Source organism: Undibacterium umbellatum, assembly GCF_014284125.1.
GTDB classification, from domain to species: Bacteria; Pseudomonadota; Gammaproteobacteria; order Burkholderiales; family Burkholderiaceae_D; genus Undibacterium; species Undibacterium umbellatum.
Genome location: NZ_JACOFX010000019.1, coordinates 57672 through 112140, shown reverse-complemented (window position 1 = coordinate 112140; position 54469 = coordinate 57672). Strand labels below are relative to the sequence as shown.

Below are 54469 nucleotides of genomic sequence, written 5' to 3'. Positions count from 1 at the left end.
GAGGCGAACTATAGCAAACTACTGCCCTTCTTCGCAAGCGTTTATCGGTAATTATTTACTTCGTTTGTAGAAAGGCAAAACCACTGAGTGCGCTGCGCGCACCGAGTGGTTTTCTTGCTCCTATATATAGAGAGGGGCGGACGCAACCAGGACTTGGACTTAACTTTGCTATTGCAATACACCCATCGTCAGGCAGGGTATAGCGCGCCGAGAATACGCCCGCCTGCTGCGCCGGTTACATCGGCCAGGTTGCCCGGCAGGCGCAGGCAAAATCTTTGCGCCAGCCAGGCAAATGCGAGTGCCTCCACCTGCTCAGGAGCAACACCCAAGATAGCAGTACTATTCACCATGGCCTTGCAAGACTGGGCAGACAATAAAACCTGCAAGCGTTGCATGAGCTGGTGATTGTAAGCTCCGCCACCACAGACATACACATGGGCGGCATCTGGCGCATGGCGGACAATATCATTTGCGAGCGTCAGCGCGGTGAATTCGCACAAAGTTGCCTGCACATCGACGGGCCTGCTTGCCTCAAAACCCAGTAGCTTGCCCTGCAACCATGCCAGATGAAACAGATCACGGCCTGTGCTTTTGGGTGGCGACATATGCAGATAAGCCTCATCCATCAAACTAGCCAACAAGGCGGGGATGACATTGCCCTGCGCAGCCCAGTCGCCATTGGCATCATAGGTCTTGCCCTGATGTTGCTGGATCCAGGCGTCCATCAAGACATTGCCAGGACCAGTATCAAAACCACGGGTGCTGCCATCAGCAGCCAGGATACTGATATTGCTGATGCCACCGATATTGGCGACGACACTAGAAGTGCCTGCGCATCCAAATACGGCGCGATGAAAGGCTGGTACCAAAGGTGCGCCCTGGCCACCAGCGGCTATATCCCGACTGCGGAAGTCGGCGATGACGTCGATGCCAGTCAACTCTGCCAGCAGGGAGGGATTATTGGTCTGACGGGTATAACCCAGTTCCGGTCTGTGCCTGATGGTTTGCCCATGCACGCCTATAGCCTGCACGACTTGCCCTTCTGCCAGTGCTTGCAGTTTTTTTACGCACGCGGCATACGTTTTGGCCAGGGCATTTGCCAGCAGAGCTTCCTGATGCAATTCATTCTCACTGGCTTGCTGCAAGCGCATGGCTTGCTGGCGCAGTTCCGCATCAAAGGGGATATAAGCAGTAGCCAGGATATGCATGCCAGCGCCCGTGTCCTCCCTGGGGTCAGGCAAACGCACCATGACACCATCGACCCCATCGAGGCTGGTGCCTGACATCAGGCCTATATATATAGATGTTGAATTGTTGTTGCCATGCTGCATGCTCATGCTGATACCTCGTCATCCTTAATGAGCAAGAGTATAGAAGAGTCGGCCCGGCATTATAGTGACTTGCAGAAAATTCTATTCGCGATGTCTTCAGATTCCATGCGGAAGATGGTCTCACCTATGTCAGCATAACCGGCAAGTGGATAAAAGTGCCGTGCCCTGTCATTACCTACCCAGGTGGTCAGCCAGACTTGTTGCACACCCTGCTCACGCAGATGTGCTTCAGCCTCAGTTAGCAACTGACGCGCTATGCCACGACCAAAAAATGCAGGGTGTATATAGAGATGATCGAGTTCAGCCTGATGCTCGGCACTGACCTGGGCATGGCGCTTGCCATTCGAGGTTTGACAATAACCGACCAGATGCCCATTGCTTTCTGCCAGCAGGATATGGGTATTGGTTTGAGCGAGATAGCTTGCCGTACGTGCCGTTGTCAGTTGAGATAGGACATAGTCAGCAATGGTTTGACTGATACCCTGTTTAACATAGGTATCAAGCCAGACTTGCAGTATCAAAACGGTCAGGACAGAGGCATCGCTTGCCTCTGCCTTGCGTATGAAGAAAGACGTTGTGTTCAAGCGCCCCTGATCAGGAACGCTTGGCCAGGCGCATGACTTCGGCCATGCGTTCTGGATGCAGCAGATTGAATCTATGGTTCATGTCACCTGCAAACCCCTTGAAACGGGCCATTTCAGCAGTCGCCAACGGTGCAGCTTCTGTCATGTTAACAGTCATGGGGTCACGGGCTTCATTATTGACGCGGAACTCATAATGCAGATGCGGACCAGTAGACCAGCCAGTAGAGCCAACATAGCCAATCACATCGCTCTGACTGACTTTCATGCCCTTATGTACACCAGTTGCAAAGCGACTCATGTGTGCATAGGCAGTGCTGTAACCATTCCAGTGTTTGATGACAACCAGATTGCCATAACCACCACTCGGCCCGACCGACTCAATCACACCATCAGCAGCAGCGCGTATCGGTGTCCCAGTTGCAGCAGCAAAGTCGACGCCCTTATGTGCTTTCCATTGACCAGAAATTGGGTGCACTCGCATGGAGAAGCCGGAAGATATACGAGTAAATTCTATCGGCGATCTCAGGAAGGCCTTTTTCAAAGACTTGCCGTCAAAGGTGTAATAACCGCCCTTACCACCCGTTTCTTCAAACCAGGCAGCCTGATACAGCTTGCCAGAATTACTAAATTCACCCGCCAGCACTCGGCCAGTGCGGACCCGTTCGCCGTTTTGCCAGAAACTTTCATAGACAATATTGAAATAATCGCCCTTTTGCAGACGCTGATAATCAACATTGGTCTCGAACATGGTCTTCACCTGTTCTGTGACGTTAAGCGGGATCAGGGCATCATCAGCAGCAGGATAGAAGGCAGTGCGGATATAGGCTGTTGCCATTTCCACACGTCTTTCTAGCTTGGCAGTGATATCGGACGAAGTCAGTTTGCCAGTATTATCACGGCTGATGACGATGTTTCTGACCGGTTTGTCCGGGCCATCGGAGACGGTTGTTTGCAACCACAGGAGTTCGCCTTCATCATCCGTTTTTACTGCAACGGTTTTGTCAGCTCTGAATTGCAGGATACCGCGTGCAATACTGTCTGATTTGATGAACTGCGCCGCTTCGTCGTCATCCACACCTATACGCTGCAAGAACGTGGCCAATTGCTCACTGCTCTTGAAGGTGGCTTCACGGATGAATTGCTGCTCGGTCGCTTCAAGTGCGGCGACCTGTTCATCCAGTGAAGGCAGGCTGAGTTCTTGTTTGATGCGCTTGACTGGCAGGTCAGATGCGTCTGGTGCCAGAGGTGCAACACCAACTGCGCCAAATGCGCAGACAGCAAAGAAAAGTGCGGAGACGGAAACGATGCGCGAAACGCGTGTGGTGCCAAACAACAGTCTGCCACCAGAGACTAATCGAAGTAATTTATCTGTTGGACGCATGCAATAAGTTAAAATTGACTGTTTTTATCGAAAATTCGAGATCGTTGCAGTGAGATGAACTTGCACATAAAATATGCATGGTATCAAGACTACAACACTAAGTTCGGGATTATAAAACCAGGTAACAAGCAAGTAAATTGCTGACATCCGGTTTAAGCGATAATCCCTGCAAATTAACCAACACCCAGAATTTGGCAAACGCTGATTATGGATTCAGTTCAAGAATTCGACCAGCGGTGTTACAAAAAAATTGATCTATATTAAAGATGACTTCTGAACATAATTCCAGCTCCTCTGAAAACTCCGCTACCGCCAGCAAAATCCTGCCCTTGTCTGATGCAGTGCAACATGCACTGGCAGTAGCAAAGCGCGGTGTTGATGAACTGCTCATCGAATCCGAATTTGCCCAAAAACTGGCACGTAGCGAACAAACTGGCAAACCCCTGCGCATCAAGCTGGGCCTGGACCCGACTGCACCAGATTTGCACCTGGGCCACACAGTTGTGCTCAACAAGATGCGGCAATTGCAAGATCTGGGCCATACCGTGATCTTTTTGATCGGCGATTTCACCTCCATGATCGGTGACCCGTCTGGTCGCAATGCCACCCGCCCGCCGCTGACGCGCGAACAAATCGAAGACAACGCCCAGACTTACTTCAAGCAGGCGGCTTTGGTGCTGGACGCCAGCAAAACCGAGATACGCTACAACTCTGAATGGTCAGACCCACTCGGCGCACGCGGCATGATACAACTGTCATCCAAATACACCGTCGCCCGTATGATGGAGCGCGATGACTTCACCAAGCGCTTCAAGGCGGGCACGCCGATTTCCGTGCATGAATTCCTGTACCCGCTGATGCAGGGTTATGATTCCGTCGCCCTGAAATCTGATCTGGAACTTGGTGGCACCGACCAGAAATTCAACCTGCTGGTAGGTCGTGAACTGCAAAAAGATTATGGACAAGAGCCACAATGTATTTTGACCATGCCTTTGCTGGAAGGCCTGGACGGCGTCGAAAAGATGTCCAAGTCCAAGAACAACTACATCGCCATCACGGAGCCAGCCAATACCATGTTCGCCAAGATCATGAGTATTTCTGACACCATGATGTGGCGTTACTACGAGCTGCTGTCTTTCTGTTCACTGGAGCAGATCGCTGCCTACAAAAAAGCCGTGGCAGAAGGCCAGAACCCGCGTGATATCAAAGTGGCGATTGCGCAGGAAATCGTGACGCGCTTCCATAGCAAGCAGGCGGCGGAAGATGCATTGGCGGATTTTGTGAATCGTTCCAAGGGCGGGATACCCGATGATGTGGCAGAAGTCACTATCAGCGGTGCACCTTTGAGCATAGGTCAGTTGTTGAAACAGACTAATCTGTGTGCATCGACAGGTGAAGGTATGCGTATGGTTGAACAAGGCGGTGTGCGCATTGATTCTGTCGTTATCAGCGACAAGGGTTTGAAAGTCGAAGCTGGTACTTTTGTAGTGCAAGTTGGTCGTCGCAAGTTTGCGAAGGTGACGTTGACGGCTTGATGCCAGGTATGTAGGTTGGGCCGGGCCCCGCTGGGCTATACGCTTCATCAGCCCAACGCTGGACCTCAGTAATCGTGTAAGTCATTTAGGCGCCGAGTGTTGGGCTGGTAAACCGTAGCCCAACCTACAAGATTTCGCCTGCTCCCTCTTTCTCTCAAGCAACAAAACCAAACACCTCCATGATCGCCCTACTACAAAGAGTAACCGAAGCCAAAGTCGTCGTCGATGGTAACACCATCGGAGCCATCAACAACGGCCTGATGATACTGGTCTGCGCCGAACGCGAAGATACTGAAAAACAGGCCGATGATTTATTGAAAAAATTACTGGCTTACCGCGTCTTCTCAGACGACGCTGGCAAGATGAACCGCAGTGTCACTGATGTGCAAGGCGGCTTGCTGCTGGTGCCGCAATTCACGCTGGCGGCTGATACCAATTCCGGCACCCGCCCCTCGTTTACTCCAGCGGCGCCACCAGAACTGGGCAGGCAATTATTCGATTATTTTGTCACCCAGGCACGCAGCAAACATGCGCAGGTAGAAACCGGCAGCTTTGGTGCCGACATGAAAGTGTCTCTGACCAATGATGGTCCAGTCACCTTCTGGCTAAAAACAAAATAAGAACAAAATAAACAAATGAAACCCACAGAAATTTTATTGATACGCCACGGCGAAACGGCCTGGAATGCAGAACGCCGCTTGCAAGGCCATCTCGATATCCCACTGAATGTCGAAGGCACGCGCCAGGCCAAGGCGCTGGCCTGGGCTTTGCAAAATGAAAAACTGCACGCGATAGTCACCAGCGACTTGCAGCGTGCCGTGCAAACCGCCGGTGAAATCGCCCGCCTGCAAGGTGTCAGCACCCGCATAGACAAGGGCTTGCGTGAGCGTTGCTTTGGCGGTTTTGAAGGCAAGCTGTATAGCGAACTGCCCAGCCTGTACCGCAAGGAATACAACGCCTGGCAAGCACATGAACCGGATGCGCAATTCCCGCCGGGTGAAAACGAAGGCGAAACCATACGCCAATTCCACAAGCGTGTGATGGAACATGTGTTTTACTATGCTAAACAATTTGAAGGTAAAAAAATCGCCCTCGTCGCCCACGGCGGCGTACTCGAATGCGCCTACCGTGCCGCCAAGAATTTACCACTGAACGCACCACGCGAAGTAACGATCTATAACGCCAGCATCAACCGATTTGAAGTGATGGGCAAAGAAATCAAGCTGGTGCAATGGGGTGATATTGCGCATCTGGATGCTGATGGGATGGATGAGATAAATCAGACTGCTACGGACAAGCATTAAGACGCTGAGAAAAATAGACTATCCTGTTTTTTGCAAAAATGCTTGCCTCAATTGACGACTATCGAACTTACATCTGCTTGAACTGGTGTTGAAAAGCCTGTGACACCGCCAGCCATTCATCCTCTTTCTGCAAACGCAAAGCCAGGCCACCATCACTTCTTTGCACCGCGTCTATCGCTGCCACATTGACGATATTGCTGCGTGATATTTGCCAAAATTTATCGGCATCAAGTTGTGCTGCCAGGTCTTTGATGGTGGTGCGGATATAGGCTTCGAGTTTGGCAGTGATGACTTTGGTGTATTTGGAATCTGCACGGAAGCATAGTACATCGCTGACATTGATGAAGCGTATCTGGTTGCCCACCGATGCCTGTATCCAGCGTAGTGGTTCTTGCGGCTTTTTGACTTGCAACGCAGATAGATCAGCCGGTTGTTGTGACAGCCGTTGCCTCAGTCTTTGCACGGCCAGTGCCAGCCGGCCCATGTCGAGCGGCTTGAGCAAATAATCAACCGCGCCCTGGTCGAAGGCATCAACGGCATAGTCATTATGTGTAGTCAGAAAAACGATGTGACAAGGATGCTGGGCAAGGCGAGCCACATCTATACCGCTCAGGCCGGGCATGCGCACATCCAGAAAGGCGATGTCGGGGCGCAGATCGGTAATGGTTTGCATAGCCTTGATGCCGTCATCAACACTGGCGATGATGTCCAGTTCTGGCCATAGCTGTACCAAGGCGTCTTGCAATTCCTGGCGCAGTATTGCTTCGTCTTCTGCGATCAGGGCTTTGGGATTGATGATGTTCATGCCAGCTCACTTGTCCTGGCTGGCAGAGATATGCTGGCACACACGCCGCCCTTTTCACCTGGCTGCAATTGCAGTTCTGCCTGCTCACCGAACAAGGCCAATAACCTTTCCTGCACATTCAGCAAGCCAACGCCGCTACCCAGTTCGTCCTGAAAACCACGGCCATTATCGCTGACTGAGACCAGCAATTGCCCTGCTTCGCTACTGGCACGGATGTCTATGCGCACCTCACCCGGCTGAGGTTCTATACCATGCTTGATGGCATTTTCTACCAGGCTCATGATGGCCAGTGGCGGGATCAGGCAGGCGCGCAATTCATCTGATGCCTGGACCGCGTACTGAAAGCGTGTGCCCAGGCGTATCTGAAAGATTTTCAGATAGGCAGCGGCCCTGTCCAACTCCTGTCCCAATGTGGTGCTACTCTGACGCATGTCGGGCATGGCAGCACGCAGGTAGGCAATCAGGTGATTCAGCATTTGCTCCGCCCTTGCAGCATCCTGGTGTATCAGGGCACGTGTATTAGCGAGCGTATTGAATAAAAAATGTGGCTCTATCTGGCCCTGCAAGGCAGCCAGCCTGGCTTCCAGCATTTGTCTTTCCAAATTGTGCTTGCTCGCTTCTGTCGCCAGACTGGCCTGGGTGCGGTGCGTGATTTCCAGGTCTATGGCCGCGGGTAGTATGGTGGCAAAGACGAATACGATGAGCACTGCAGGCAATAACCAGACTGCGTGACTGGCCGTCAATGGTGGCCAGAACACCGCCTCTATCCAGATACCCGCCAGCAGGGCCAGCAACATGAAGAGCACCAGCACGACCCAGCGCTGACTGGCATGTTTGAGCCACGCCGTTTTTTGTGACAGGCACAAGCCAGTTTGTGCCAGCGTATAAGCCAGCAAAATCGCCAGGCTATCTGCCAGCCAGGCTGAGCCGGCGCTGGCAAAACGGGCATAGCCCAGCAAACCCAGTACAGCAAGCATGGGTAACAGCGGCCAGGAGATACTGGCCTTGCGGTCATGCGCCTCATGAGATATCGTCAAATCTTTGTGCATCGGTTCGTGATCTACTCAGAGAAATTCAGGTTTTGTATTGTAGTCGCCACTGGCCCCATGGTGATTTTATTGGCAATGTGAGGTTTACTCTCAGGAGCAGGTGAGCTCACTTGAACATCGCTGAAGTTCATGCCCTTGACGAATAATTTTCCTTTATCTTTGAGTGCCACGCCCAGTTGCAGTCTGCTTGCATTGGCTGGCACCAGCAATCTGACCCTGATCGCTTCGCAGGCATCACTCTTGCGCGCCCAGGATGAAGAAAGTGAAATACCACCTTTGTCATCTATGGCCCGGATCCAGAATTCATAACCACCTAGCTCACCCATATGCCGCGCCGACGCCGTAAAGTGCATGGTTTTGCCACGATAGGCAGTAGCATCCACCACCTGTGTGATGGCGGCAAAATCATCATTAGTCATTCCCTCTTTTGCGGCCATGAAGAAGGCGGGCTGCTCTTTACTGCCTTGTGATGCATCCAGACCACTTTCATAATGCGTGGCAAGTGCGCCGTTCGCGGTCCAGCCCTTGGGTACACCACTATTGACAGCGCCAGCAAAAGAAAAGTTGACAGCAAATGCGGCGAGGGGTGCGGCGATTAAAATTTTCCAGTGTTTCAAGTCTGCTCCGGTATTGATATTGATATGGTTTGCGAAATAAGACGACACCTGTCAGTCTTATTCGGTAAAGTTCAAATTGCGCGCAGGATAAGTGTGCAAGCCAGCGCGAAAGCTGGGTAGCTCAACCGGGTTGGACATTGCGACATAAGGCTTGCGCTCCAGTTTGATGTCCCTGACCCAGATCTTGCCCTTAGAGGCGAGTGAAATACCTATATCGAAGTGCTTTAAAGTAGCAGGCAAATCTTTGGGGAAATGACTGGACACGACAATTCTTTCCCAGTCTTTGCCACTCGGGATACTGCGTGCCTGGATACCGCTAAAATCTGCCGACTTCATATGACGCAGCCATACCCTGCTTTTCTCTGCCCCTACTGCCTTGACCATCATACTGAACTCGATGATGCTGCCCTCATACTCTCGGGCATCAATCTGCTGCATCAGCGTGACAGTCTCACTGGTCGCAGTATCCTTGCTGGAAATGACAAGTGCCGGGTGCTCAGGCGTGCTTTCTGCTGTGTCAATACCCATTTCATATTTATCACCCAAAGGCCCCCATACCTGCCAGCCACTGGGTGCGCCCGTTTTAATGCCATCTGCAAATGAGGTATTCATGGCAAAAGCAATCAAAGGCGCTGCTGCCAGAATTTTCCAGTTTTTCATCATCTGTTCTCCATACGGGTTGTGAATGTGATGCAATATACGTATGAACAAATTTGATTTCCTTTGCTTTGCGATCACCGCCGCATCCTTGCCGATAAATGGCGGAAAATTTCTGATGAGTGGGCGGGATATAAAATAGTTTTGTGCATGACCACCCAGAAAGCGACAAGTGAATTGACCGGGCCTGGTTAAATGGCGATACTGCCAACTTTAGCTTTTTATTGTTTACTGTTACGCAAGCTGTGTGCCAGTTTTACTGATCTGCCATTTTAAGTCGAAGGAAAGTCCTAGTGCGAATCTTCTATCAATTCGATTATGATGCGCTGCCCCGCAACGTCAAGAAGCACTTGGCAAGGTCAGTCAGAAGCCCGGATTATCTCGTGCATGGGCAGGTCATGTCCAATCTGAAATGGTATGTGATACATGCTGCGATGATACTGGCATGTGCTTTCTTCATTTATCTGGCGGCAGAGGCCGACTTTGGCGACCCGGTGAAAGACACTTCCTGGGCTGACACTGGCATGGTAGCCTGGTATGCGATCCTGTTTTTTGGTATGGTATATGCAGGCCATGCGATATGGCAGCGCATGCAATTGAGTGCCAAGTTTCGCTTCCTGCCCGGCCGCTACCTGTTCCCATTGGCGCTGGTAGATATACGCAGTAACAAGATAGCAGTACATGACCTGGCGCAATTGCGCAAGCTGGATGCCACACATCATGAAACCAATGGTCGCTACAACAAAACCGTTTTTTCCTTCAATTTCAATGATGGGACAAGCAAGAGTCTGGTCATCAATAATCTGAACCAGGCTGAGATCGCACTGGAAAAATTCAATAGTTACCAAAGCAAGGCTCGTGCTGCCTTTCATAACCGTGATATCGCCAGCCTGTATGGCTTTGACCCCTTCCTGGATATACGCAAGAACAAGTGGAAAGAGGCTCTTGACACTTCCGGCGTGGCAAAAAAGTTGGTCGGTCTTTTGCATTATCTGAAAACGCCACTGCTTATCGTGGCCATCGTCATTGCTGCATTATTCTGGTATGGCAGGAATGCTGCATCGGATAAAAAAATGTACTTAAATGCGAAGCAACAAAAAACGGAAAGTGCCTATCTTGGCTATATCGCCAACGGCAAGTTCAGAGTGGCCGAGTTGCAAGCAGAATTGCCCCGTGTGGTTTTCAATGAAACCTTGAAAAAGAATTCCGTCACGCTGCTGCGCAATCTGAAAACACGTTTCCCGCAATCAGATATTTTGCCTGAAGTAGCAGAAGAAATTCACTTGCTGTATGACCGCTCACTGCAAAAATTCAAAGCCCAGGCAGTCAATTCAGATACCGGCTTGATCAAGTCCATGGAGCAATTACTGAAATTTGCAGAAGAACATGATAACCCCAACGTGGCCATCAGCTTCGCCCGCCCAACGGTGAGTGATTTGAGCCAGCTTGATGCCTTCCTCAAGCTAAAGGAAAACAAGCTGCGCGGCATGAAAATCATCCCTGCCGCCAAATACTTTGCAGATGACAGCGCCGCTGCCAGGGAGGCACGGATTACCACAGGCATACGCAGCGCTTTCAGCGCCATCTTCCCGAACGATGTGCTGGCATTCAATGCCAATGCAGCAGCAAAAGATAATGTCCCGAAACTGCTGATCGCCTATCAGATAGAACCATCCGGTAAGGTGTATACCTCAGAAAAACAGGATGATGCTTTTGTTGGACTGGTGATGCGTTTCAAAGCGGCCATCGTAGTACCCGGTAGCAGGGAGCGCTGGAAGTTTGATCTGGAAGTAGAGCCGCCAGATAGCTTCGATGTTGAGTATAAGACCTCCAGCCGCGATGCCGTGCATCATGCGCCCGAAGGCCAGGTGTACGCGGTCATGGCAGAACGCGCTTTTGACAAACTTGCCACCAAGATCAATGCTGCCTTCTTTAGTCCCGATAGTGCGGTGTTCATGCGACAGGTGAAGAATGGCCGCTGAGTAAATAAGCCACAAGTACAGTTGCAGATTGGGTGGCGCCCAATCTGCAGACCAGCTCAGTGAAGCTCAATGCAGCTTGATACGCGGATTGCGCACCCTGTCTATGGTCTCTGCCCAGGTCGATAACCAAGTATGGAACAGGCCATTGACTGCCACCTGGTGATGCTTGTGCAAAGACCAGTACATCCACTTTGCCAAAGTACCTTCGATAAAGACCGAGCCACTGGCGATAGCACCCATGAGGCTGCCGACGGTGCTGTAATTGCCCAGTGACACCAGAGAACCATGGTCCTTGTAGGTAAACTCCACCAAGTCCTTACCCTGCAACTGACGCACCAGTGATTTGGCCAGCGTGCTGGCTTGCTGATGAGCAGACTGGGCGCGCGGCGGCACATTGGGCAAACCCTCGCCCTGCGGGCAGGCACAGCAATCGCCGAGGGCAAAAATGGCGGGGTCGCGCGTCGTTTGCAAGTTGCGATTGACCACTAGTTGGTTGATGCGATTGCACTCCAGCCCATCCAGATCTTTTAAAAACTCAGGGGCCTTGATACCAGCAGCCCACACCACGATGCCACTGGGGATGAATTTGCCGCTAGCCATCTCCACACCGGCTTTGGATACTTCAACGACTTTTTCATTGGTATGCACTTCGATGGCGATGCTGCGCAATTCACGGGCAACGGATTCTGACAATCGCTCAGGCAGCATTTGCAACAGACGAGGGGAAGCATCAACGATGACGATCTTCAAGTCTTTTTCTGGATGGAAGTTGACCAGTCCATAGCTGGACAATATCTTGGTGGTCATGTGCAGTTCAGCCGCCAGTTCCACCCCGGTAGCACCACCGCCTATGATGGTGACGGTAAAACGCCCCTCACCCGCAGCCTGTGCCTGGGTTTGAGCGCGCAGGCAGCAGTTAATGAGTTTTTGATGGAAACGTTCTGCCGCCGCCAATGAATCCAGCATGATGCAGTTTTCACGCGCACCGGGAGTACCAAAATCATTGGTCTGACTACCCAGCGCGATGACCAGCTTGTCGTAAGGTATGGCCTGGCGCGGCAACAGCTCTATGCCATTTTCATCCAGAGTGGGAGCGAGGTAGATTTCCTTCTTGTCACGCGAGAGACCGTCCATGCGACCCAAACGAAAATCAAAATGATTGGAACGTGCCAGGGCGAAGTATTCGCGCTCGTCAGCATGGCTGTCGAGAGTGCCTGCGGCAACCTGATGCAACAAAGGTTTCCATAAATGGGTACGGCTGGCATCGACCAGCGTAATCACGGCCTTGCCGCGCTTGCCTAACTTCTTGCCCAGACGAACTGCCAGTTCCAGCCCGCCTGCACCACCGCCAACGATGGTAATTCTAAGTACTGCCTCCTTGTTTTGCGTGTTCACGACGACTCCCTTAATATAAAAAATGTATTCCCTTGGCGACGAGTGATCACTCGATGCCATGGGAATACACTTTGTCCAGAGTCAATATGACAAATTGCAACAAGAGTATACACACATGCCGCCTCGTGTTGGTTGGTATCCCGCTTACTATAGTAATTTAGAAATGCAAGTCTAAAAAACTGACTATTTCGCCAGATTTTTACTATCGTCAGCGCATGTCATATAGATAAAAATATTCCTTACGAGTAGTAACGAATTTGCCGAATATTTAGGCAGGATTCAGGTAGAATAGCGCTTCTTCGAATTTCCCCCCTTCCCTGATCGTGCAAATCGGCTCTTACGTGCTGCGTAATAATATTTTTGTTGCTCCCATGGCTGGCGTGACTGACAGACCTTTTCGTCAGTTGTGCAAGGAACTTGGTGCAGGCTATGCCGTGTCTGAAATGGCGGCATCCAATCCCAAACTCTGGGAAACAGAAAAGTCCACGCGCCGTACCAACCATGAAGGCGAAATGGAACCCAAGGCTGTGCAGATTGCCGGCGCTGATCCACAAATGCTGGCCGATTGTGCCAGGCATAATGTTGATAAAGGTGCACAAATCATCGATATCAACATGGGTTGCCCGGTCAAAAAAGTCTGCAATGCCTGGTGTGGCTCAGCCTTGTTGCAACATGAAAGCCTGGTCGGGCAGATACTGGATGCGGTGGTCGGTGCAGTCGATGTGCCGGTCACACTCAAGTTTCGTACCGGCTGGGACAGGGCAAATAAAAATGCCCTTAACATTGCCCGCATGGCAGAAGCGGCTGGCATACAAATGCTGACTTTGCATGGACGCACCCGTGCCGATGGCTATAAGGGTGATGCAGAATATGACACCATTGCTGCCGTCAAGGCCGCAGTCAATATCCCCGTAGTTGCCAATGGCGACATCACGACACCGGAAAAAGCCAAATATGTCTTGGAGGCCACCGGTGCTGACGCCATCATGATAGGCCGGGCGGCGCAAGGCCGACCGTGGATCTTTCGCGAGATCGCCCACTTCCTCACTACTGGCGAGCATTTACCCGCCCCCTTGATTTCTGAAGTTCGTGAACTCATGGATGCCCATTTGAAAGCGCACTATGCGTTCTATGGTGACTATCTTGGCGTACGAACGGCACGCAAACATATAGGCTGGTATGTGCAGGACCTGGTAGGTGGTGAAGATTTCCGGCAACAAATGAACTTACTGACGGATTGTGATGAACAACTTGCCGCCGTCAGCAGTTTTTTTGATCACATGGCTGGGGAGCGGTTACAATACCGCCCCTTTGAAGAAAAACTGGCAGCATAAGACAAAGCACTTTTACAAAAAATAAATTGTCTTGCCGTCCACGAACCGTGGACTACCCGCCGCCTGGCATAACCGAACAGTGATAAAAACAGCATGAGCAAAGATAGCATTCAAGACGCCGTCCATAAAAACCTGGAAAAGTATTTCCGTGACCTGGGCGAGCAACCCGCATCCAATATTTACGACATGGTCGTGTTAGCCGTTGAAAAACCTATGCTGGAAATGGTCATGACGCGCGCATCAAGCAACCAGTCGCAAGCCGCTGATATGTTGGGCATTAACCGGAATACCTTGCGCAAGAAATTGCAGCAGCACGGTTTGCTTTAATCCATCCGCGAGGCTTGACACCGATTTCCTTACTCATATCAAAAATCATGATCAAACAAGCCCTCATTTCCGTCTCCGACAAGACCGGCGTGCTCGAATTTGCACGTGAATTGTCTGCGCTCGGTGTCAAGCTCTTGTCCACGGGTGGCACAGCCAAACTGCTGGCTGACAATGGCCTGCCTGTTACCGAAGTGGCGGACTACACCGGCTTCCCTGAGATGCTCGATGGCCGTGTCAAGACCCTGCACCCTAAAGTGCATGGCGGCATTCTGGCACGCCGTGATTTTCCTGAACATGTGGCAGCACTGGAACAGCATGGCATTCCCACCATAGACATGGTGGTGGTCAACCTCTACCCGTTCCAGCAAACTGTGGCCAAGGGTGAATGCTCACTTGAAGATGCGATAGAAAATATCGACATCGGCGGCCCGACCATGTTGCGCTCGTCGGCCAAGAACCATAAAGATGTTACCGTCATTGTCGACCCTGCTGATTATGCAGTGGTGCTGGCAGAGATGAAGGCGAGTCAAAACGTCGTCAGCTATGACACCAAGTTCACGCTGGCAAAAAAAGTATTTGCCCATACAGCACAATACGATGGTGCCATCACCAATTACCTGACCAGCCTGGGTGAAGACAAAGCGCATGCTACACGCAGCGCCTATCCGCAAACCTTGAACCTGCATTTTGAAAAAGTGCAGGAAATGCGTTACGGTGAAAACCCGCACCAGTCCGCGGCCTTCTATCGCGACCTGAAATCTCTCGAAGGTTCGCTGGCCAACTACAAGCAATTGCAAGGCAAGGAACTGTCTTACAACAATATCGCTGATGCTGATGCAGCATGGGAATGCGTGAAGTCTTTCGCTGAATCTGCCTGTGTCATCGTCAAGCATGCCAATCCTTGCGGCGTAGCACTGGGTGCGACACCGTTTGAATCTTACAGCAAGGCTTTGCAGACTGACCCGACTTCTGCGTTCGGCGGCATCATCGCCTTCAACCGCGAACTCGATGGCAAGGCTGCTGAAATGGTCGCCAAGCAATTCGTTGAAGTGCTGATCGCACCATCGTTCACTGCGGAAGCAAAACAGATTTTCGCGGCAAAACAAAACGTGCGTTTGCTGGAAATCTCTCTGGGTGATGGCTTCAATCAGTACGACATGAAACGAGTTGGCGGTGGTTTGCTGGTACAGGCACCAGATGCCAAAAATGTCTTGCAGGAAGAACTGCGCGTAGTCTCGAAATTGCAGCCTACGCCACAACAAATGGCTGACATGATGTTCGCCTGGCGCGTGGCCAAGTATGTGAAATCGAATGCTATCGTCTTCTGCGGCAATGGTATGACACTGGGTGTAGGCGCTGGCCAGATGAGCCGAATAGACTCTGCACGCATTGCTTCCATCAAAGCGCAAAATGCTGGTTTGACTTTGTCTGGTTCTGCCGTTGCGTCAGACGCCTTCTTCCCCTTCCGTGATGGCTTGGATGTGGTGGTAGATGCAGGTGCAACTTGCGTGATCCACCCGGGTGGTTCCATGCGTGACCAGGAAGTGATTGATGCTGCGGATGAACGTGGAGTGGTGATGGTCTATACCGGTACACGTCATTTCCGCCATTGATCCCTTCTTGAAGTAGTGGTGGCGTGAATACTAAGCGGCTCTGTTAATCCAGAGCCGCTTTTTCATTCTGGCTTCCATCACCATGTATTAGCTTGATATGTGAGCATGTGTCAGAACTTTGATACCGTAACACCGGCCAATTACCGAGAGCCAAGCTTGACTTATAGTTTTAGCTGCACCTGTTTCACCTGCTCTGAAGTACGGGACAGCAGGCGATTCGAAGGACTATCATCGGCACTCAGGACATTCAGATCTGCTCCGGGTCTGGTGGCAGCAATTGGTTTGATGCTGCCACTAAACTGCTCGGCCAGCTTCTTGTCCACCGGATCAACAGGCTTTCCATCCGGGTCTTGTTTAGGCGTAATGCCGCGCTCTTCTACCCGGCGATAAAAGAATTTGTGCTGAGTGGAATCATGAATAACACTCTTCTCAGGCTCCACCGGCACTTCTCGTTTCATGATCATGGCAGAACCCAGAGTCGCATTCAGATAGCCACTCATCAGGTTAAAGTTACGCGTCGATAAACCATTGAGTTCATAGCCGCCGCCAATATCACTATGGCAACCAGTGGTTGTCACCCCCAAAAAACGGCCATCTGCGGACGTTCCTTGCGCAATGATGTTATCTGCCGGGAACAGGGTGCGGTGCTCATCTCCGGCCTTGATTTGCAAGCCACTGACAACCGAGGTGGCAGGTCTTCTGTCTTTACTTTCTGGTGCACCGGTTGCCACAGGATCATACATCGCCAATGCTTGCGCAATTTTTCCTGGCTCCTGCAGTGGCGGTGCTGTGTAGGTGACTTTATCATCAACCAAACCCAACCCCAAATTCAGAGCGGAACGCTCTACGTTCCTGGCTTCCGGATTTTGTATGCCGCGCTCATCAACCATGCGGGTAAATCCGGCGGCCTGTTCTGCACCACGACTAAATCCTACAGACAAAACACTAATTTTGGCATCTGGATTCTCTTGCAACCAGGCAGCAGACTGAATATTAAATCTTTGGTACATTTCCTCCAGACGTTCCTGGTAGGTGCCGCCAGTTGCGCCATCAATAGTACCTTTCAAGCCCCCTTGAGTACCTGGGCCCTCCTTGTAGTAAAAGCCGACATTGGGGTTTTCCAGCCTGGCATTTTCGACCTGTTCTTTCAACAATCCCACATTGGTGATGTGCTTGGGATCTTTGATTGCATCGTTTCCTGTACCGTCAAATAAGGCGACAAATACACGCGCATTTGGATCCTTGGCATCGTAGAGCTGGGGAACCTTAAAGGCATTGATCTCAGCTTCAGCCCTGGTATACGTTGCCAGTTGCTCAGGAGTCGCCTGTTTAACATCAACACCGTCAGATTTAACAGTCATAGGAAATTAGAATCAAAAAGTCTTGGTAAAGGCCAGCGTCAGATGATCACGATGCTCACGCGTCTGTTCATCTTTTTCCAGGCGCATCGTGACAAACATGTAGACATTCACAGTACGGTCATTCACTTCAATAATGATGGTTGGCTTGCCACCATAAACTGGCTCAGCTTTATATAGCCTGGAAAGCTCTTCAGTATGAAGAATTTTTCTGTCTTTAAATATCTCGTCCAGATTGAGTGAGTATTTGAACGGCGTGCCGTCCTGTGAGCGCCACTCCATTTCTACCGGGCCTGCAAACGCGTTGTAACTGCCCGAAGTACCCCATCTGAATCTACTGACATCTTCAGGCGTCTTTGCCCTGAAAACCTTGCCAAAGCTAAGTCTGTGTGGCGAGCCTGCATAGACCAGATAGACATCACTCGCACTAAATACCTTGATATCAATATCATGCGTGGTGAATTTCAACACTTCTTCATTTGCCATTGCGCTAAGTCCCAGTTGTGTTTGTAAAGCGATTGCCATCAAAAATCCTGCAAAATGTCGTTTCGAGAGTTTCATTGTTAACCCGTTTTTGCATAGAACCCATTTCTTGATTAGTGCGAAACAAGTCCAAGAATTACTTTAATCAAATGTGCTGCAGACGAATTATTATCAGAAATTCAAAGAAAATCCAAGCCAAGGTGTGTTGGCCTATTTTTTAATCTACAAGCAAGGTCAATAAGCTCTCGTCCAGCACAAATTGCAAACAGGAGAAGCAGAACACAGCACGGGATTACCCAAGGAACCAGCTCTTTCTGTCACGGAATGACCAACATGGCCGGCGCACAGGAAATGACGCCGAAAAACATCTGGAAAAACAGACTCAATAACAGGAATTATACTTCCACCCTTTTCATTTTTCAAATTTTTATACAAACAAAAGTAAAAAACATTTATGAACTTGGACTACTTGGAGAACCCTCATATTTTTGCACTTCGACCCTAGTTTATTCAAAGTACGGCTAATCAGAGAACAATCTGATTGAATGCTATAAATAAAAAAAGGAAGTCCGAAGACATCCTTTTTGCGCAATACGACTACTGAACGGCCTTGCCCCTGACATCACGTGGCTTTAATCGTCTTCATCTTTCATATCATCAACAGGCAAATTATTGACTTTGTTTTGCAGGTAGCGACTGGGTTTGAATTTGGGGACTTTGCGGTCTTCAATCATCACAGGTTCACCTGTACGCGGATTTCTGGCTTGTTTTGCGTTTCTTTCAGCCACCTTGAAGGTGCCAAAACGGCTGATCTTGGCTTCGCCGTCTTCGCTCATTTCCCGGATGATTTCATCAAAGACAGAAGTGACGATATCCTTGACCACGTTCCTGGTCAAAGTACCCTGATATTTACCGTAAATACACTCGACGATGTCGTGTTTTGTCATTTCTATTATGGCTTTCTACTTGCAGTAAAGAACTGCATTATTCTAAAAAGCTATAATATGCCTTCGAAATTTGAAAGTCAAAGTAGACCGGGGTAGTGCTGGAATGATTGAAATGCGCAGCCCTTTGGCTGGAGCTAAGTCATCATCCAGACTGATCAGAGTATCAAAGACCGGGAATGGCTGAGGTTTTCCTGGCAGATGCCTCAGGCGGTGCTTTAGATTTATCTACCCCGTTGACGCTGGATGAGGGAATATTCGTCGCAAGGCTGCCGTTACGCACCTGTTCTTGCATCTTGCTTTTGGCATCTGCTTCGCTCACGATACTGGCGTTGGAGCCGTATCGTTCAGTCACCGACATCGCCTTGCCCGAACGCAACTGAAGCGACAAATCGTCAATCTGCGCTCTGATTACATTAACATTGATGGGGACTGACGAAGATGCCTTCGGCGTGAGCTCTGCAGGATTTTGGGTCGCCATCTTACGTACCAGCCAATTGAATTTCAACACGTCCATAGGCAGGGGTGATGCCCTGGTCTGATCGGGCGCACCAGCAGAGGACTTGAAATTCCTGGCATATTCTGCCTGCTTGTCGAGGTTCTGCATCAGGTAAGCTTGGGACTCCTCAGCCAAACGCCGATAACTTTCGCTACGTTCTGGAGAAAAATACTTTTGCCTTATCTTTGCCTCGTTGTGTTCGAAATAAGCCTTTTGCTGCGCTGTCATCTGCTTGCCGTCACCAGGTTCGATTCCAAGCAAACGGAGGTACATTCTTTGTCTGATGGCATCAATCGATTTGTGTTCCGGATTTGCCGCACCAGACTTCAAGTCTGCCTGAATTTTCTTTTGTAAATCCTCAAACGATTTGCGACTTGATGGAGACATTTTCGCCAAGCTATCTGCATTAGCAGCTTGCATGGCTTCCAGAATCTCATCGCCATTCTTTCCTTTCATGCTGGCAATTACAGCCTGATATTTTATTGTATCCTCCTGGTTCAATCTGGGAACTAAACTGTAGCTATCTGCATTTTTTTTCAAGCTCTGATCTGTCTTCCCGGCATTGATAATATCCATCTGCAGCAAATCATTCACTTGCTGCCCATGGGAATATACGGGCCATAGCAAGCCCAGCAGCAACCATAGTGCTGCCACTTGGTTTGCCTTGCCAGTGTTTCGCGCTTGCTGACTATGATTCATGTTCAGGCTCATCAATGCTGATTGCTTTAAGTGCAGTTAAGGTGTCAAGGGGCGATGCTTTGCAATGCCGGCTCGCGCAATTTCTTGACCTTGATCTGGATGGCCACATCATTCAATAGCGCTGTTCTGGTGGCTGATAACTGGACTATGTTTTCAGCTATTTCCCGCTTTTGATATTGCATGTAGATTTGGTAGGCTGTCATGACTGCCAGCTCATAATACAAAGGCAATTCACCTTTGAGTGAGAGTTCGGAATACCAGTGTTCCGAACCAAAGCGTTTTTTAGCTTCGCCCAGAATCATTTCAGAAAATGACATATCTTCTGCAGTCACAGGTGCAGGCAGTGGTGGTTGCTGCGAAGCATTGTCACCCGACTTGGCGATCTTGGCTGCGTCAACATTGGCGGCCGGATTGGTAACGCTAATTGAGGTGCTAGGTATTGTCCCCGTCGTCGCATTTTGGGCCATATACTTGTCGTAAAATTCTTTATCGAAATTAGGGGTTGCGTTGCCAAAGACATTCTTGTCAACCACACCGGCCGGACGTATCAAGCTTAAGGGCGGCTTTCTGTCGGGCGTATCTACGGCAGCCTGATAGGTAAATGAAACGCCGCCACAGAAGGGAGGTGGTATGCGCCACGCACTAGTCCGGCTTGGATCACCTTTGGTAATGACTTCCAGATGGATATGTTCCGGATTAGGCAATATGCCTGTATTCGATGGCACACCTAGCTTGTCTCCGACGCTGATAGCGGACCCATTCAGCCTGGCCTTGCCATTGGCAGCAGGTTCAAAATTTTTCAAATGGCAGAACTTGGTTGCAAAACCATCTGGTTGGGTAATCACGACCATATTACCGCATCCCCCCGTACCAGGATATGAATGATAAGTACCGCCAATAGGTGCTACCACCATCGGATCTGCCAATACTTTTTTCGAGAAGTCAGTCCCGTAGTGAAATTGCCATTTACCACGGCCGTTGGGATTGGCACCAAATCGCCAGCCAAATGGGCTACTGACAACAAGAGAACCTGACTTGACGACAGTTTGCAGGCATGTACTTGCCGACGCCAAACTCTGCGTCATTAAGCTCGCACATACCGCCGTTGCCAGCAGATAGGGTCTGAGAGTAAATTTAGCCTGCATTTTTTTTCAACAGTGGTTTGAGTATGGACTTAATCGTGTCTTTTTCATTTCGCGTGGGATTTTCACGCTCCATCAGGAATACGCCAGCCTCATAAGCTATCTTGTCTTCAAATCCTAATCCCAATGCTGCCCAGTTAAGGTATTGCCGGAGTTTTTCATTGCGCAGCTCAGCCTGCGCCCTGGCCGCGACTGTTTGCACTGTCTTGCATGCAGGCTGTTCGTATTCACCGTCTTGTGAGATATCAACACACAGGCTGTTATAGATAAAATGATGCAAGGTCAGGTAAGGCAAATCAAGAACCACACCTTTATTCTGCTCTGTCTGCTTAAGCCGAACAGCGGTATAAAACAAAATTTGTGCGGACACCACCTGATCGTTCGCGGCATACCAGGCCATTTTTCTATAAATCATCGCAAAACGCTTATCCGGTTCTCCAGCGATAATGCCGCCAGGACGCAAGACTGCGAGTTTGGGGTAGGCATAGGCCAGTGAGGTGTCGATTTTCTTCACTGCATCCGCTTCCTTCACCAGAAATTTCTTGTTGATCTCCGCCTGCTGTTTTGCTGTTTTTTCTATCACATAAAGAGAGAACCATGGGCTGTCTTCTGTTGGTTCACTGCCCACACTGACTTGCGCCAACACCAGGCCGGAAGCAGCAAACCCCAGGAAGATAAACAACAAACTATTGAAGAAAAAACGCATCATCTCTTTGCAACATACTGTTTTGTCTTGACATCGAACGTGAATGAAAAAGTCCTGTCCAGTTTTTCCAAACCAGTACCTGTCTGATTCACTGCTGTACCTCGTTGTTGCAAGACCACATCTGGATAATCGGGTATGACTGAAGCTGGGAAACTAGCAGTCAGCCTGCTTTCAGCACATAGTTTTTTCCCTTCACATGCAGCACCTTCCAGGTTATTCAGCAATATCTCAGCAGTCTTGAGTATGCTCTGTGGCTTCTTGTCAGCATTGAGGATAAATATCTCTGCTGCCGCATAGCCATATCCACCACGGTTGGCAGGGATCAACACCACAGCAACAGGACTTTTACTCTGAGAGAAAAATCCTGCAGTTCCGGTCGCGTCTTCGACCGCGATGCTGACGACGCCACCAGGGCCGCGCACGTTGATCATATCGTTGGCGCATTTCCCTGATTTTTCGGGACAGTTACCGTCACGAATAAATGTCGATACCCAGTAGGAATCATTGCCATTACTGGTAACGGCAACTATTTTTTCAATTCCCGCCGCCGACTTTGCTTCCTGTCCCAGTTTGACTGTATCAGCAGCCTGGCAAATTGCCGTTGCCGCAAACAGGGCACAGGCAAGCGTAAGCACGTGTTTCTTCATAGCATCACCAGATCTTCTATTTTCACCGTCATCATCCGCATGGTCAGCATGCATTGATGCCAAATTTCTTACGCCAGAACTCCCAGTACATCTGTCCATTGATTTGATCCAGAGGTACACGCGGGCTCATGTTTCCCTGTATGGCCTTCTTCCGTGCTGCAGATAAAGGGGCGCCCGTCGTAATATTGTCATATATCTGCTTGAAGCCTGAGGCGCCCATATTGTGCATGCCATACAAAACAAAAACCGGTGGTACGCCTTTCACACCCTTCGGAAAAGTGCTGCTAAAGGCTGCGATATTGGCAATTGCATATTTCTTTGCCGCGATACCGTTTTGATAGGGATCAAAAATCTGGGTGGGCAGTAGCCCACTCATTCCCACGTCAGACAAAGCACCAGCCCCCATTTGATACAGGCCATAGTACTTGGCTGGACTCACTGCATTCGGGTTCTTGGTCGATTCCACGTAGGCATAGTAATGCCACGCAGAGAGCGATATGCCAAAGTTCAGCAAAGGAGAACCAGAGTCACCATTGGCAAAGGAATTGTTAATCGCTGTATTGACAGCTGCAGTACCCATTTTTTCGTACTTGGCAAAATCAGCGCTGGCAGCACAGCGTGCCTGTGTTTCGGCTGTACCTGTGGTGGTTGAAGATGGATCGAGATTAGGATTGGCATCAGCAATCTGATTAGCCACATCAGCACGTGCAGAATTATCTGCGTTGAAGGCAACCACAACTTTGCTGCGCCGTGCAATTTGCGAATTGAGGGAATGTGCAACGGTGCTCATGCGTGCCTGTATGACGTTATTACTGCCAGAGAAGGCTTTTCTGGCATCTGAATTGTAGGTATCTTCGCTGTAATCCGTGGCAGGATAATTCCCCATACCCAGGACATTCTCTGTCCATACCATGGCAGCCCGCTTTTCTTCTTCTGAGAGTTGCGTGGTCTTTGATTCACCATCTCTGATATAACCAGGCGGCATGACGTCCAGGTTTTGCAGATGATCAGCAGCAGCAGCGTCGCAAATACCATTAAAGACATCCGACAGGGTGCAATAGCTGCTTGCGTGTCTGTGATAACTGGCCTCGGCGTCTGACATTCGGGATGTACGCATACTGTTAACGAGGCGGGTATTCATTGCATCAGTCGCTATCGCCGCACCTGAAGAAACCAGGGAGGTCACCTGCGTTTGCCCAACCAGTTCATTGCACACCTTACTAGGCATGGTGACACCAGTGTTCTTGATCAGGGTAGCAGAAACTGCCTCCTGTGGACTACGTGGAGTACTGCCAGGCAACCCTACCTGACTACCGAACAAGAAAGCCTTACCCTGCATCGTCGCTGCCTCACCATCCGCCCCTACCTTATTACGTGCGCCCTGGGTTTCATAGGCCGCAACAACTTTCGCACTTGCCGCCGCAGTCTCTGGCAGTATTTGATAATTAATTACAGTCAGTAGAGCAAGCTTGACAGCTGCGAGGGCAGCAGCGATTGCCGCGAGTATCGCTGTTGTTGCCTGAGATATGGCGATCAACATATCTGGCGACCAAATCTCGCACCAGTAGCCGCCCACATACACGCAGACCCCGGCATTAGCTGATTGCGAGATAAACAAAAGAGGTAACAACAATAAACTCAGGCAAAGCGGAGCATACCGTCGCAGGCTAACCCTCCTGGTGGACTTGTGTTCCTGGCATTTCTGTTTATCAAAGAAAAATCGCATGATAGGGCTAGTTCTTCTGTTGCGCTTATGGGGAAGTCGAGCCAATTGCCCGCAGAGCCATTTCACGATTTTTCGCGTAATTTGGATTCAGACTCACCGCAATTTCATTCAAGATTGCAACCTGTGTTGCCAGGTTTTGCTCCACCCGCTCTTGTTGCACATAGGATTGGTAATCCATCCAGCTTTTGAATGCCATCATCTTGTTTAACTCACGTAGCAGGCCATTGGTATTGTATTGAGACAAGGTCAGATACCAGGACTGGTCAACGAAACGATTTTCGACGAAAAGCTTCATCGCCTGCAATGGCGACAAGGCTGTGACACCAGGAGCTACCAGGCCCATGGAGTCTGGTGTCAGGCTGGGGTCAACCTTGCGCATGAGAGCGCCATTTTCCATCGTTGCCAGAGAAACAGAAGCGCGTGCCGCATAGGTATTATTCGCGGAAAGCCATTGCTTGCCAACAGCAGTCTTGGAAATTTCATTTACATTACTTGGCGTATTTGGTGGTTCACCCACAACGTTGACAGCAAAACGCGAAGCCGCGATAAGACCAGCATCATCCAGTGGTTGGTCGGCTGATGCCAAGACCGTCTTGGAAGCATTCACCGGAGCCTGATAATAACGTTGCCCCTCGTCTTTGCTATCCATGTAATGCATATCGTCCTGATAGCGTTTCGCCATCTCTGCACGAATATCCGGTGCGCCATTGCGGAAATAGTTAACCTTTGCCTGTACACTTTGTGAGTCTGGCGAAACGGCACCGACTGCTGAACCCAAAGTCGTTGAAGAATTCAGATCATAACAATTGCGCTGGCCATTCAGCATGGGGTCTTTAATATTAAGCAAGGCAATTGCAGCAGCTTCATTGAGCTTGATATCGCCATCCACGGCGACCTTGCCTTCTGCCAGCACCTTGGCTCTGGCTCCATTCATCTCGACCGCAGCTTTTACCTTGGCACCAGCACTCCAAATCTCTGGCACAATGTGAAGCTGAACAAGCTCAAACATCAAGCCAGTTATCGCCGATGCTGCTGTAGTGATTGCCGTTGCTACTGTGGCACCAGCTTGTAACGCGCCAGCCGCGGCAGCGGCACCATCACCACAGCAGGCGTCAGCGCGCATTGGGATCACTGCGACAGGCAAGGCAAGAGCACAAGAGATAGCAACTGCCGTCAATTTTTTGTTTAACTTTTTCATCGCCTAACCTTTGCTTATAAGCCTGGAATAATCGATAGGGACTTAACGGTGGCTGCCGCCGGTGGCGCCGGAGAATACGCAGGTGGAGGACTCACTGGCGGGAGGTTGTTCACAAAATTGCCAAAGGTATTCACACCAGACTGGTTCACACCAGAGTTAACGGTATTGACCGCATTGCTGACTGCACTATTCCATGCACCAGTTGCAGCAGCACATATTTTCAAGATGATGTCATCGACCAGTTTATCAATTAATTTCCCCAATATCACTTCCATGGCCGCGGTAAAGTTGAAACTGGTTGGCAAATTGAACGTTGCCGAAATCATTTGAATATTGCTGAGACAGGAACCGATGGAATCATTGAAGCGCTTGACAGGATCACCTGGCGCAGCTGCAGTTGCCATGTTTTGCGCAGCTTTAGCAATTGAGTTATCAATCGCTGTGCCACATCCTTTTTGCATCCGTGCTTTTGCCTCATCAGTGCCCAGAGTATTTGCTGCCCGCATGTTTTTTTGCGTATTTGCATCAAGAACGAACAAGTTTGAGCCGACAGGGCCTGTAGCGCCGACAGTAATTACACTATCGGCTCTGGACATTGCGGGCATGACACCGATAGACACTATCAATAATCTGCACATCATTTTTTTTACAGTTTCTCGCATCACTACACTCCTTGCTTTCATATCGTTGTCTGAGCCAATATCAGGTTCGCACATCTCTTCACTTTACAGGTCGGTATCACACAGCTAGCAGTCAAACAACTATAAACCCGGGATGCCCGAGGGCGGGTTCGCAGGTGCTGGCGCAAAAGGCGAAGGACTGACCGGAACGGGAACGGCATTGACAAAATTTCCAAACGTATCTATCCCCGACTGACTAACACCTGAATTGATCGTATTGATCGCATTACCGATAGCAGAATTCCATGCACCTGTCGCTGCGGCACAGATTTTCATAATGAATTCATCGACCAGTTTGTCCATGAGTTGCTTCAGTATTGTTTGGAATAAAAGAGTAAAACTAATACCGCTCGGCAAATTAAACGCCAGCGAAATTTGCTGTATGTTGGCTAAGCAAGCATTCACACTATTATTTAATTTTTTTGTGGGATCGCTGGGCGTCATTGCTGTTGCCATACCTTTGCGCAACTTGTCACTCGCATCTGCCGCTTTGTCGGAACATTCAACAATCTTCGCATAATCAGTCTGGTTTGCACCTAGCACACCGTTCGCGGCCAAGATCTTTTGTGCAGCTGAATCCAGGGTGGTAATCGATAAGTCTCCCACGCCTGACATACTGTCAGCGGTACATATGCCCGGCTGCATGACCATCAACGCCAGCCCTCCAGACAAAATCATTTTGCGAAAAATAGAGTTCATCAATTCGCCCGCACACTTTGCTCAATTGCAGACTGCACGGCAGCCAATCGTTCGGGCGCAAACACGGTTTGTAATAAAGTCGTTTTCCTGATAAAACGCAGCCTGCCCATCAAGAGCTTGAATGCCACACGGTCAATCGCACTTATCCCACCTTGCTGGTCAAGACTATGCGCCTCGCGCAAGAAATCAAGTTCGAACTCAGCGCTGCCTCTCTCCAGCCAATCTACTATGCGCAGGGCACTTGACGAAGGCATGTAGGCAAGCACAACCAGTAGGTCATTGATGAATTCTGCCTTTCTACCGGAACGCACAGCAAGGGACAGCATTGCTGGCATTGCTGCCAGCAATGCCGCCAGCTCTTCATCGCCGAAACCTTCAGCGTCAAGCACCCAGTCCTCGGTGGCATCCATAGCGCCAACAAGGTATGGCGCACCAGGCGAAACTTCGCTCCAGTACGCCTCCAAGCCATTACTTGTTAAGTCGACCATATATTATCCATGCCAAAAAAATACAACACTGACGCATTATAACTACAGAATTATTTTATTCAAATACCTTTGAAAATTTTACTTATTTTGAAAATATCCTTATAAGCTATAACTTTTTTAAAAATTCTATTTTCACTTGCCGAGTTTATATCATCAGGTTATCATTAATAATTGAAAAAGTGAAAGTAAAAAACTTAATGGCGGTGAATTTGGACAATCAATCAACATTAAGAGATGCAAATTCAACAACATCTGAAACCAAAGATGCTGATGAATTTAGCGAGCACTTACAAAAGCACAAAATGATCGAGGCAGCTCATCATGTTGCCGATGTCTTGTTGGGTCCGGTGGGTGGCTTGCTGGTGGCGCAAGCCTTGCACGCAGCAGATATGGCCGCAGAGTTATACGGGCAGCCAAATGCAAACAAGGCGAATGCAATTCCCTTAAACCAGCCTCATTTGACGCTCAATGGAGTACCCACTGCGAAACCGGTATTGGTGCTTGACGCCAATGATGACCCCCGGAATCCAGGCAAGAAGCTGAACAAGAAACCGAGTGAAAAAGCAGTTTGTGAAACAGAAAAGCGCTATCACGAAAGGGCCTTCAGTCAAGACATGACTTTAACACCAGCCATCAGCCCACCTATGGGCCAAGCGGGTATGCAGACGACCACAACTCGCAAGAAAAAACGTATTACACCTATTTAAGCAGGCACAGAGATGTCGAATTTCAGTTACCACATTGTCAGAATACAAGCCGGTCTTTGCCCAACAGCTTTCAGAAATTAAAGAGATACCCATGCGCACAAGCAAAAAACTCAGCATCTTCATCTTGCTCACATTGGCAATTACCTTGATGGCAACTGGAGCGCACGCCGGAAATTTTTGGGTTCCCACACAAGGCCATGGTGACTATTCAATACAAATGTTGAAATTTATCTTTGGTGATGTCGTCTTGAAGATTTATGACGGGACCATAGCCGACAATAACAACCACATCCTCTCAAGCCTACTTGCCAAGATGAACGCAGGAGTCCTGGTCATTGGCATGATCATCATGGCCTACACTTACATTGGTGGCGCGGTCCATACCGCCAAAGATGGTGAATGGCTGGGCAAGAAATGGGACACCATGATGGTTCCATTGCGAACAGCGGCTGGTATGGCAATGTTGCTGCCGACTGTAGCAGGCTACTCCTTTTTGCAGGTAGTCCTGATCTGGTCTGGCATACAGGCAGTTGGTCTAGGCAGCACTATCTGGACGACTGCTTATACCAGTATATCCAAGCAAGTCTTTACTACTCCGCCGTTCCTTGCGCCAAACAAAACTGCAAAGCAAGTCTTTCTCATGGTGGCTTGCAAGCAGGCTGGTGATATGTATGGAATGACAATAACCCCGAGTTCATCGGATGGCAAAATGATTTATGCTGCGGCAGGATCTCAAGATGCAGGTAGCGCTGGTTTTTGTGGTTCAATTCAATGGAGCGCCTCCAGTACCTTCACTAAACTACAAAATGCTTCTACCAGTCTGATTGGCTGTGACAACTTGTTTTCCAATCAAGTAGGTTGCACAAAATTACTTTCAGATGCAACTGCTCAGCCGTTTTCATCATTCAATGTCGCTGGTGTCGATGGTGTGGAACTGTTTCAGCCTACTGATAGGAAAAAATTTGAAGATGCCATGCGCATTGAGCACGGGAAGATCATTGTCGATATGCTCAACAGTCCTGTATTAATAGAGATGGCAAACGAATTGCTGTTATCGACGGATTCATCCAAGCGCTCCATGCTTCCAGGAGGAAAGTATCAAAATACACTGGCAACCATCCAGCTGCAATATGAGAAAGATTTGGTGAAAAAAATTCAAGATCACATGAAGGCAACCCTCTTTCAGGGACAGTCTCCACAAGCCTTGTGGATCACCAAAATGGCGGCTCAAATGGAGGCTGGCGGTTGGTTGCACGCTGGTTCCTTCTATATGAAAATCGGTAATTTGAACAATGCAGCACAAAGCGTGATCAATGGCGCCATCTCTACGGCCTATACTATTCCCAATATTTCGGGGATGCAAAATGATAGCCAGAACTCTGCATTTTCTGTCTTTCTGAACAATATTCAACAAGCCGTTATCGGGACGAATGATCTCTCTACAAAAATAGAGAGCAACACACCAGCCAAATTTGATTTCTTGGATATCAGAAAAACCTGGAACGGCATCACAGACGGAATTTCAACGGGTATATTGAAATTTGCCATGGTCGGTGAAATCGGAAAAAACGGCATGGACCCGCTGATACAGTTAAAATCGATCGGTGACACCGCTATCGTAGCGGGCGAGCTGATGCTGGTAGAGGGGTCGGGTGCTTTGCCATCCAAGGACAAATCTGCTGACACCAGTACCTTTTCGATTATCCTGGCCGCCTTGACCGGACTCATGTTGAGTCTGGGGATGTTTCTGGGAATTATTCTCCCCATGCTTCCCTACGTATTCTGGGTTGCAGGCGTCGCCTGGTGGCTGATCTCTTTTGTGGAAGCTGTCATTGCAGCTCCCATTTGGGCGATTGCACACATGCACCCGGAAGGACACGATGTTGCTGGCCGCGGTTCGCCAGGATACATGTTTGTGCTGTCTATCCTGATACGCCCGGCACTGATGGTCATCTTCCTGTTCGCCGCCATGCTGCTGATCAAACCCATCATGAATTTCGTTAATCAAGGATTCTTTCAATCCATATCGAATATGACTGAAGGCTCCATGGTCGGCATTATGACGCTACTCGGTACTTTGATATTGTATTCTGGCATTACCACCAAAATGATTACGACAGTTTTTGGAATCATCAATACCGGCCCGGACAACATCTTGCGCTGGATAGGCGGCAATAGCGCAGTTGGCACGCAAGCTCAATCAACAGCAAGCAGTATCCATCAAGGCGTCGATGCCGCAGGTGGTCAGGCAGCGGGTGCGGTCGGCAACGTTGTAAAAGGCATTGGGGGCAAGATGGCGGCCAAACGCGGCAGTGTCGTCTCATCTGCGCAATAGTCATAAATCGGATTGGTCGAAACATCCAGGGACGCATTGCTGCACGTCCTTGGATGGAGGTTGCAAGAAGTCGTTAACATTTGCAGTACATTCCCCACCTACCAATATACAGATGCCATGACTACCGGATTAACCCTCCCGAATATAGCTATGCACCATAAAAAACGCTGGTCACCTTGTGGCAACCAGCGTTTTAGGGTTATTGACTACTTAAATGTATCAACCGTCTTTTTGAATACCCGTGGTAGAAAACAGTTTCATGCTATTCAATGGAAGCTGAGATAAAAAAGGTAGCTTGGCGCTGATGTCACGACCTCGCTTTGGGCGCTTTGCAAGCTGGTCACCCTCCCCTGGAAATTGCAATCCCGTACCATTGAGCATATCCAAATTCAGTTCCCATGATTTTTTTGAACGCTCTTTCCAGACATGAAGGGCATGCTGGTAATAGGTTTGTGCCTGCGTCTTGCTCCAGCCATTGATCTTGGCGAGTTGCATCATGGCGGCTTCAAACTCATCATCACTTTTTGCTCTGCTCAGTTCTATGTTTTTTACTGAGTGACAGTTCGGACATAAGCTCATCAGTGCAGTGATTTTTTGCATACCCCTGGCTTCGTCATATTCAAAAACTTCGTGACATTCAACCGGGTGTTGATGACCTTGTTCAAAACCATTTTCAAGACAGATCTCGCAGCGATAACCGGCGCGCACAAATACCGCTTTTTTGAGACGGTTAAAATCGGCGTGACCAAGATAACTGCGAACGCTGGAAAAGCGGCTGGAAAAAGGGACGGGGTCAATAGAAAGTACCGGACGGCTTAAGGGGACTTGCAGCAGGTTTTCAGCACCTGGCTGAGTAGTGAGTATAGTCGGACGCAAAGCCGCCATTTTTTTCAATTCCTGCTGCAAGGCAGGCAATTCACTGGAGTGCACCCCAATCTCACTGACGTTTTTATTGATCACGCGCACATAAGGAAATATGTTGGCCAACTGCGTCAAACCAAAATTCAGCTCGTCCCTGAAAAGCATACCCTGCTCTTCATAAAAACCATCAATAGCCAACACCCGGCGCTGTGCTAGTGATACAGGCCCCAACAAACACAGTCGCTTACTTTGAGTCTCAGGGTCATACGCAACCACCATACGCAAGGTGTGCATCGTCAGATCCGCCCACTTGGTAAGTGGCTGGGCTGCGGGTTCTGAAGATTTCAAGTCCTCATTCATGATTTCGTTCACTGAATGCTCCAAACTAAAACGCTTTTATCAATCTTTCTGTTCCGGATTTTGCTGAACCTGTTTTTTCAACTGAGCACCGGAGCGCCGCCCAGTCATATCCATCTTGAATCCACCAACGAAGTTCCTGCCCAACTGGCGCACTGAACGCAAGCACCAGATAATCATTTGTATAATTAGCTTCCGCGGTTTGGTTACTTCCGGATCAAGTTCAGAATGCTGATCAAAGCCATATACAACCAGGCAAAGCAATACAACTACCAAAATCCAAAAGTAAAACATATTTACCTTATACCGTCTTTTATGTTTGAAGCGCTCAATTCAGTGAGTGCTTCATTGTTGCAGAAAAGAATGTCCATATCATGAAAAAATGAGGACCCTCTAGATCATAGTTAACTCAAAATGACGGGTATTGCTGCAGATTATAAAAAACTTTTATGGAATCTTGGCATTCATCTAAGCCACATATCTTATCCTAGAGGGCAGGTTCAGCCTATACCGACGAGTCCAAAGTGGTTTCCCTTTTGTTTCTATTTGCAAGTGCCCTTGACAAAAATGAAAATAGCTAAGAATACAAGACAATCAAGCAATTTCAGACCTGGCGCATACAGCTTTCAATTCAAGCTTGGCTAGCCAGAATGTCGCTATGTAGCACACGTCATTGTCTGTATATGAACTGCTCGTCCGCATGCATTCGCTGCCATTTGCATCGCTAATTCTGGCTTGCCTTGACTGCGCTGCCTGGCGGCTGCACATACCTCGGTATGTACTGTCCCAAGCCAAATTCCTGACACCACAAGCTCAAGGAAACATTTGGTTTCAATTTTTCCTGATCATACGCTCAATTTGCTCGACTTCTGGTTGCTCTGGGACAATGAAAGCATTGCGCTCACCACCGCGCTGATAAATGAGCAGAGGAGTTCCTCTAAAATTGGTATCGCGCAAGAACAACAAATTTTGAGACAAGGAACGTGCCATTTTGTCATCTGGCGCAACAGACTTGATGGTTTTCCTGAACATCTTTTCGACAATATCGGCTTCACCTCGGTTTGATAAAAAGTAAGCCGCCATCTGTGCAGACGGGCTTTGCATATTGTTGCCACTCAATGAAATCACAGGAATCCAGCGCACGCGCAATAAGCCTCTTTGCACGTAAGGCCGCAGCATTTCCCAGGTTTTGTGGCAGTGCGGGCATATAGGATCAAAAATTACATACACGATATTATTGCCACTCCCCTCTTCTACCCACGCCGTAGACTTTTCTGCTGCGGCAAAGACCTTGTTCTTGAACTCGGTAGGCACAGACTCTAGCTCCCGAACGGAGTTGAGCATCTTGCTCTGCTCAGAAATGGTCTTATCGACTTCACCTGCGACCGCTGTTGGCATGACGGCTGCGGACTGGGCTATACCAGCCTGTTCAGCCAGTTCAAGCTTGGTAATGGAACCGCCAGTAGAGTTAAAGACTTCGCCAGCCGCCAGGAATTTGCCATTGGCAGTGATGTAGAAAATCTTTTTGATGCCATTGCGCTCCACCACCAGCCCCTTGAATCCAGACGAAGAACGGAATTCTTTAACGACATTATTGCCTTTGCCCTGCATGATACGGTTCCAGTCAGGGGCGGTCTTTGATGCTGGATTCTTTTGAGCTATCGGCAAGCCATCTTCACCAAACAATTCCCCCGAAAAAAGGTAGTCACCGTTTTCAGTCACATAAAATGTTTTCTCAGCACCACCAGCTTCCACCACCAGGCCGCGAAAACCTGAGGGCGAAGAAAATTCTTTAACGACTTTGTTACCACGCACAGTCATTATTTTCTTCCAGTCGGTAGCAGCCATCGCGGACAGTGAAAGCGACACTCCCAACGCCATGAGAATACTTTTCAATATGAGGTTCTTTTGCATTACATCATGCCTTCCATAAATTCGGCTTTCCCACTACATCAGTGTGAACAAACCCACGTTTTTTATATAAGCCGACGCCACCAGCCTTGAGGCTGAGCGCAACGCCAGCGAGATCTTCCACACTTACGCCATCCAGCCAGCCGTCTGCAGCACCGGCATATACATGGCCGGAGTCTGCAGCAGCACCTTCGGTCTGGTCATTGGTCACCCACGACCGGTATCCTGAAGTCAGGTGGTAATAACCATGTATCCCCTGATTAAACCAAAAATGACTTTGAACTGAAGTAATCAGGGCTGCCAGACGCATATCCACTTGTACGATCCTGGAACTCCTGACATCCCGCAAGAACCAGCAAAGGCGCTTGTAGCCTTCAGCATCAATACGACCATCCTTGTCCCACAGAATAAAGTCTGCACGTTCGGCTGCATGCCACTTTGAAGCTTCCCGCGTCAAATATATACGGCGCAGTATGCGTCCTTCGCCGGGCTTTTTTGGATAGTGATACTCAGGGCTGAACAGTTGCACCGCAGTAGCGCCTGCAGTAGCAGGTAATATCAGCCCTGCTGCAGCTGCAAAGGACTTTGCAAGGAAATCCCGTCGCGGTACTTTTTCTGCATTGCTTTCCATGTTGTGCGAAAAAATGATCATCTGTGCAATCACCTGGTCGCATACTTCTTACTGAAAGCTTGGATCAAACTGCTTTTGCCACTGCGTTTTGCTGGCGTCGGCTGGCACGCATAGGATGTATTGGCAGCGATGGCCTTGATCAAATGCCCTGCATCACTTCTGGCTTTAAAGGGAACTACGCCCAGGAGCATGTCCATGTTTACCAAAGCTGCATGGGTATGCACCTGGTCAATCAGTATCTGTGCCAACCTGCCCTTGCCGGTTTTTTCTTCCATGGCATACAGCTCGCTCAGGCTAGTTTCCGTCTGCCATCCTGCTTCATAGGCTGCCGCTGTTGCCAGTTGCTCGTGCATGCCGGCCTGTATATCTGCCGCCCAAGGGGCGACTACTGCCTTGCTGGCTTCATCCAGACTGTCGTTGTCGCGGCCAAAAATGTTGACAACAGCACCATCGAACTCATGTTCGTCTGCTTTTTTCTGGCCAGAGCGCTTGCCAAACAAGGTACGAGGTTTTGCCTCAGCCTTTGCAGCGACCTGATCCTGCGCATCGTCTACGCAATTTTCCGTTATCGTTGCTGATGCTGGCTTGCTTTCAGTTGCTGCCGCTGCAGTCTCATTCTCTGCACCATGCGTCACACTCGCGTTGGCGGCGATAACTTCAGCAATTGCAGGATTCTGTGCACTTTGTACATTCTGTGCGGCCTGCGCTGCATCCGCCTTCATTTTCAGTGCTTCGGGCGACAAGTCCCAATCAAGCATTTCACCGTAAGCAGGTGGTTTGACTTTGATGAAGTGGTTCAGGCGATACTTGCTCAACAGGTTGCGTTCATCCACCATGCCGCAAGAAAACATCCTGGCCCGAATGATTCTGGACTTGAACAGGATATGCGCTTCGCCCGGCGTTTGCTCTTTCAAATCCTGCAGGGAACCGCGAGAGCGTTGTTCCATGGTGGCGTTCATATTGTCCATGTAGTTGGTGGACATGCCATTGGTGCTGGCTTGCATACCACCCATAACCATGACGTCGGCCATGCCTACTGATTTTTCGAAAATCTCATAAGTGCGCTCTGCATCTTCGAGCTTCATGAATATCTTGATATTGCAGTTGGCAGCAATCGATGCAGCGTCTTCCTTGGAGGCTTTCTCAAAACCCGGCATATCCTGGCTGGCGAAGACCATGCTAAAGCCCAGACTACGCGCCTGCGCTGGCATGACAGCGACCCCTGGCACGGCGTAGGCACCGTATTCATCCAGTATCGTCACAAAAGGCGATGGTGCATTGGTAGGGCGGTTATCCAGCACTTCCATCTTGCTGCCTTCCATCTGCGCACCCAGGGTGGCTGCCATCATGTTCTTCAAACTCATGATGACGACTTTGCCCAGATTGGCCAGCTCATCCTGGGATTTTTCCAGAGCGGGCAGCAAGACCACCAGAATGCGCCGATTGACGACGACGTCGTACAAGTCAACTTCACCCAGATTGGTTTTGAAGATATGACCAAGGGTGTCTGACAATGAACCCAGCACGCGGGTGAACTGCATTTGCAGGTAACCATGCTGTTCCAGCGTGGTGGCCGACTGGTCAGCCCCCTTCTTCTCAACAAAGCCCGGCAGGGAACTCAGGTAGGCCTTGATGGCAGCCTGGGCGCGGTCAGACAGTTTGATGGGTGTGCCATCAATCGGGTTTTTACCATTCGATAAAGCGACAATGTATTTCAATTGCATGAAATCACGTATGACTTCCACGTCCAGCAAGATACGGCCAGCATCGCGCAGGGACACCAGGGCGATCATCAAGCCCGTCAGCAAGGAAATCGCACGACCTTTCCACATGTCGCCACTGCCACCAGAATCCCCCATCAGACCGACCAGCAACTGGGTCAGCGCGTCAGATGCACCAAAAGCAAAGGGGTTGATGGTGTTGGATAACTTGGTGAGTTGGGGACCTTCAATATCACGTGAGCCGGTACCAAAATTGATGATAAGGAAATCATCTTCCCTGCCCATGGCACGGCTCATGGAAAAGATCGTGGCAAACAGGCTGGCATCGCCTTTACCATCGACGAAAATAAAACCCGAACCCTGCATCAGGGCGTTATAAGCCATGGAGACCAACGCCACGGTCTTACCGCTACCGGTAGAACCAAAGATCAGGATGTGGGTACGCAAGTCATCATTATTGAACCAGAGTTCGGCATCGTCTTTTTTGCGATTGCCAAAGTGAGAGATGCCCTTGGCCCAAGTCGGTTTATCAGTTGCGGGATTAATTTCTTCCGGATCGATAATGCCGGAACGCCCTTTGCCCTCATTTGCGGATGCGTCATACGCCGTCGACATAGGCATGCGGAAAGGCAGGCTATAGTGTTTAAAGCTGGAGCGTATATACAGGAACAGCAAGATACCGAATACGACGATGTATTCATGCCAGGTAGGCGAGATCATGGCAGCAGCGCCAATCACAAACATCAGTATGCTGGCGGCTTCCGGCTTGAAAAGAATATCTTCTTTTATCCTTTGTAACTGCGGACGCGTGTCACGTCGCCGGTGATGGGCCTTGACCTCATTTTCCGGCTCAAGACCTGACTGTTGTGGTTGGGCCATGCTTCCCTCAATACTCGATTATGTCGAAAACATCATGGCTTGTGCGCAGACCGCACAAGCACGGTTTATCCATGTCTGAACACCAGGATCAGAAGCCAAAATTTCCCTGGCTTTGATCAGGCCTGGCGCCTGGCGCAGCAGTTGGTGCCACAGGAGCAGGCTCCATCGCGGCAGCAGGGGCACCAAGCATGGAAGATGGATCTGGCTGAGCTTGCATAGGAGATGCAGGCTGAGCCATGAGTTCGCTGCCGACAGTGCGACTGCGGTTGATGTTTTCCATTTGCCGGGCGACTTCCGGATTGCGCATTTCCATGCTGGTAGTGATTTCCTCCAGAGACTTTTGTGGAGCGCGCTTCATCATCGGTATCGACAATACCAAATACACGAGCACCAGGAAGCCCAGGATCTTCCAGAACCTGGTTTTCCTGGCATTCAGCTTGGCCAGCTTGCGCAAGGCAATGCCAGCGCTTTGCAGATTGGTGAAAGAAGCCAGTACCATGCCGTTTTCCAGGGCATTACCCTGCCTGACGATGAGGTGATAGGCATCACTTTTTAATTCACTGACAAGACCTGTCGCCAACTTGGGCAAGATCCTGTCGGGCTGCGTTACGTTTGCCGGTGTTGATGCGGCATCTCCTTCGTTTGCAGCAACCGGGCTCGATGGTGGCGATAAGGTTGAGCCGCTTTCGATGGAAAATATCGAAAATCCCCTTTCTATAGAGGGAAAGCGTATGACGTTGGCCACCTCGACTTCGCGCGCACCTTCCAGCAGAATTTTTCCAAGCACGGTCAATTCTTGAGAATTAAAATTCTTATTGACCTGTATAGCCTGATAGCTTTCAAAACGATTGATCAGATTTTGTAACATTCCATTTTCCTAAATAAAATCATGTTGAATTCAACTAGTTATCGCTATAAATCATTCCAACTGGCCATTGTTGGTATCGAGGTACTCACCAAGATAGGATTCCAGGCCATCCAGTGCAGTTTCGACATAAGGGCGCATCACTTTCGATTTTGACTGCAACTCAGCTTGATAATGCGCGAATATCCCGGCTGATTCCATCCAGCAGGTTCTTCGTCCCAGGGAGTTAAACATGTAAAACAGCGTGCGGTTCACTGGTTTTAGCCATAAAAACTCTGCAGAGGCGACGACACCACTGCTACGCGCCTTATCCAGCAAGGCCAGCATTGCTGTCGCCATGTAGGCATGGCGCGAGAGGATTTTTACGATCACATCGGTATTTTTATAACGCTCAAAACAAGCGACGCCCAATTCACTCTCAAATTTTTCCAATGCCAGCCTGACAGATAAGTCGTTAGTGGCCACGCCAACTGCAGCGCTTGAAGTTGATAATTGATTCAATATCTTCAATGCAGTCTTTTTGTCACCACAAATCTTGGCCATGAACGATCCCAGCAATGCCTTGAGATAAGGTGGTAAGTCATCGAAAGACACAAATTTTGGGCCTAGTTGCGCGATCAATGCTGACTTTGCCGTGACACGGTTCAAGCGTCGCTTGTTTTCTGGCAAGCCACTGACTTCGGAAACGTGCTCATAAGTTTCCCAGAGTTTGTTTTTGTCTACCCATTCCTTAGGCGTTGTGCTCCAGGCCCAGCGCCCCGTCTCAACCGGCACTTTCAACAAATTTGCGTCCAGGGCAGGTGTAATACAGGGCCAAAGAGCGACCTCTTTTTTTGCCAGCGAGAACATATCCCAGCGGCGTTTGAATTTTTGCGAGGGATGCTTGAAGAAAATGTAGACCCCCATCGCCACACACAGCAGCATGGCAGGTACTTTGGTGTATCTCCCTATCAGTTCGCCGTTCGCAACAAACTCGTTGTACTCGACTTTGCCATACTGCACACTACTCATCCAATCCAGAGCAGCGCGCACATCGGCGTCAAATAAACCGATCAAAGGCCCGGTCACATATGACCTGAACACGAAAACAGCACCAACAATAAAACCCTTGCCTACAAACCAGAGTATCAATACACCAGCAGCAAACAACAGCATGCCCCAAAGGCCTTCATTAGATGTATCGTTACCGGAATTACCTGCTTGTGGTGGCGGCATGCCCTGCTCCTGCGATTAAATATTCCCATTTACCTGAGCTGGCATCGTATACAGCCAGCGACCGGAACCAGTTCAAAAATTCTCTATCTTTTTGAATTGCCTGATACTTCTTGTACACATTACTTACATAAGATGAGCGATAAGGTTCGTTGGCTGAATGATATAAACCTATTGCACACCACACATCCGACTTGCATGTGGCATACCTGAGTTTGAAAATATGCGCACCTACATAGGCATTCAGACAGTTATCCTTCAGCACCCGGTCTAAGGAAATACGATGTTCTGCCAGATACTGCCTCCAGCTTGCATCATTGATCTGGAAGCGACCATAGTCCTTTGTCCTGTTTGCATTGTCAGAAGTGCGCGCAGAAGATCCACGTTCCTGCGCATAAATCGCCAACAGTGCCATCGATGGCACTTTGTAATACTCAGCAGCGCCTTTAACGCATGAATAAAAAGCAGGTTCTGACATGGTATCTGCTGGCGAAATATAGACATCCACGAACCTGACCTCAATGATTACTGTGATTCTTGTTCAAGTCGACGATCTTAGCTGACTCATCAGCGCGCTTACTGGTATCGACAACTTTTTTTTCACTCAAGCCTTCACTGATCTCCTTGACACTTTCAGACAGAAAGGGAAACAGAACACCCAGATACTCAGCAAACGAGAGCAGTGCACGATGACGTACCTGGGTCAGACGGAAATGAGCAACCAGCCATCTGGTACCTATCATCAGCATGACTGCCAGCGAAGTTACCAGGTGCGACCAGGGATTCTCTGAATAAGGTGCGCCACAGGCAAACAGAAAAGCCACCGCTGTCAGCAGCGCATAGATAGTCGTTTCTTTTTTCCTGTATTCCAGAAATCCGGCTATGTCATCCTCGGTCCAGCCCAAACGTTCCCTGGCTTCATTGAAGCTTTCTTCACGCTCAGAACGAACGCTGGTAAACAAGCGCTTGAATGCACTATGAGTAAAGCCAGTCACCTTCTTGGCATCACCAGATGGAACAAGTTTGCGCCTTAAGGACGATGCTTCGTTTTTTTCCGTCATTGGAACTCCACACAAAAGTGCGATTAAGTATTCTCAGTTTCTGGCTCAGGTAAAGGAGCAAGTACCATCTGGAACAAATCCAGCAAACCGTTGGCATTGACTATCTTCTTCTCTTCCAGCTCTTCCAGCAAACGTCCATCGTCTATCTCAAAACGCCAGTCTTTCACTTTTCTGTAACTGTATTGATGCATGCGCTCTATGGCATCGTGTACAAACAACAGAATTACGGAAGGGGATACTTGCAAACCGGTCTCCGAAATCTGTGCACGGTAGCCGGTCCGGCTCTGAAAGCTGGGATCAGGAATCCAGTCGATACCAAAACTCTGCGCCAGCGTGCCATTTTCAGGTGGAATTGCATAATCACCCTCGAAGAAGCTATCTTTGTAATGCCGCTCAGCCAGGTAAAGCATGGCAGGAAACAACCCATCCTCACCATAGACCCAGTCATTTTCGCTGCTCCCATAGACGATGCCGTCATGCACGCGACCATCGGCGTTATTAGCAAAAAAAATGTACTGTGGCGCAAGCAGGGACTCCATCGTCCGGCTCAACAAAGGCAGTGCATTGGTACTGGCTAGTGCAGTCATTTGCTACGTATCTCCAGGATTTTCAGTTCGCAAACTTGATTCATGGCATCCAATGCCAACTTTTTATCGACCTTGCCTATCAGACCCAATTGCACTGCACGGTTCTGTGGAGAGATGTAGTATTGGTCTTCAATCAGAGTGGCAAACAAGTTGCTGATGTTCTGCATCGGCTTGGTACCCGCTTCACGCACAAATGGCAAACGCATGACTTGCTCACTTAATCGCCTGGCTTTTTCTTCATAAGGTGCATATGCCTCACCGTTAGATCCCGCTAACAACGCGCCCATTGCAATATCCGAAAAACCTGCACAAATCTGGCTGGACTGTGCCAGGGAAAACACCGACGGCACACCACTGGCTGCATCCTGTTGCCCAAAAGGATTTTGCACACTTGCGGTGGGTGCAGCGACAGAATTCTTATTGGGGAAATCTGGAGGATTCCCACCCAAGCTGGACCTATCCACAGTCTGGGCGCCGCGATTGGCGGCGCTTGCGCCAGATAAACCAAAATCGCCGGATAGGGCGACTGGCATTTCCTTATTCCCACCGGACACACCGGTATAAGCGACCAGAACACAAGAAAGCAAAATCATGAACAGAGCGCCCATGCCAGCATATTGCAGAAAATCATGTTTGCTGTTGCCGGCAGGCGCATACATGCGTGCGCCCAACAATAGCAAACCCAGGATAAAGAAGGACGACGCAGCGTAAACCATAGGTCTTATTTACCTGAACGAAAGTAATCAGCGAAGGCTGTTTTTCCAGCCGCTTTTTCCGCTGCCAGACGTTCTTGCTCATCGCGTTGCGCTTCTGCAGCTTCGGCCATGGCATCTCTCAGCTCGATACGGAGATAGCGCTCTTTTTCAAATATCGTGATCTGCACACTTTTTGTACGCAGTCGCTTGGTGTCGTGATATTGATGGAAATTATTTTTTCCCTCATCGGAAAAATAAGCCAAATCCTCTATGGCAGAATACAAATTGCCGACAAAGCTGCCATCGGATTGCACATACGGGTCCCAGCCCAGTGGAATGCGTGATTCAAAGCGGAAGGCATAGCGATGCGCCCATGCATCCAGGTGTTGCCCCATGGTTTGTCCACGCTCATAAAACCAGGCGTAATTCATAGTCACCGGATCTATTTTGACGAAATCGGCAGATTGCGCTGGTTCCAGTTGCAAGTTCCTCATGAACGGTGAAGACTGCTTTGCCTGCGCCTCAACGATGCCTTTGAAATTATTTTCCGGAATAACTTCGCGATACTGTACTGTTTGTCGCGTGGTGCAGCCTGATACAACCAGCGCAGCCATCACTACTATCATTGAAAAAGCTCTCACCTGTCACTCCTCTATGCAGCAAATCCGATTTGATAATCCAGCGATACCGGCACCCGCTCTATTAAATTTACCGCGTAACCGCCTGCCTGCTCCAGCTTCACCAAACCACAACCATCGCGGAACAGGAAAGCCATGGCAAATACCTGATGCCCATCTGAGCCATACAATCTGACTGCATGGGCAATCATTTCATTCATGACATAGCGCGTGTTCATGTGCAGGGATTTGATGTCGTAGTCCATGACCACCGCTTCTGATACCGCAACATCCACCTGCAACTGCCCTGCTGATCTCGATAGAAATATCATGCAGTTATGAAAACAAAACGGCGCAATCACTTCAGCGTCCAACTCCATCTGCACATCCAGCATATATTGCACGCAGACTTGCACCGCCTTTTGCAGCGTAATTTTTTCTGCAGCCTGGATGGCCCCAGTCACTTCACTTGTGCGCAAATTCGAATCCAGACTCACTGCAGACACTCTTAGCAAGTAAATAAAAAAGCAGCCATTGGCTGCCCCCACTGTTTAGTGCAGATATATGTAATTGGTGAATGCGCCAGCTTTATTTGCACACCAGGATCAACCTGGCAGCAAGCCGGACGAATGCAGACTCAAGGTGCAGCTCATATAACCGCCCTGAAACTCGGGCGTACCATATGAAGCCAAAACATCTCTATCCAGTTGATTGCCATCCATACATAGTGAGAGTATCAACTCCATGCATGGGCAAGACAAAGAAATCATCAACTTTTAATTCGCATTTTGTGGCGCAGGCAGCAGCACCACCCCCATATATGAGGCAAAGTTTAGGCGAATGAAAATCAAAAGTCAAACGATTTTCCGCAAGTACCTTTCAGACATGGGATAGCCCTCTGCAAGCAGGGCTGTGACGGCATGATCATGCTCTTCCAAACGATTGCATTTGATCGCCAGCTCAGCAAAGTTTGCAGAAAATGCGGGAATGGAACCGCCATAGCGCGCATCAACTATCCAGGCGACGAACTTCTTCAAGTGCCCGCTTGCAATCTTTTTTTCCGACCATTCTTTAACGCGTTCAAAATTATGTAAAACCAGAAGTTCAGGGCGAGGTACTTTGACGACAAACTCACCGATAGGGTCAGAACATATTTTGTCTTCGTAGAACTCGTACTCGTCATTGGTTTTGAGCATTTCGTACGGGGGATGCAGGGATTGCACCAACATCAGCTTGATATCGCCCTCTCCCAACTCCAGGCCATACGAATATTCACCGGCAACAAATACCAGAGGCGGACCAGATTCCGGAATAATCGCCTCCAGCGTGAATGCACTCGAGTAACACAAACCCGTTGCGTTCTTGAAATGCAGGCTGGCCAGACGGATCGCATGACGTATCAAAATGGCTTTACCATCTGCCATCCTGTCTGTGGGGATATACACGCCATGTGCCACACGTTGTATCAGCGCTTTTTGGGCCAGATAATAACTTTTATTTTTTGCGATATTGGTCCCGACTATCATCAGTTCGGGAAATACTTCATCCACCACCACTTCCTTGGCAGGTGACTTACGCCGCGCAGTCACTTTCTTGACTTTTTCAGGCACAGGTTTACTTGATTTCAATTACAGGTTTCCTCAACAAAAACGATGACTACAGACTGACACTCATTTCAACAAAATGAGCAAATTGGCGAAAGGAGTTCTAGTATATTCTGAATTAAGGGTAGCTCTGTAACCCACATACACACTTAACAACATTCATGCTTCTGAAAATATGCAGACGTGCAACAAGCGATCTGGCTTTCTCGCTTTTACAAGTAAATAAACGTGCGATACATGCGCGCAACGCTGTGTTCACTTCTGACAATGTTATGGCCTTTGAGTCAAATATCAGACGCCATTGTGTTACATTTTGTAAGACTGACATAGTCCACATGCCAAGACGGCGCAGATATCCGACAATACGATTGATGGATAAGTATTAGCAGAATTCCGCTAGGAAAAACGGTGTCAACGCAATCAGTTGCAAGACGTTTTAATTTCGAGCAGCGCCTGGTTTTTAAGACCATTTGGAAATGATACGCTTGCGTGAGTCGACTGTTGAAAATCTGCAAAACACCCCAATCTACGAATGGAATGACCAAAACAAACTATTTGCACTTACCTCGTTTGATATGACAAATGCCAAATCAAAAAAACATGGTCATTAAATAGTTTAAATGGCTTGATGAGGCAGGCAGTTGAAGTAATACATGGCCAGAATACAGTACTACTCGCGGTAGGAAAATCCACGTTTGACTTTCCTACTTTAATTTCGTAATATCTCGCGTGCTAAAAATAATAAATTGCTTGGATAAAGCAAGAGGACAAAGATGAGTGGTTCAACTATCGAGCTTACGGAGGAGGATATTCTTGATGTACTTCGCCGTAATGGAGTTGACCCCGAGTTTGTTTCTCCAGGGCAGCTAGACCGCATTTTTGAGTATATTGAGTCGGAAGAGGATCGCGTCCTTTCGGGGAGTCTCTACTTTGACGACCCAAAACAAATTCAAATGTATGCGCGAGTCGAGATCGCCAACATTTTGCGCGAAAAAGGCGTGCTTGAAGTCAAGCCAGAACTTGCAGTGACCGTCACTGGTGCCTGCCTGATCAGCACCGACATCTTTGAACGCTACAATAAAATTCGTGCTGAAGTCGACAAGTTGGAAAAATTCGGCAATGTTGCCATCACGGTCAGTCCGGTCGTGGACGGCAACAAGACCGCGCATCAAATCAGCGTAGATATTCACGAAGTTGCATTGGAAAACGTCAACGCTGCCTCTTTGATCACTGACGCGCTGTCAGAAATATCCAAACGTGCAATGCTGGGTGGCAGCTTTCAAGTCAACTTCATCTTGCAACGTGAAGATACTGCCATGCATCAGCGCAATATCGATAGTGGCATCATGCCTGCCAAACTGGAAGTGATTGATTTTGGCTACGGCAGCGATGGTGACGAAAAATTTGCAGAACGCACTTACAAAGATGCAGAGGGTGACTTCTTCACCTTGCGCCGCGATGCAGGTGGTTTTTCCCAGTTCACTGCAATTGGTCCATATCAACATGTCAGCGACAAGGACAGTGCCCCTGTCAACGCACTCAATGGTGACAATTGGACAAAAGTGGAACCAGAGCTATTTGAGTTAATTAATCAAAAACTCAATCAAAAACTTGAACCACTTGCCACGTCACCAGCCACTCCCAAAATGTAGCCTGGTGCAGTCGCTACTTTGCCGCACCACTTTTCCTGTCCGCAATAACTTGCATTACAGCCTTGGGTATCTCGGTACTGGAACTGGTTGCATAGAATGGCCATGGGTGTGAAGCAGGGCATTTGTATTCCACACTTTTCTTGTCGCTGGACAAGCGCCAGGCAATCACGGTTTTTGCCTCCAATCCTTTGCAATCACCGGCTGGATGTGACACTTGGCTAGCCAACAACTCCCCTTCATACCGGAAAGGATAGCTGAAGCGCTCCACCGCTGCTGCAAAGAACCAAAGTGTTGCCAAGAACAACCAAATCTTGGCTTGCAAAACGAGATCTGACATTTTCATGGAATGGACCAATCCGGCAAAATTGGCATTGAATACGGATAGAGAATGACTCAACAAGCCAGCGACATGCAACGCAATCCGCGCAATCGCTTAGCAATTTCCTGATTACAATAAAAGCCCGCCCTGATCAGTGCAGAGTTTGCTTCAGTAACACTTCTGCCCTGGAAAACCTGAGCTACTTACTTCATCGACAATGCGCTGCCACTTACCAGTGATTTGACAGGTGGTTCAGCAATTGCTGACATCATCATTTTCGATGGTCCAAACGGCACATCCATCTTCCCAGCTTTATCAAGCAGGCCCGAACCTTCTTTTGATGACATGACAGATTCAACCAGTTTTTCAACACCATGCTCAATCACTTTCGAACCTACATATTTTGCGGCCATACCGGCCAACACGGGCAATGCCATACATCCTCCTAAACAAAGCGTTAAACACCATAAAAGATTATCACTGCGCAGGCATATTATGCACGGATTGATTCCCGGCATCCCAGAAAAGCACCGGACAACAAGCCTTCCAGATTAAAATATATCTGAGTTTCACGTACCGTGGATAAATCTGCCGTTGACTTGGCAATCACATGCAATAGACGAGAAATAAAGACTGGTTCGGGAAGATGCCCCTGTCCAGCCTGCTTAAAGAAAACGCTATCCACCATAGAAAACAAGTGCATTTCGTCCTGACTAAGGGAGGCAGCTCTACAGCTTATTGCTCCAAAAAAAGCCGCCAGCACCCTGCACAACGAGTAACTACACGTACTTTCATTTTTCTCTGCCATTTCCGTCAGCACATGCACCATTGCTTCAAGCCCTGCACTATCCTGCTTGCGCAAAAATGCCAGTATTGCAGCCTGATAGGCATCACGCGAGATGCCGCAAGCTGCATCCCGGAAACAGCCACTCAAGCCCTCTTCAATGTCCCAAAACAGAAAGGGAGCATAAAAATTGCCACAAGGCGGTGGTGGACGTCCTGACACATCCGATAGCAGCAAGGCTTCTTCATAAAAAAACAGTGTCGGCCCCGCACCAAGATGGACAGCGTCCCTCAAATAAGAAGTCAGTATCATCAGGGCACGTTTAAAGATTCGGACTTCCCTTGCACCCAGTCTAGCTTGCGAAAACGTTTGCTGCACTTCTTTCGCAAAAGTGGTCGGTGCCACGAATCCAGCAACACGCAACATATCAGTCGCATAAGACAAGCCAGAATACACCAATGGGTCTGGTGTACCTGCATTCCCCGAGATGATTCTACTCATATCACTCAGTGCGGCAATCGCACTTTCACAAGCGAGAGAGGACACCATATCAAGTTCATGCCGCCACATTGATCCGCACCTTTTCTGCAATTAAACAATCAAGGGAGTGAGAACAAGCAAATTTATTCTCAGAGATGCCCGCTCTTGCAAACCAGCCTATGTCGAGTGTAAAGAATTATGGCTCGCATTCAGCACTTAGTCAAAAAATAACTCCACACCACATAAATTAATTATACAAACAAAAGTAATAAATTTAACAGTATTATACCGACAATCAATTCTAATTACTAATAGAGGGTGTGTGGCTAGACTTGTTCCGGGCGGGTGACTGACATGTTGTGCATGTAAACAAGAACCAGCTTGAATAAATACCTGTATTACTAAATAATAGTCAATAACTTTATTATGAGAACAAACGTCGGCGAACCGTATTGTTTCGTCGTACACGGCATGGCATTTTGAAAATAGTACGCGGGAGTCATCTCCTTTCCAGTTTTGTGACAACAACCATCAAATCTGATGAAAGCGCTGCATGTGTTGCCTTATGCCAGTCTAAATCGCCATGAAAAATTTGCCGGACCCTGAAAAAATGAAAACTCTCCGCGATGCGAACATGATCGACACTGTCGATAACAGCCGTGCCCCACATCTCAAAGACACCAACATCACACCTGGCAGCGCACTTGACCTTGACGGTGACTGCCGTCGCGATAGCAAGGAAATGAGTTTGCACGCGCTATGGCATTTGCAGCACGGCGATACAATGGCCAATGGGCAGGTCAGGCATCCCGAACCAAATTGCGTGCTGGCGCTGCCTAAGGTCCTCCCTAGCACCCAGATCCCGGCAACCCCCAAAATCATGTCAAATACTGAATTATGCACGCCCAGGCAATTTGAAGATGACTATTGAATCGGCACCTGAGTTTTTGCATTTATATCACCCGGCGATAGTCATCCCGCCATAGAATAGGGCCACCAGGCCAGGTCCGTACGATCAATAGAAAGGATATGAATGGACGAGCAATTGAATGAGCAGAGCATGCCGTGCCCTGTATGCCGTGAAACCATCAAAGTTGGCGCCTTAAAATGCCGCTTCTGTAATTCCAACTTAAGAACGACCGCTGCGGAGCAAGAAGCAGAGACCGAGCGTGTTCTTTTTTCAGGACATCCAGCCATCATTTATAGCGCATGGCAGTGGCTGGCAGTCATCGGCACGGTGGGTATCGCTTTTTTCTATTATTGGCTGGCTAGTATCTCGGTCACTTATCAAATCACCACACAACGCATCAAAATAGAACATGGGATTCTGTCAAAATTACTGGAAAGCGTAGAGCTGTTCACCATAGAACACTTTGACGTATACAAACCGCTGGGCATGCGTTTGGCGGGCTATAGCAGCATCAGGCTCAGGTCCACTGACGCCAGTTTGCCGATAATCAGCATTTACGGCGTTGCGGACCTGGAAAACCTGGCTGACAGTTTGCGGGAATGTTCGTTGCGGGAACGCACCAGACGCAAAATCACATCCATCATCCAGGCTTGATCAAAAAGCTGCTGGCTTGCCTGCATTCTTTGTATAAAACTCTTTGACCTTGCCAAGAAGGGCGGCTTCAACCGCCTGATTATCTGCATATTCTTGCGGCAGGATAATGGCGCGATTGAACAGAATAAATGCAGGCACAGAATAAATCCCATATTGCCTGGTCAGAGACTCAGCACGATTGACATCGGCCTTGACTTCCGTGCTTTTGAATGTCGTGCCAAACTCGGCTGCGGGGATGCCTTCCTTTTGCAGGAAGCGAGCGATAGAGTCAGCATCGCTCGCGTCCAGGCTCTTGTCTTGTATGGCCGCAAACACCCTGAGCCGCATTTGATGCTCAAAACCCATCCTGCGCAACGTGTAGAAGATGGCAGCTTCTTTTTCTCCAATCTTGCTATCACTCTGCCAACTGGCTGAGAAGACCGCAGGTATCTGCTCAAACGCATATATCCCTTGCTGAAACAGGACGGATTGCTTGGCTTGCCAGCTTGCGATAGTAGGCTCGACGGCGCGGCAGTGTGGGCAGGTATACATGAAGAACTCAAGGATTTTCTTGTCTTCGGGCTGCGCCGCCATGGCGGCCTGCATCATTTCCCTGGACTTGCCCGAGTCAGCACAGGCAAGCAGAACGCTAGACATCAGGAAAACTCCTGATATTTTGAGGAATGTATTCCACGCAGCATGTTTTTGCATTTTTTTGCTCAAATTCCGGAGTAGTTTCATTATTACATTGTGCATCAATGTAAATTTAATCATCGAACGAAATAGTAATGCATTTTTCAGGTTATCATCACATTCAGAATGATTTATTTTGTACTTATATTGAGTTAAACTAATAATATATGATCATATTGGCGCGGCGCACTTGCCCACCAGATCCTGGTCAAAAGAACAAATGGGGTAGCAAATGGAGTATTGGAAACTCGCCAGGTGGCCGCATTGGGCTCCAGGTTTTTTTGCCTTAATGGGTATTTTCTATGCAAGAAAGCTGTTTGAGACCAGTTACCTGACTATTTCTTTCTGGTTCTTTTTCCCCTTCCTGCTCGCTGGAATTGCCTCTGAATTATTGGTCACTGCAGTGAGCCTGAAAAAAAATGTCGGTCTGTTATCAGAAACTGAGCGCAGGCTGGCAAAGCATTTCGACTGGAAAGTGATCGCCACTTTGGCGACAGTTCTGTTTATCACGGCAGCCGTCCTGTCAAACCTGTACACCAAGGGCATACACAGTAGTTGGTACGTGATCGCCATGGCTGCATTCTCGCTGGTGTACGGCCTGGTGCTGCGGCAAATTTGGCTGGTTGATGTATTGAGTTTTCCCTTGTTTTACCTTATCCCCGCAGTAGCTGGGACGCTTGATACCATGTTGCCTCTGTTTGCCACACAGATCGTGCTGGTGTATATGTTTGGCGTGATGGTGTATGCGGTGCGCCTGACTTCCATGCTGGAAGTGTCGACTATCGCCAATAAAGACCATAGCTACGTGATGACTGGAGGCCTCTACGATCGACAACTGATGGCCTGTCTACTAGGTTTAAGTGGTGCCGCGTTCGCTCTTGCCATGGCGTATCACTTGATAGAACAAGCCAGCAGGCTGGGTCGGATATCTCTCATTATCATTCCGCTCATGATTTATATCTTCACTCATGTAACGCAGCATTACCGGGCATACGTCAGCGGACAGGGGGAAGAAAAAAATTTCCGCGAAGTGGTATGGAATCTGCGCGTCAAGGTATGCACCTGTATTGCGCTGATTTGTCTGACAGTTGCTGTCAACTGGAGGATTTGATGGCAGCCAGTACACGTGTCAGCCTGGTATTGCTGATCTATCTCTTGTTGGGTGGCATACTGTTCGCAATACCGATATTCGTGCTCATACTGAAAAACATACCTTATCGTTTTGAACTGCTAGCTGGCTTCTACGTCTCGCTATTCTTTTCAAATGTGATAAAAAATTTCATGCTGGGCGGAGGTCTCGATTTTCGCTTAAGTACCCAGGTCAACGACATGTATGGCGCGCGCTTGCAAGGCAGAGCGGGAAGGTTTGTTGATCTGCAATGCATGAGCTTATTGCGTGTATTTGGCGTATGGCTGGTATTTCCTGCCGCGTGGTCATCAAGAATTATTCCACAGACCGATTTGTTTCATGCATATGGACTGAGCCTGGATGCCTGGCTCGACACTTCATCAGCACCTTCCCATGACGAAAAAAAAAGGAGCACACCTTGAGCTACACACTTTTTCTTCACTCGCTGGAACAAAAACGGGATGAAGATGGCCACACAGGCTGTTATAGAGACGATGCTGTCAGGGCTTTGGCACAGGAGGATCTGTCGTCCCTGCTAAATAAAAATCAAGGCCAGGATAAACTGAAGGGGCACGCCATGACGAGGAACAGGCTGGAAGAATTGAATCAACTTTTGCATTCAAGCAGCCAACCAGACTTTTCTGCTTCGGATGCAGCCTGCAGCCTGCAGTCATTTGATGTCAAGTACACCAGTGCGGTTGAACGCTGCAATCTATTCTTGATACAAAAACAGTTAGCCAGTCTAAATACCCAGGCTGCACGTGTTGACGTGGCGGCCAGGCTGACAGGCATTGAAACAAAAGATATCAAGCCTGATGCACTTAGCGCGCCTGAAAACCAGATCTTGCTCAAGGAGCTGGATACGTTCAAAAAGCTCAGCATCAACATCGCTGGCTTGCTTGCCTTTGACATTTCACGACAAGAACGTTCGGAACATCTGCAAACGAGCATACAGCAAATCGGGGTTAAAGCCAGAGATATACTCAATGCGCTGTCCCCCTTGCAGCAAGACTTAAAGCGGGAAGCAGATGACCTAAAACAAGTCAATACGGGAATCAGAAATGGAACTTGAGAATGCATGTTTTTACCTGATCAAGGACAGGGGCAGCGAGAAAATCGTGTTCACGCTATCAGATGGCGTCAAGGACCGATTGCGTTTTATCGAACATATGAGTGCGGGTCTGGAAGAATCATTCGACACGGCCAAGTCTACTGTCATCAGGCGCATTGGCAATGCCACCGAGGTGTGGGAAGATGAGTTTGCAGCCAAGGTATTGGGCTTGCTCGTTCATGACGGGCTGGAACTCGATACCCTGGAATCCTTACAACTGGTTCAGAAGATACGCCAGCAATCACTGCCATTAAACGACTTGAGTAGCATACGTGGCATGGTCCATCAACTCCATGAAGAACGTAAGGAAGTAGAAGCCTCACGGAGTAATTTGTGGCACGCAATTGCGCATCGCTCTGCAATCTGATTCGTCCTCCAAAAAAAATAAGGCACCGCTTGATATGCGGTGCCTTATTTTTTGCTTCATCTGTTCTTGCTTAGTCGGTAACGATAATCAATCGGCCCAATAATTTGGATTCCACTTGCCGGATACGCTTGCCGGTTGCGATTTCAATTTCACGCAGAGCGCCGTCGAAAGTGCCAAAAAAAGTCCCGCCTGTTTTAATGTCCTGATCCTTGGTCTGGTAAGACAGTGAATAACCATTCTTGGACGCCATACGCAACAGCGCATTACGCAAGGTTTTGTCGTTCAATGAGATTTCCCATTTGGTACGTGGTGCCTCCACCACTTCGACATTTGCCTGCACCGGAAAAGAAACAACATTATTGTTGGCGGAAGTTGTCGCAACTTCAGTGATGACATTGTTGTCTACGACCGATGTTGTGCTTTGTGCTTCTGCAGCGTCAAATTTAACAGGCCTGATGCTGGTATTGGATTCATCTGAATTTGCAGCATTGAACAATCCAGTCTTACTCATTTTGTAGCCACCAGTCGCCGGTGCCGGGAAGCGGTAATCAGCACGTACCATTCTTCCTGTGACTTGCTTGCTATCATGGTCATCAACACTGATAGGTTGCGCCACAGGTTTGTTCTTGGTTTCATCCTGTGAAACAGAAGATGGCTCAGCCTTGATCTGCTTGCTACGGGCATTCAATTGCTCCAGCTTGTCACGGTATTGTGCTTCCAGCGCCTCCAGCTGCGCCATTTTTTCCTTGGTCGCCTGCTCCACGCGCTGGCTGATCATGCTGTCTATCGCAGCGTCCGACATTTTGACACCAATACTGGTACTGCCACGGCTGTCGCCAACTTCGGCCAGTGTGCGTACGGGCACTTCTACGGTGGCGATCGGAACTGTCCTTGCTTCAGTAATCGTCGCTTGTGCAGGCTGCAGACGCAGGGCAATCAAGGGTTCAGGAGTTTCATATTGCTGTCTTACTGTGACATGGCGCAGTATGCTTTTGTCTTTACCCTGACTGATCAACTGCGAGGCATAGGCACGGTTCGAGATCGGTACCAGCGTAATTTCTCTGCTTTCCCAGTTGATGTCTGCAATCAGCTTGTTCTTAAGCAGCATCCCATCCAATGCCATGACCCAGGTTTCAGCACTACTCCACTCAATTTTGTTTTTAAGATTCACGCCCTTCAGCGCGAATACACGCCATCCCTGGCTCTCGGGTACGATACCACGCAGGCCCGTGAGCATATCCACGCCCTTGTTGGCGGCTACCGGTATCATCACCAGCTCCATATCGATGCGACCATGATGCAGTGTATTGGCGGTTGCGCCGATCACACGCTCTTCACGAACATCGACAAGCTTTCTCTGTGCGCCAGATAGCTGATAAACGTAAGGGGTATTGGGATTGCTGACAACTTCAAACCCTGCCATTGCACTGGGCGCGTAAGCACTAACGCCGCCGGCAAAAATGCTGGAAACAATGACACTCAATAAACTGCGTTGATATTTCATCAGTAATCACTCCACTAGCCTGCGGCTACAAAAATTTAATTTTTATTGACACTTGATCTCTCTTCACTGAAAGGATAGAGCAGAGACAAGGAGCATGAGTTCTACATGCGGTTTAACTACGATAGCGTTTCATTTCATTCCAGTTTTTTGCATGCCGGACCTTGCCACCGATAGCGCAGCGAATCAGACGAAACACTACCATGGGTGAATACTTGAAGCGCTCCAGTATCGACAGTGCGACAATCACTGTGATCGCAACAACAAAGGTAAACATGTTTGCATGCAACAACCAAAACAACAGCGGAAATACTGCAACATAATTGATACCCAAAAATCGTAACTCTCTTGCAGAGTCGCGCCAGATTACCTTCGACGTACCATCATCAATCTCATTTGCCATTTCAATTCCTTATTGGGGTCAATTGCTGCCCAGCATGCGCTCTGCCTGGTTTGCACTGACTTCATACTTCTTGTATTCGATTTCGGAAATCATGCCTTCATGATAGTAACGACGGGCTTCATCCACCAGAAGCTGCTTTCTTTCCTTGACCAGGGAATGTGTCAAGAAAGGAAGCATGTTGACATCGTTCCCGACTTGTTCGATCAGGCGGGTTTTCACCTCATCATCAAATACCAGGAACTCACGCAAGGCGATGCGTTTGAAGTTGCCATCGTCATTTTTTTCCGTTGAAGCTACCAGGCGCTGGGTCAAAATCACTTTGGTGGTATCAATCAGATCCACCATCTTGGACACCCGTTCTTCATGTGGAAAGACGTTCACCATACGCTTCCAGGTTTGTCCTACCGAGTTGGTATGCAGTGTCGAATACACTGCCTTACCGACCTGTGCAGCCTGAATGCCGGCATTGATAGTTTCATGATCACGCATTTCGCCGACCATCAGAATATTTGGATCTCGCCGCACCGCATTTCGGATAAATTCAGAAAAAGACTTCAGGTGACGGCCTATTTCATGCTGCGCCACCATGGATGAATAGCGCTTGCACTTATCAAACACGAATTCGATGGGATCTTCGCCGGTCAGTATGCGTTTATTTGATTCTGGCTGCTCCAGAATGTATCTGATAATTGCAGCCAGCAATGTCGTTTTACCTGAACCTGTCTCGCCTGTGACCAGCACCAGCCCTATTTCTGGAAAAAGCTGTTCCATCAAATCTGGCGGCAGCTTCATGGTCGAGATTTCAGGTGGATTTTCCTGCAAAGGCCGCATGACTATCTCTACACCAGGCCCTGAAGGAGAAAGACATCCAGTGGCATTCATACGAAAACGTACTGATACGCCACGCTGCCCCTCCAGCTTCAACTCATAAGCATAATCAATGGCTTCGCCGCCACCGAGCTTGGATGGTCCATTGGTACCATACACTTCAGTAACAATGGTATTGAGTTCACTGGTTTCCAGACTGCGTTTGGTCAGTTTAAAGATAGGCTTGCCTACCCTAACCTTGACTGGATCACCGGTCTTCAGATAAATATCCGACACACCGATGTCCAGACAATGCTGCAGCAATCGGCGAAAGGAATGTTGTTCGAAAGTGTTTGGTACTTCCTTGAACGCATAGCGCGCCTCGACCGCTTCGCGGTCAAACGTCACATCCTGATTCTTTGCTAGCTTGGGGGCAAGCGAAATGGGTTGTACA

General features: G+C 48.9%; 57 protein-coding genes (1 of these 57 running past the window's edge). 16 read left to right on the top strand and 41 right to left on the bottom strand.

Annotation, left to right across the window (positions count from 1 at the left end; genetic code table 11):
- Positions 1-188 precede the first annotated feature (188 nt).
- The 3 genes from H8L47_RS24905 to H8L47_RS24895 are packed head-to-tail and all read right to left on the bottom strand — an operon-like array spanning position 189 to position 3296.
- Positions 189-1337, bottom strand: coding sequence for an anhydro-N-acetylmuramic acid kinase (locus H8L47_RS24905; RefSeq protein WP_230413899.1), 1149 nt, complete (start codon positions 1335-1337; stop codon positions 189-191).
- Between the two features lie 53 nt (positions 1338-1390).
- Positions 1391-1915 carry a GNAT family N-acetyltransferase gene (locus H8L47_RS24900; protein WP_186956385.1) on the bottom strand — a complete coding sequence of 175 codons (525 nt, stop codon included), beginning with the start codon at positions 1913-1915 and terminating at the stop codon, positions 1391-1393.
- A gap of 10 nt (positions 1916-1925) precedes the next feature.
- Positions 1926-3296 carry a M23 family metallopeptidase gene (locus H8L47_RS24895; RefSeq protein ID WP_186956384.1) on the bottom strand — a complete coding sequence of 457 codons (1371 nt, stop codon included), beginning with the start codon at positions 3294-3296 and terminating at the stop codon, positions 1926-1928.
- 266 nt (positions 3297-3562) lie between these two features.
- Between H8L47_RS24895 and tyrS the strand changes: the two genes are divergently transcribed.
- The 3 genes from tyrS to H8L47_RS24880 all read left to right on the top strand — a co-directional run bounded on the left by tyrS (position 3563) and on the right by H8L47_RS24880 (position 6135).
- Complete coding sequence (tyrS, locus tag H8L47_RS24890) at positions 3563-4831, top strand: tyrosine--tRNA ligase (protein ID WP_186956383.1); 1269 nt, start codon at positions 3563-3565, stop codon at positions 4829-4831.
- A gap of 179 nt (positions 4832-5010) precedes the next feature.
- Positions 5011-5451 (top strand): D-aminoacyl-tRNA deacylase, encoded by a 441-nt coding sequence (gene dtd, locus H8L47_RS24885; RefSeq protein ID WP_186956382.1) that lies wholly within the window; start codon positions 5011-5013, stop codon positions 5449-5451.
- Between the two features lie 15 nt (positions 5452-5466).
- Complete coding sequence (locus H8L47_RS24880) at positions 5467-6135, top strand: histidine phosphatase family protein (RefSeq protein ID WP_186956381.1); 669 nt, start codon at positions 5467-5469, stop codon at positions 6133-6135.
- Between the two features lie 67 nt (positions 6136-6202).
- Here the strand turns inward: H8L47_RS24880 and H8L47_RS24875 are convergent, their stop codons facing one another.
- The 4 genes from H8L47_RS24875 to H8L47_RS24860 are packed head-to-tail and all read right to left on the bottom strand — an operon-like array spanning position 6203 to position 9266.
- Positions 6203-6940 carry a LytR/AlgR family response regulator transcription factor gene (locus H8L47_RS24875; RefSeq protein ID WP_186956380.1) on the bottom strand — a complete coding sequence of 246 codons (738 nt, stop codon included), beginning with the start codon at positions 6938-6940 and terminating at the stop codon, positions 6203-6205.
- Complete coding sequence (locus H8L47_RS24870) at positions 6937-7989, bottom strand: sensor histidine kinase (RefSeq protein WP_222616673.1); 1053 nt, start codon at positions 7987-7989, stop codon at positions 6937-6939. The genes H8L47_RS24875 and H8L47_RS24870 overlap by 4 nt, the downstream gene beginning before the upstream one ends.
- Positions 7990-8000: 11 nt before the next feature.
- Entirely contained in the window at positions 8001-8606 is a 606-nt protein-coding gene (locus H8L47_RS24865; RefSeq protein WP_186956378.1) for a hypothetical protein, read from the bottom strand.
- Positions 8607-8663: 57 nt separating this feature from the next.
- Positions 8664-9266: a hypothetical protein gene (locus tag H8L47_RS24860; RefSeq protein WP_186956377.1), complete on the bottom strand. Its 603-nt coding sequence runs from the start codon at positions 9264-9266 to the stop codon at positions 8664-8666.
- A gap of 395 nt (positions 9267-9661) precedes the next feature.
- Between H8L47_RS24860 and H8L47_RS24855 the strand changes: the two genes are divergently transcribed.
- The gene (locus H8L47_RS24855) at positions 9662-11245 is read left to right on the top strand and encodes a hypothetical protein (RefSeq protein WP_186956376.1); all 1584 of its coding nucleotides are present in this window, start codon (positions 9662-9664) and stop codon (positions 11243-11245) included.
- Between the two features lie 66 nt (positions 11246-11311).
- Here the strand turns inward: H8L47_RS24855 and H8L47_RS24850 are convergent, their stop codons facing one another.
- Positions 11312-12640 (bottom strand): NAD(P)/FAD-dependent oxidoreductase, encoded by a 1329-nt coding sequence (locus H8L47_RS24850; RefSeq protein WP_329605493.1) that lies wholly within the window; start codon positions 12638-12640, stop codon positions 11312-11314.
- Between the two features lie 323 nt (positions 12641-12963).
- On the opposite strand from H8L47_RS24850, the gene dusB reads away from it, so the two are divergent.
- From dusB to purH, 3 genes are all read left to right on the top strand, one after another.
- Complete coding sequence (dusB, locus tag H8L47_RS24845; protein WP_186956374.1) at positions 12964-13974, top strand: tRNA dihydrouridine synthase DusB; 1011 nt, start codon at positions 12964-12966, stop codon at positions 13972-13974.
- A gap of 93 nt (positions 13975-14067) precedes the next feature.
- Positions 14068-14301 carry a helix-turn-helix domain-containing protein gene (locus H8L47_RS24840; RefSeq protein ID WP_110258221.1) on the top strand — a complete coding sequence of 78 codons (234 nt, stop codon included), beginning with the start codon at positions 14068-14070 and terminating at the stop codon, positions 14299-14301.
- A 47-nt stretch (positions 14302-14348) separates the two neighbouring features.
- Positions 14349-15914, top strand: coding sequence for a bifunctional phosphoribosylaminoimidazolecarboxamide formyltransferase/IMP cyclohydrolase (purH, locus tag H8L47_RS24835; RefSeq protein WP_186956373.1), 1566 nt, complete (start codon positions 14349-14351; stop codon positions 15912-15914).
- 161 nt (positions 15915-16075) lie between these two features.
- On the opposite strand, the gene H8L47_RS24830 is transcribed toward purH, so the two are convergent.
- From H8L47_RS24830 to H8L47_RS24775, 12 genes are all read right to left on the bottom strand, one after another.
- Complete coding sequence (locus tag H8L47_RS24830) at positions 16076-17275, bottom strand: phospholipase effector Tle1 domain-containing protein (RefSeq protein WP_186956372.1); 1200 nt, start codon at positions 17273-17275, stop codon at positions 16076-16078.
- Positions 17276-17287: 12 nt separating this feature from the next.
- Positions 17288-17797: a hypothetical protein gene (locus tag H8L47_RS24825; RefSeq protein WP_186956371.1), complete on the bottom strand. Its 510-nt coding sequence runs from the start codon at positions 17795-17797 to the stop codon at positions 17288-17290.
- Between the two features lie 590 nt (positions 17798-18387).
- Entirely contained in the window at positions 18388-18702 is a 315-nt protein-coding gene (locus H8L47_RS24820; protein ID WP_186956370.1) for an HU family DNA-binding protein, read from the bottom strand.
- Positions 18703-18865: 163 nt separating this feature from the next.
- Entirely contained in the window at positions 18866-19912 is a 1047-nt protein-coding gene (locus H8L47_RS24815) for a hypothetical protein (protein ID WP_186956369.1), read from the bottom strand.
- 29 nt (positions 19913-19941) lie between these two features.
- Complete coding sequence (locus H8L47_RS24810) at positions 19942-20982, bottom strand: M23 family metallopeptidase (protein WP_186956368.1); 1041 nt, start codon at positions 20980-20982, stop codon at positions 19942-19944.
- Positions 20983-21031: 49 nt separating this feature from the next.
- A complete protein-coding gene (locus tag H8L47_RS24805) occupies positions 21032-21745 on the bottom strand; it encodes a hypothetical protein (RefSeq protein ID WP_222616672.1) in 714 nt (237 codons plus the stop codon).
- Complete coding sequence (locus H8L47_RS24800; RefSeq protein ID WP_186956366.1) at positions 21745-22392, bottom strand: hypothetical protein; 648 nt, start codon at positions 22390-22392, stop codon at positions 21745-21747. Before H8L47_RS24800 ends, H8L47_RS24805 begins: the two co-directional genes overlap by 1 nt.
- Positions 22393-22435: 43 nt before the next feature.
- Positions 22436-24022 (bottom strand): transglycosylase SLT domain-containing protein, encoded by a 1587-nt coding sequence (locus H8L47_RS24795; protein ID WP_186956365.1) that lies wholly within the window; start codon positions 24020-24022, stop codon positions 22436-22438.
- Between the two features lie 121 nt (positions 24023-24143).
- Positions 24144-25316: a hypothetical protein gene (locus H8L47_RS24790; RefSeq protein ID WP_186956364.1), complete on the bottom strand. Its 1173-nt coding sequence runs from the start codon at positions 25314-25316 to the stop codon at positions 24144-24146.
- 14 nt (positions 25317-25330) lie between these two features.
- Positions 25331-25978, bottom strand: a complete 648-nt coding sequence (locus H8L47_RS24785) for a hypothetical protein (RefSeq protein WP_186956363.1) — start codon at positions 25976-25978, stop codon at positions 25331-25333.
- Positions 25979-26077: 99 nt separating this feature from the next.
- On the bottom strand, positions 26078-26695 hold the full coding sequence (locus H8L47_RS24780; RefSeq protein WP_186956362.1) for a hypothetical protein: 618 nt from the start codon (positions 26693-26695) through the stop codon (positions 26078-26080).
- Positions 26695-27183 carry a type IVB secretion system protein IcmW gene (locus tag H8L47_RS24775; RefSeq protein ID WP_186956361.1) on the bottom strand — a complete coding sequence of 163 codons (489 nt, stop codon included), beginning with the start codon at positions 27181-27183 and terminating at the stop codon, positions 26695-26697. Before H8L47_RS24775 ends, H8L47_RS24780 begins: the two co-directional genes overlap by 1 nt.
- Before the next feature lie 179 nt (positions 27184-27362).
- On the opposite strand from H8L47_RS24775, the gene H8L47_RS24770 reads away from it, so the two are divergent.
- Both H8L47_RS24770 and H8L47_RS24765 read left to right on the top strand, forming a co-directional pair.
- Positions 27363-27890 carry a hypothetical protein gene (locus H8L47_RS24770; RefSeq protein WP_186956360.1) on the top strand — a complete coding sequence of 176 codons (528 nt, stop codon included), beginning with the start codon at positions 27363-27365 and terminating at the stop codon, positions 27888-27890.
- Between the two features lie 34 nt (positions 27891-27924).
- Positions 27925-30225: a DotA/TraY family protein gene (locus H8L47_RS24765; RefSeq protein WP_186956359.1), complete on the top strand. Its 2301-nt coding sequence runs from the start codon at positions 27925-27927 to the stop codon at positions 30223-30225.
- Positions 30226-30444: 219 nt separating this feature from the next.
- On the opposite strand, the gene H8L47_RS24760 is transcribed toward H8L47_RS24765, so the two are convergent.
- From H8L47_RS24760 to H8L47_RS24695, 14 genes are all read right to left on the bottom strand, one after another.
- Positions 30445-31458 carry a hypothetical protein gene (locus tag H8L47_RS24760; protein WP_186956358.1) on the bottom strand — a complete coding sequence of 338 codons (1014 nt, stop codon included), beginning with the start codon at positions 31456-31458 and terminating at the stop codon, positions 30445-30447.
- A 27-nt stretch (positions 31459-31485) separates the two neighbouring features.
- Positions 31486-31737, bottom strand: a complete 252-nt coding sequence (locus H8L47_RS24755; protein WP_186956357.1) for a hypothetical protein — start codon at positions 31735-31737, stop codon at positions 31486-31488.
- Positions 31738-32274: 537 nt separating this feature from the next.
- Entirely contained in the window at positions 32275-33357 is a 1083-nt protein-coding gene (locus tag H8L47_RS24750; protein ID WP_186956356.1) for a hypothetical protein, read from the bottom strand.
- Between the two features lie 4 nt (positions 33358-33361).
- Entirely contained in the window at positions 33362-33985 is a 624-nt protein-coding gene (locus H8L47_RS24745; protein ID WP_186956355.1) for a YcbK family protein, read from the bottom strand.
- 29 nt (positions 33986-34014) lie between these two features.
- Complete coding sequence (locus H8L47_RS24740; protein ID WP_186956354.1) at positions 34015-36585, bottom strand: type IV secretory system conjugative DNA transfer family protein; 2571 nt, start codon at positions 36583-36585, stop codon at positions 34015-34017.
- Between the two features lie 88 nt (positions 36586-36673).
- On the bottom strand, positions 36674-37453 hold the full coding sequence (locus H8L47_RS24735) for a hypothetical protein (RefSeq protein WP_186956353.1): 780 nt from the start codon (positions 37451-37453) through the stop codon (positions 36674-36676).
- Positions 37454-37504: 51 nt separating this feature from the next.
- Positions 37505-38665 carry a type IVB secretion system coupling complex protein DotM/IcmP gene (icmP, locus tag H8L47_RS24730; protein ID WP_186956352.1) on the bottom strand — a complete coding sequence of 387 codons (1161 nt, stop codon included), beginning with the start codon at positions 38663-38665 and terminating at the stop codon, positions 37505-37507.
- Entirely contained in the window at positions 38643-39140 is a 498-nt protein-coding gene (locus tag H8L47_RS24725) for a lytic transglycosylase domain-containing protein (RefSeq protein WP_186956351.1), read from the bottom strand. The genes icmP and H8L47_RS24725 overlap by 23 nt, the downstream gene beginning before the upstream one ends.
- 40 nt (positions 39141-39180) lie before the next feature.
- Positions 39181-39723: a hypothetical protein gene (locus tag H8L47_RS24720; RefSeq protein ID WP_186956350.1), complete on the bottom strand. Its 543-nt coding sequence runs from the start codon at positions 39721-39723 to the stop codon at positions 39181-39183.
- 23 nt (positions 39724-39746) lie between these two features.
- Entirely contained in the window at positions 39747-40310 is a 564-nt protein-coding gene (locus H8L47_RS24715) for a hypothetical protein (RefSeq protein ID WP_186956349.1), read from the bottom strand.
- Positions 40307-41026: a hypothetical protein gene (locus H8L47_RS24710; protein ID WP_186956348.1), complete on the bottom strand. Its 720-nt coding sequence runs from the start codon at positions 41024-41026 to the stop codon at positions 40307-40309. Before H8L47_RS24710 ends, H8L47_RS24715 begins: the two co-directional genes overlap by 4 nt.
- A 5-nt stretch (positions 41027-41031) precedes the next feature.
- A complete protein-coding gene (locus tag H8L47_RS24705; protein ID WP_186956347.1) occupies positions 41032-41646 on the bottom strand; it encodes a hypothetical protein in 615 nt (204 codons plus the stop codon).
- Positions 41647-41657: 11 nt separating this feature from the next.
- On the bottom strand, positions 41658-42119 hold the full coding sequence (locus H8L47_RS24700; RefSeq protein ID WP_186956346.1) for a hypothetical protein: 462 nt from the start codon (positions 42117-42119) through the stop codon (positions 41658-41660).
- Positions 42120-42476: 357 nt separating this feature from the next.
- A complete protein-coding gene (locus H8L47_RS24695) occupies positions 42477-43250 on the bottom strand; it encodes a hypothetical protein (RefSeq protein ID WP_186956345.1) in 774 nt (257 codons plus the stop codon).
- Between the two features lie 749 nt (positions 43251-43999).
- Between H8L47_RS24695 and H8L47_RS24690 the strand changes: the two genes are divergently transcribed.
- The gene (locus H8L47_RS24690) at positions 44000-44878 is read left to right on the top strand and encodes a hypothetical protein (RefSeq protein ID WP_186956344.1); all 879 of its coding nucleotides are present in this window, start codon (positions 44000-44002) and stop codon (positions 44876-44878) included.
- A 13-nt stretch (positions 44879-44891) separates the two neighbouring features.
- On the opposite strand, the gene H8L47_RS24685 is transcribed toward H8L47_RS24690, so the two are convergent.
- From H8L47_RS24685 to H8L47_RS24675, 3 genes are all read right to left on the bottom strand, one after another.
- Positions 44892-45215, bottom strand: coding sequence for a hypothetical protein (locus H8L47_RS24685; protein ID WP_222616671.1), 324 nt, complete (start codon positions 45213-45215; stop codon positions 44892-44894).
- A gap of 185 nt (positions 45216-45400) precedes the next feature.
- Positions 45401-45634, bottom strand: coding sequence for a hypothetical protein (locus H8L47_RS24680; protein ID WP_186956342.1), 234 nt, complete (start codon positions 45632-45634; stop codon positions 45401-45403).
- A gap of 56 nt (positions 45635-45690) precedes the next feature.
- Positions 45691-46482: a hypothetical protein gene (locus H8L47_RS24675; protein WP_186956341.1), complete on the bottom strand. Its 792-nt coding sequence runs from the start codon at positions 46480-46482 to the stop codon at positions 45691-45693.
- Positions 46483-47071: 589 nt separating this feature from the next.
- Here H8L47_RS24675 and H8L47_RS24670 point away from each other — a divergent pair.
- Positions 47072-47392: a hypothetical protein gene (locus H8L47_RS24670; RefSeq protein WP_186956340.1), complete on the top strand. Its 321-nt coding sequence runs from the start codon at positions 47072-47074 to the stop codon at positions 47390-47392.
- Between the two features lie 102 nt (positions 47393-47494).
- Positions 47495-48025, top strand: coding sequence for a PH domain-containing protein (locus H8L47_RS24665; protein WP_186956339.1), 531 nt, complete (start codon positions 47495-47497; stop codon positions 48023-48025).
- On the opposite strand, the gene H8L47_RS24660 is transcribed toward H8L47_RS24665, so the two are convergent.
- Positions 48026-48661: a thiol:disulfide interchange protein DsbA/DsbL gene (locus H8L47_RS24660; RefSeq protein WP_186956338.1), complete on the bottom strand. Its 636-nt coding sequence runs from the start codon at positions 48659-48661 to the stop codon at positions 48026-48028.
- A gap of 268 nt (positions 48662-48929) precedes the next feature.
- On the opposite strand from H8L47_RS24660, the gene H8L47_RS24655 reads away from it, so the two are divergent.
- Genes H8L47_RS24655 through H8L47_RS24640 form a run of 4 tightly spaced genes read left to right on the top strand, consistent with a single transcriptional unit; the run spans position 48930 to position 51304 of the window.
- Complete coding sequence (locus H8L47_RS24655; protein WP_186956337.1) at positions 48930-49808, top strand: V-type ATP synthase subunit I domain-containing protein; 879 nt, start codon at positions 48930-48932, stop codon at positions 49806-49808.
- Complete coding sequence (locus H8L47_RS24650; RefSeq protein ID WP_186956336.1) at positions 49808-50248, top strand: hypothetical protein; 441 nt, start codon at positions 49808-49810, stop codon at positions 50246-50248. Before H8L47_RS24655 ends, H8L47_RS24650 begins: the two co-directional genes overlap by 1 nt.
- Positions 50245-50898: a hypothetical protein gene (locus H8L47_RS24645; RefSeq protein ID WP_186956335.1), complete on the top strand. Its 654-nt coding sequence runs from the start codon at positions 50245-50247 to the stop codon at positions 50896-50898. The genes H8L47_RS24650 and H8L47_RS24645 overlap by 4 nt, the downstream gene beginning before the upstream one ends.
- Entirely contained in the window at positions 50888-51304 is a 417-nt protein-coding gene (locus H8L47_RS24640; protein ID WP_186956334.1) for a hypothetical protein, read from the top strand. The genes H8L47_RS24645 and H8L47_RS24640 overlap by 11 nt, the downstream gene beginning before the upstream one ends.
- Before the next feature lie 70 nt (positions 51305-51374).
- On the opposite strand, the gene H8L47_RS24635 is transcribed toward H8L47_RS24640, so the two are convergent.
- From H8L47_RS24635 to H8L47_RS24625, 3 genes are all read right to left on the bottom strand, one after another.
- On the bottom strand, positions 51375-52808 hold the full coding sequence (locus tag H8L47_RS24635) for a hypothetical protein (protein WP_186956333.1): 1434 nt from the start codon (positions 52806-52808) through the stop codon (positions 51375-51377).
- 112 nt (positions 52809-52920) lie between these two features.
- A complete protein-coding gene (gene icmT / locus H8L47_RS24630) occupies positions 52921-53208 on the bottom strand; it encodes an IcmT/TraK family protein (RefSeq protein ID WP_186956332.1) in 288 nt (95 codons plus the stop codon).
- Positions 53209-53226: 18 nt separating this feature from the next.
- On the bottom strand, positions 53227-54469 hold the 3' portion of the coding sequence (locus H8L47_RS24625; protein ID WP_186956331.1) for a type IV pilus twitching motility protein PilT. It continues 11 nt past the right edge of the window; only the last 1243 of its 1254 coding nucleotides appear in the window; the start codon falls outside the window, past its right edge; its stop codon occupies positions 53227-53229.

Excerpts from the sequence above, each read along its gene's own strand:
- H8L47_RS24675 (WP_186956341.1), bottom strand. The coding sequence starts at position 46,482 with ATGAGTAGAATCATCTCGGGGAATGCAGGTACACCAGACCCATTGGTG.
- H8L47_RS24665 (WP_186956339.1), top strand. The coding sequence starts at position 47,495 with ATGGACGAGCAATTGAATGAGCAGAGCATGCCGTGCCCTGTATGCCGT.
- H8L47_RS24870 (WP_222616673.1), bottom strand. The coding sequence starts at position 7,989 with ATGCACAAAGATTTGACGATATCTCATGAGGCGCATGACCGCAAGGCC.
- H8L47_RS24640 (WP_186956334.1), top strand. The coding sequence starts at position 50,888 with ATGGAACTTGAGAATGCATGTTTTTACCTGATCAAGGACAGGGGCAGC.
- H8L47_RS24895 (WP_186956384.1), bottom strand. The coding sequence starts at position 3,296 with ATGCGTCCAACAGATAAATTACTTCGATTAGTCTCTGGTGGCAGACTG.
- H8L47_RS24660 (WP_186956338.1), bottom strand. The coding sequence starts at position 48,661 with ATGTCTAGCGTTCTGCTTGCCTGTGCTGACTCGGGCAAGTCCAGGGAA.
- dtd (WP_186956382.1), top strand. The coding sequence starts at position 5,011 with ATGATCGCCCTACTACAAAGAGTAACCGAAGCCAAAGTCGTCGTCGAT.
- H8L47_RS24745 (WP_186956355.1), bottom strand. The coding sequence starts at position 33,985 with ATGGAAAGCAATGCAGAAAAAGTACCGCGACGGGATTTCCTTGCAAAG.
- tyrS (WP_186956383.1), top strand. The coding sequence starts at position 3,563 with ATGACTTCTGAACATAATTCCAGCTCCTCTGAAAACTCCGCTACCGCC.
- H8L47_RS24670 (WP_186956340.1), top strand. The coding sequence starts at position 47,072 with ATGAAAACTCTCCGCGATGCGAACATGATCGACACTGTCGATAACAGC.
- H8L47_RS24755 (WP_186956357.1), bottom strand. The coding sequence starts at position 31,737 with ATGTTTTACTTTTGGATTTTGGTAGTTGTATTGCTTTGCCTGGTTGTA.
- H8L47_RS24750 (WP_186956356.1), bottom strand. The coding sequence starts at position 33,357 with ATGCAAAAGAACCTCATATTGAAAAGTATTCTCATGGCGTTGGGAGTG.
- H8L47_RS24655 (WP_186956337.1), top strand. The coding sequence starts at position 48,930 with ATGGAGTATTGGAAACTCGCCAGGTGGCCGCATTGGGCTCCAGGTTTT.
- H8L47_RS24875 (WP_186956380.1), bottom strand. The coding sequence starts at position 6,940 with ATGAACATCATCAATCCCAAAGCCCTGATCGCAGAAGACGAAGCAATA.
- H8L47_RS24725 (WP_186956351.1), bottom strand. The coding sequence starts at position 39,140 with ATGTCAGAACCTGCTTTTTATTCATGCGTTAAAGGCGCTGCTGAGTAT.
- H8L47_RS24830 (WP_186956372.1), bottom strand. The coding sequence starts at position 17,275 with ATGACTGTTAAATCTGACGGTGTTGATGTTAAACAGGCGACTCCTGAG.
- purH (WP_186956373.1), top strand. The coding sequence starts at position 14,349 with ATGATCAAACAAGCCCTCATTTCCGTCTCCGACAAGACCGGCGTGCTC.
- H8L47_RS24780 (WP_186956362.1), bottom strand. The coding sequence starts at position 26,695 with ATGAACTCTATTTTTCGCAAAATGATTTTGTCTGGAGGGCTGGCGTTG.
- H8L47_RS24820 (WP_186956370.1), bottom strand. The coding sequence starts at position 18,702 with ATGACAAAACACGACATCGTCGAGTGTATTTACGGTAAATATCAGGGT.
- H8L47_RS24800 (WP_186956366.1), bottom strand. The coding sequence starts at position 22,392 with ATGAAGAAACACGTGCTTACGCTTGCCTGTGCCCTGTTTGCGGCAACG.
- H8L47_RS24785 (WP_186956363.1), bottom strand. The coding sequence starts at position 25,978 with ATGCGAGAAACTGTAAAAAAAATGATGTGCAGATTATTGATAGTGTCT.
- H8L47_RS24855 (WP_186956376.1), top strand. The coding sequence starts at position 9,662 with ATGTCCAATCTGAAATGGTATGTGATACATGCTGCGATGATACTGGCA.
- icmP (WP_186956352.1), bottom strand. The coding sequence starts at position 38,665 with ATGCCGCCACCACAAGCAGGTAATTCCGGTAACGATACATCTAATGAA.
- H8L47_RS24790 (WP_186956364.1), bottom strand. The coding sequence starts at position 25,316 with ATGAAAAAGTTAAACAAAAAATTGACGGCAGTTGCTATCTCTTGTGCT.
- H8L47_RS24715 (WP_186956349.1), bottom strand. The coding sequence starts at position 40,310 with ATGACTGCACTAGCCAGTACCAATGCACTGCCTTTGTTGAGCCGGACG.
- H8L47_RS24825 (WP_186956371.1), bottom strand. The coding sequence starts at position 17,797 with ATGGCAATCGCTTTACAAACACAACTGGGACTTAGCGCAATGGCAAAT.
- H8L47_RS24840 (WP_110258221.1), top strand. The coding sequence starts at position 14,068 with ATGAGCAAAGATAGCATTCAAGACGCCGTCCATAAAAACCTGGAAAAG.
- H8L47_RS24680 (WP_186956342.1), bottom strand. The coding sequence starts at position 45,634 with ATGGCATTGCCCGTGTTGGCCGGTATGGCCGCAAAATATGTAGGTTCG.
- H8L47_RS24685 (WP_222616671.1), bottom strand. The coding sequence starts at position 45,215 with ATGTCAGATCTCGTTTTGCAAGCCAAGATTTGGTTGTTCTTGGCAACA.
- H8L47_RS24650 (WP_186956336.1), top strand. The coding sequence starts at position 49,808 with ATGGCAGCCAGTACACGTGTCAGCCTGGTATTGCTGATCTATCTCTTG.
- H8L47_RS24710 (WP_186956348.1), bottom strand. The coding sequence starts at position 41,026 with ATGGTTTACGCTGCGTCGTCCTTCTTTATCCTGGGTTTGCTATTGTTG.
- H8L47_RS24805 (WP_222616672.1), bottom strand. The coding sequence starts at position 21,745 with ATGCGTTTTTTCTTCAATAGTTTGTTGTTTATCTTCCTGGGGTTTGCT.
- H8L47_RS24860 (WP_186956377.1), bottom strand. The coding sequence starts at position 9,266 with ATGAAAAACTGGAAAATTCTGGCAGCAGCGCCTTTGATTGCTTTTGCC.
- H8L47_RS24740 (WP_186956354.1), bottom strand. The coding sequence starts at position 36,585 with ATGGCCCAACCACAACAGTCAGGTCTTGAGCCGGAAAATGAGGTCAAG.
- H8L47_RS24810 (WP_186956368.1), bottom strand. The coding sequence starts at position 20,982 with ATGACGCAGAGTTTGGCGTCGGCAAGTACATGCCTGCAAACTGTCGTC.
- H8L47_RS24720 (WP_186956350.1), bottom strand. The coding sequence starts at position 39,723 with ATGACGGAAAAAAACGAAGCATCGTCCTTAAGGCGCAAACTTGTTCCA.
- H8L47_RS24905 (WP_230413899.1), bottom strand. The coding sequence starts at position 1,337 with ATGAGCATGCAGCATGGCAACAACAATTCAACATCTATATATATAGGC.
- H8L47_RS24690 (WP_186956344.1), top strand. The coding sequence starts at position 44,000 with ATGAGTGGTTCAACTATCGAGCTTACGGAGGAGGATATTCTTGATGTA.
- H8L47_RS24635 (WP_186956333.1), bottom strand. The coding sequence starts at position 52,808 with ATGAAATATCAACGCAGTTTATTGAGTGTCATTGTTTCCAGCATTTTT.
- H8L47_RS24735 (WP_186956353.1), bottom strand. The coding sequence starts at position 37,453 with ATGTTACAAAATCTGATCAATCGTTTTGAAAGCTATCAGGCTATACAG.
- icmT (WP_186956332.1), bottom strand. The coding sequence starts at position 53,208 with ATGGCAAATGAGATTGATGATGGTACGTCGAAGGTAATCTGGCGCGAC.
- H8L47_RS24880 (WP_186956381.1), top strand. The coding sequence starts at position 5,467 with ATGAAACCCACAGAAATTTTATTGATACGCCACGGCGAAACGGCCTGG.
- H8L47_RS24775 (WP_186956361.1), bottom strand. The coding sequence starts at position 27,183 with ATGGTCGACTTAACAAGTAATGGCTTGGAGGCGTACTGGAGCGAAGTT.